The organism is Lutibacter sp. (assembly GCF_016342705.1).
Lineage (GTDB): Bacteria > Bacteroidota > Bacteroidia > Flavobacteriales > Flavobacteriaceae > Lutibacter.
In genome coordinates this window covers 1-57671 of sequence record NZ_JAEINV010000004.1, presented here as the reverse complement: position 1 = coordinate 57671, position 57671 = coordinate 1, and the positions used below count along the sequence as shown (strand labels likewise).

Genomic DNA, 57671 nt, shown 5'->3' with positions numbered 1-57671 from the left:
AGCGTAAATGATTGGAGAGTTACGGAATCTCCACAATATAACGGATTTTGGAATCAAGATATTGAGGTGAGTGAAATCAATGTGCAAAAAGGAAAATATAATGGAGAAGATTATAGATATATAGTACTTAAAAAAGCCGTTTTAATTCCACAAAGAGCCGGAGAATTAATTATTGAACCAATGATAATGGACTTTTCTGTAGGAATTCCTACAGGAAGAGGCGACTTTTTTGGGAATATGATTACCAGAAACATTAACTATTCAACTGCTTCAGCTATAAGAAATGTAAAAGTAAAAGAGTTGCCAGAAGCTGGGAAACCAATTGATTTTACGGGTGCAGTTGGTGAATTTGATTTTAAAGTTGTAGCAGATAAAAATCAGCTAAAAGCAAATGACGCAGCTCAAATAATAGTAGAAGTTACAGGTAGAGGAAATTTAAAATTATTCGAAATCCCTAAAATAACCACACCAACAGAATTGGAAGTGTACACCCCAGAACATAAAGAAGAAGTTTCAACATCTTTAAATGGTTTAAGAGGAAGTATTTCAGATATTTACACGGTGGTACCGCAATATAAAGGAAAGTATAAAATTCCTGAGGTTAGTTTTTCCTATTTTAACACTACTGAAAAGAAGTATAAAACCATTCAGGTAGACGCTATTATTATGGAAGTGCTAGAAGGTAAAGATTTGCCTTCAACAGTAGATTCAACTTCAACTATAAAGCAAAAAGTGGTTGCTAATAACAACAACTTTAGGTATATTGATTTAGATACGGAATTTAAACCAATTAAAGAGCCAGAATTTTTACATTCAACAGCATTTTATTTATTGTTATTGTTACCATTTTTAGCCATACCAATTGCCATTTTTATAGGTAAAAAACGTGCAGAACGTGCTGGAGATATTTTTGGAAATAAAATTAGAGTAGCGGACAGATTGGCTAAAAAATATCTATCACAAGCTAAAAAACAATTGGGTAAAAAAGAAGCGTTTTATATTGCGTTAGAGAAGGCATTACATAATTTCTTAAAGGCAAAATTACAAATAGAAACCTCTGATATTTCAAAAGAAAAAATTTCAGAAATATTAAAAAATAAAGGTATTGAAGAAGTTACCATAAAAGATTTTATGGATGTTTTAAATGATTGTGATTTTGCGCGATATACGCCAACAACAAATGTAATGATGGAACAGGAGTTTGAAAAAGCAAAAGAGGTGATTACTAAAATTGATAAACATTTGTAATATGAAAAAATTAGTGATTTGTTTTGTAGTACTTTTTAGTGTGTTGTCGTATTCACAAACGCCAGAAAAGTTGTTTTCTAAAGCGAATACTTTTTATAAAAACGGTAACTATTCCAAAGCAATTGAAGGGTATTTGTCTATTGAAAAGCAAGGATTTCAATCGGATGAGTTGTTTTATAATTTAGGAAATTCGTATTACAAATTAAATAAAGTGGCGCCATCTATTTATTACTATGAAAAGGCGTTAAAAATAAACCCTGCAAATGAAGATGCTATTTCTAATTTAGCTTTTGCGAAAAGAATGACGATTGATGTTATTGAAGAGTTACCTAAATCTTTTTTACAACGATTTTCCGCCAATGTAATTCAAAAATTCTCTTTTGATACTTGGGCAATTATTGCTGTAACTGCTTCATTTATTGCAGCTTTGTTGTTTTTATTCTATTATTTTTCATCTGAAACAAAAGTTAAATTATTGTTTTTTAATACGTCTATTTTAGTAGGTTTTATGATGGTACTCAGTGCGTTTTTTGCATTTAAAAATTACGACATTGTTAAAAACACTAAAACAGCCATTATTTTTAAGGATAAAGTAGATGTTAAAAATGCGCCTACAAATACTAGTGAAGATGTTTTTGAGTTACACGAAGGTACTAAAGTTCAAATTTTAGATGAACTTGATAATTGGAGAAAAATTAAATTAGCTGACGGAAAAATTGGGTGGACAACAGCCAATAAGTTGAAAGAAATTTAATTAAAAAGTGTTTCTATTTTAGCTTTTAAATGCTTTCCGTGTAGGTTTGTTGCAACTATTTTTCCGGTTTCATCAATTAAAAAATTGGTTGGTAATGCTGCTATGCCGTATTCAATGGAAATAGGTGTTTTAAACCCTTCTACAGTGGAAACATTTGGCCAAATTCGCTGGTCTTTCTCAAGCGCTTTTAGCCAGCTTTCGGTTTTAGAGTCTAATGAAATTCCATAAATTTCAAATCCTTTCTTGTTGTAATTTGCATACAATTCATTTAACAAACTACTTTCAGCTCTGCACGGTGGACACCAACTTGCCCAAAAATCTATTAACGTGTATTTTTTACGAAGGCTATCAAGCTCAATAATTGTTCCAGCAGCATTTGGCATTTTAATGTTTGAAATTACACGTCCAACACTTGTTTTTTCTAACAGTTGAACGCGTTTTTTTAATTTAGTAGTAATTGCTATGGTTGGATATTTTTCTTCAAAACTGGCAGTTAATTCTTTATAAAACAATAAATTTTCTTCACCATTCCAACGAATTGATGTTGGGTAAATAGCAATTGAAGTTCCCATTTTTTCTTTAATAAAAGCGGTTAGTTCATTTATATGCTTTTTATAGTTTTCAACTTCAAGCTCTCTTAATTCAGTAATTTCTTGTTCACTAGCTGTTTTTTGCACTTCTTTAATTTGGGTTCTAACGGAATTCACCAATCGGTTTAACGATTTTTTTCTAAAATCTTCATACGCATTTAGTAAATCGGTATCAACAGAACCTTTTACGGTAATAGCTTCAATATTTTTACCATTTAAAACGATATGCTGTCCTTTATCAATGGCTAATAAAACAGTTTTTTCAGTATCAAAAGTTAAGTTATATAGGGCAGGTTCCAAAAAATAAACCGAATTAAACTCCCCTTTTTTATTAATTTTTAAAGTGTCAATAACAGTGGTAGTATTGTTTTGAAAATCATCTACTATGGAAAGGACCACATAATTTTCTTTTAAATTTAAAACTTTCCCCGAAATACTAAACGATGCTTCATTTTTATCTGCACAACTGCTTAAAATTATAAAAAATAACACAAAAATTAACTGTAAAAATGTACGCATACTTTTAAATTGATTTTAAACTTTGACGCTAGTTTTTGTAAAAACTAACATTAATTAGTAGAAGTATTTATAATTTCATCTTCTTTATCTTCTCCAACTTTTAAAAAGTTAGGGAAAATAGCCGGAGCTAACATTTTAATTGGTTTAAATAAAATAGCATTTTCTTGTTCTTCTTCTGAAACAAAAGGAATGGTGTTATTTAGTTTTGAAAAAACAATGAGTACAATACTTAAAATTAATCCAATTTTTAAACTGCCAAAAAAGCCTCCAAGAATTTTATTTAGTAAACCTAACGAAGCAAAATCAGCTATTTTGGTAAATAGTTTTCCAATTAAAGTAATTGTTAAAACAATAATGGCAAAAGTGATAGAAAACGAAATTATTGTTACAAATTTTTCATCCCAAGAAACGCTGTTTGCTAAATAATTCCCTACAAAATAGGAGAAGTGAATTGCGCCGTAAATACCAGCAATTAATGCTACTAAACTGGCAACTTCAACAAACAAACCTTTAAATAATCCTCTTATAAAACCAAAGAGTAAAAGTGCCGAAATTATGATGTCAAAAGTATTCATTTCGTTGTTTTTGTAAATATACATGAATCGATTTGTATATTTGCCATCAAACTAAAAAATTCAAATGTCTAGAGATCAAAAATTAAAAGAAGAATACGATGCTATTCTCGATATTTTAGCGGCCAAATTTGGCGATGGAGAAAAATTAAATGTAGATGCTATTATTTATTTAATTGGCGTACAAGAGTTAGGGCAAGGCGCAAGGACGTTTCAAAAAGATGACAAAGTGAATTTAATGCATATTGCTATTTGCCGCTTGTTAGAACCTTTCGGATATTACGAATTTGATTTTTTTGATGCCGATGGTTGGCCACATTATAAAGTTTTAGAAGAATTACCTCCATTAAAAACGGGTGAACAAACTGTACTTATAAAAGAAGCAATTGTGCTCTATTTTAAAGCACAGGAACTTATTTAGGTAACAGCCATTTTTCGAATCATTTTTGCTAAAATTTTAGGAAAAAAGCGTTTTAAATAAATGGCAGATTTTTCTCTGAAACCTGCTATGTACACTTCATTTTTTTCTTTGGAAACGGCTATCAATAATTTTTTTGAAAAATACTCTGGAGATAAACCATTATTAGTAGCAATATCCATTTTGTTTTGTGCAGCTCCACTTCCTGTTAAAGCATTTATAGAAATATTGGTTCTCACATAACCAGGACACGCTAACGTTACTTTTATGTTATGTTGGTGGGTTTCGGCGCGTAAGCTATCAAAAAAGCCGTGTAATGCGTGTTTTGAAGCTGAATATGATGAACGTACTGGTGTTGCAACTTTGCCAACAACACTGGTAATAACAACAAATTGCCCTGAATTTTGATTTATAAAATGTGGTAAAAGTGCTTTGGATAAGGCAATGGTTCCAAAATAATTAACATCCATTATTCTTTTATCTACCTCAATAGCAGTATCTATAGCTTTTGAACGTTGACTAATGCCGCCATTGTTAAATAATATATCTATTTTTCCAAAAAGTGAAATGGCCGCTGCAACTTTTAAAGGTAAACTTTGGTATGCTTCTAAATCGAGTGGAATAATTTTTACTTCAGAGGATGAATGACATTCATTTTTAACTTTTTCTAATTCCGTTTCATTTCTGGAAGATAAAATTAGTTTCGTGTTTAATTTTGAGAGCTCAATTGCTAACGCTTTTCCAATTCCAGAAGAAGCACCAGTTATCCAAATTACTTTATTTGTAAAATTCATGCAAAGTTGTTTTATTCAAAAACATAAAAATAGTTACATTTGGATTGATTATTGATAATTTCAACAAAAAAAACACAATGTTCAAAAAAATTCTTTTCAGTTTATTTTTTATATCATACATAGCCCAAAGTCAACATGTTGTTAAAGGAACAATGACAGGAGACAATAATTACGAATGGGTTATTTTGTATCAGTTAAAAGGTTTAAGTCAAAACTATATTGCAAATGTAGACGTTGTTTCGGGTGTATTTAAAATAACAATACCGGAAAATACTCCTAAAGGTATGTATAGAATATCTTATGATTTACAAAACAATGGATATGTAGATTTTATTCATAATAATGAATCTGTAGACATGGAATTTGATCCAAAAAATCAGCTTGAAACCTTGCATTTTATAACTTCAGAGGAAAATAAGTTATTTGCTAATTATGTAAATGAAGTAGAGCTAATCCGTCAAAATTTAGATTCCATTCAATTAACCTTTTTTAAATCTGTTGAAGAAGAACAAAAAGAAGGGTTAAAAGAACTATATAATTTAACTTTTAAAAATTATACAAATTTACAAACCAATTATGAAGCTAATTCAGTGGGTAAATTAGCGCATCATTTTATAAAAGCTAATAAAAAATATTATGCACCGCAAATTATAAATGCTCCACAAGAATATTTAAATAGTGAAAAAGTACATTTTTTTGATTTTATAGATTTTAATGATAATGAACTTAGAAATTCAGTTTTAATAAATCAAAAAGTAATAGACTATGTTTTTTATTTAAGTCAGTCTGATGATGCACAAGTTCAAACAGCTTTGTATAAAAATGCTGTAGTTGAAGTGATGCAAAAAATTGGTGATAATAATTCTTTAGCAAGTGAAGTTTGTGCTACGTTAATGTTTGCTTTTACACAAATTCAGAATGTTACTTTGGTAGATTTCACGTTAGAATCTATTTATAAAAAGTTACCAAAAGAATATGTTGATGCTGCAGTTGTATTGGAAGTTGAGAGTAAAATTAAATTAGCTATTGGTAAAGTAGCACCAGATTTTTCTTGGAATGTAAAAGGAAAGCAACAAAAATTATCTAGTATTTCTAATGCAAATACTTACATGTTGGTTTTTTGGAGTACCACTTGCTCTCATTGCTTACTTGAAGTGCCAGAGTTATATGAGTATACTAAAAACACTAAAAACCTTCAGGTAATTGCTGTTTCTTTAGAAAATGACGAATTAGGTTTTAAAGTTTATTCGGAGAAATTTACAAAATGGACCAATGTTTTAGGACTTGAAAAATGGCAAAATAACATTGCGCAACAATACAATATTACATCTACACCAACGTATTTTATTTTAGATGCTTCAAAAAAGATTATTGCAAAACCAGCACATCTTCAAGATGTAAAAGCTTTTTTGTTGGAGCATAGTTCGCCTAAATAAATAAACAAAGAGGCTGTTTTAAAAATTACTCATTAAACAGCCTCTTTTATTAAGTTAGTTTCTAAATTTTAATGACTGCATTGATGTCCGTGACCATGCTCATGTTCATGGTGTAAACAACTTTCGCCACTATCAATTAATTTATCTTCAATAAAATTAGTAACTATATCATTTATAGTTCCTGAGCAGCCTCTAACAACATCAATATTACATTTATTAAGCACATTAATTGCGCCAGCGCCAATACCACCTGCCAACATAAGAGTAACACCGTGTTCAGCTAAAACACTGGCAATGTTAGACTTGCATCCGCAACCTTGCTCTGCAGTTAAAGATTTTACAGCTACTATTTTTTTTTCGAAAACTGAATAAATTTCATAATGATCACAATGTCCAAAGTGATCTTCTAATTGATTATTAATATCAACTGGTATTGCTATTTTTTTCATTTTAAAATTATTTTTAGCGATTTATTATTTGTTTAAATTTACTAATTCATTTGGGTGACAATCTTCAGAATTCTCACAATCCGATTGGTTTTTATCAGCTTCAATGAGTTTATGGCATTTTCTACATCGGTACCAATCTTGACTTAATTCATAATTTCCGCCTTCAATTACAATTGCTTTGCCTTCAACAAATGCTTTGGCAATAATTTTTAATGCTTTGTTGTAAATTCTAGTAAGTGTAGGTCTAGAAATATTCATTAAAATAGAGGCTTCTTTTTGATCAAGATTTTCATAATTTACTAACCGTATGCTTTCGTATTCTTCAAAAGTTAATTTAACAGCTTCAACCTTACAGCGTGGAATCCCAAACGGTTTAAAACCCTTCATTAAAGGTGGTTGGGAGATGGTTCTGTTTTTTTCTGGTCGTGGCATTTATTGGGTTTTAAATAATTGTTTTTAATTTCAGGTACAAATATAATGAACGTAGGTTCATAAAACAATATTTATTATTTATATTTGCGGAAATATTTTTTAAATGTCAAATACTATTGAAAATTCAGGAACAAGTCAGTTTAAAGTCATTTTTCCAACTACTTTAAATAATCACGAAACGTTGTTTGGTGGAGAAGCTTTAAAATGGATGGATGAGGTTGCATATATTACGGCGGTTCGTTTTACTCGAAATAAAATGGTTACTGTATCTACAGATAAAATTAAATTTTTAAAACCTGTAAAATCTGGGACAATTGTTGAAGTTGTTGGAAAAATAGTAAATGTGGGTACTGTTAAAATAGATGTTTTGGTGGATATTTATATGGAAGAAATGTATGATGATTGTAGACAAAAAGTAATTACTGGGCAGTTTACGTTTGCGGCGCTTAATAATGAAAATAAGCCAATTGCAATTGCTGCTATATTGCAAAAAAATTAAAAATAGAAAAAGGCATCTTTTAAGTGTTTAATATCAAATTTCTCTTGATTTTTTAAAATGGCAATTATATCAAATCGAACTTCAACATCTAAATTTTTAGAGATTACATATTCATTAATGGCTTCCACCAATAGTTTAATTTTCTTTTGGTTTACAAAATCTTGTGGGTCTCCAAAATAATCGGAAGAACGTGTTTTTACTTCCACAACAGCTAGCACACCTTTTTTAAGGGCAATAATATCAACTTCCGCTTTTTTAAAACGCCAATTTTTTTCTACTATTTTGTAGTTGTTTTTTTGAAGAAAATCTACTGCAATTTCTTCTCCTTTATTACCTAGGTCGTTGTGCGTTGCCATTTTTTATTCGCTAAATTTTACCACTGAAAATTCTTTGGTAACATATAAATCAATAGTTCTTCCTAAAATTAAAGCGTTATTCTCAACATCGTGTCCAGCAGGAAAATCAAATAAAATTGGAAAATTATATTCTTTAGTGATGGCTAAAATCAAGTCTTCAATACTTTGTCCCCAAGGAGTGGTATTTTTTCTAATTTTAGTCATTCCACCAACAATTAACCCTTTGCAATTATCAAAATATCCGGCGCGTTTTAACGCATATAGCATTCTATCTATCTGGTAGTGATATTCACCAATTTCTTCCATAAATAAAATTTTATTTTCTGTATTTATAGATGATTTAGAGCCTAATAAACTTTGTAAAATAGATAAATTACCACCCACAAGTTGTCCTTTTACATGGCCCATTTTGTTGTAGTTAGATTCTTTTACAGTATAGTTAAGTGGTTCTCCGAATAAGGCTTTTTTAAACGATTCGATAGAAGGTTTGTTTTTTTCTTCATTAAAATCCATACTTGTTCCTAAAATTGCGTGTATGGTTTCAAACCCTAAATTATGAAGATGGCTATGCAACACTGTAATGTCTGAATAACCGATAATCCATTTCGGATTTTCTTTAAAATTGCTAAAATCAACATCGTCAATAATTCTAACGGTACCATAACCGCCTCTGGCACACCAAATTGCTTTTACGTTTTTATTGTCTAGTGCTTCTTGAAAATCACTCAAACGCTCTTCATCTTTACCTGCAAAATGATTTGCTTGGTTAAACGTATTTTTTCCAATAATTACGTGTAAACCCCAACTTTCAGCCAATGCTTTAGCTTTTAAAATAGGAGATTTATCTTTAATAATTCCCGCAGTTGCTACAATAGCTATGGTATCTCCAATTTTTAAATACGGAGGTTTTATAAGTGTTTTGGTCATTTGTTGAAGCGCTTGTTGTGGGTTTGTTGCATACATAAAAGAATGACAATACATACTTAAAAGCATTACTGTGCAAAGCCATAATTTATTTTTGTTGAACATTCCCATGGTTTTTAGTAAAAATACTATAAATAAGCAAATTGTCAAATATATAAATTACAATGAATTTATTACAAAACAGCGCTTAAACAACTATTAAAATCAACAATAATGCCTATTTTTGTGCTTTCTTAAATAAATTTTGATGAACAATTCAAAAAGATATACAATTACAGCGGCATTGCCTTATACTAATGGCCCAGTGCATATTGGTCATTTAGCAGGAGTTTACGTGCCTGCAGATATTTATGCACGTTATTTACGCAACATTGGAAATGATGTTTTATATATATGCGGATCGGATGAACACGGTGTGCCAATTACCATAAAAGCAAAGAAAGAAGGTGTTTCACCACAAGATGTGGTTGATAAATACCATGCGATTATAAAAAAATCATTTTCCGATTTCGGTATTTCTTTTGATAATTATTCTAGAACTTCAGCTGAAATTCATCATAAAACGGCTTCTGAATTTTTTAAGAAATTATATAATGAAGGTAAATTTATTGAAGAAACTACGGAACAATTGTATGATGAAGAGGCAAATCAATTTTTAGCAGATAGATTTGTTGTTGGAACGTGCCCAAAATGTGGAAATGAAGAAAGTTACGGAGATCAGTGTGAAAAATGTGGAACAAGTCATAATGCAACAGATTTAATCAATCCTAAATCTGCCATTACCGGAAATGTTCCAACCATGAAAGTTACCAAACACTGGTATTTACCGTTAGATAAATACGAAACTTGGTTGCGAGAATGGATTGTTGAAGGTCATAAAAACGATTGGAAAACAAATGTATTGGGACAGGTTAAATCTTGGTTAGATGATGGTTTAAAACCACGTGCAGTAACGCGTGATTTAGATTGGGGAATTCCTGTGCCTGTTGAAGGAGCTGAAGGAAAAGTATTGTATGTTTGGTTTGATGCGCCAATTGGCTATATTTCATCAACCAAAGAATGGGCAGCTAGGGAAGGAAAAGACTGGGAGCCTTATTGGAAAGATAAAGACACCAAGCTAATTCACTTTATTGGTAAAGATAATATTGTGTTTCATTGTATTATTTTTCCAGCAATGTTAAAAGCTGAAGGAAGCTATATTTTACCGGAAAATGTACCGGCAAATGAGTTTTTAAATTTAGAAGGAAATAAAATTTCAACGTCTAAAAACTGGGCAGTTTGGTTACACGAATATTTAATTGATTTTCCTGAAAAGCAAGATGTATTGCGTTATGCTTTAACAGCAAATGCACCAGAAACAAAAGACAACGATTTTACTTGGAAAGATTTTCAAGCTAGAAATAATAATGAGTTGGTGGCAATTTTCGGAAATTTCATTAATAGAGTAGTGGTGTTAACCAACAAATATTACGAAGGAGTTATACCTGAACCTAATGAATTTAGCGCTATTGACGATGAAACGTTAGAGCAATTACAAAAATTTCCAGCCATTATTGCAAGTTCAATTGAGCGTTACCGTTTTAGAGAAGCCTCTCAAGAAATGTTGAATTTAGCGCGTTTAGGAAACAAGTATTTAGCAGACGAGGAGCCTTGGAAAGCAATAAAAACAGCTCCAGAACGTGTTAAAACCGTTATGTATGTTGCATTACAAATTGCTGCAGGTTTGGCGGAGGTTTGCGAACCTTTTTTACCATTTACATCAACAAAATTAAAAGGAATTTTAAATATTTCGGAGAGTGTTGCTTGGAAATCAATTGCTGAAACTACTGAATTAATTAAGGCTGGTCATAAAATTGGACAAGCAGAATTACTATTCGCTAAAATTGAAGATGAAGAAATTCAGGCGCAATTAGATAAGTTAGAAGCTACAAAAGCAGCTAATGAAGCTGAAAATAAAACGGTAGAACCACAAAAAGAAACCATTCAGTTTGATGATTTCACAAAGTTAGACATGCGTGTTGGAACTATTTTAGAAGCTGTAAAAGTTCCAAAAACTAAAAAATTACTACAATTAAAAGTAGACGTTGGGTTAGATGTTAGAACCATAGTTTCTGGTATTGCAGAATCTTTTTCACCAGAAGAAATTATTGGTCAAAAAGTTACTGTTTTGGTAAACTTAGCGCCACGTGTTTTAAAAGGAATTGAGAGTCAGGGAATGATTTTAATGACGGATACTCCTGACGGAAAATTGGCTTTTATTGAACCAGAAAATGATTCCGTTGCTAATGGTGAGCAAGTGAGTTAAACAATTAATCTATAAATATTTTAAAAAGCCATATTGAGAAATATGGCTTTTTCATTATTAAAATCAGGTTAAATTCATTTAATTTGAAAAACTTTTATTTATGCAGCTTAAAACCACTCCTTTATCAAATTATATATCATTAGTGTTCATGTCAATATTTACGGCATTAGCGGTAATTAATAATCAAATAAGTGTTTTTTATTTAATTTATTTATTTTGGTTTGATGAGTTTTTAAGAACTGTTTCTAGTTTTATATGTTATTTTTTTAAAAGAAAAAAACTTAAGCTACCACAAGCGTATTTTGCGGCGGCAAAAAGTAAAATGTTCTTATTATTTTTGTACGTTGTTTTTATCTTCATTTTTTTTGGACTCATATTAGATTGGAAAAACACAAACCTAATTTTTATAAATTTTGAAGTTTTGATGTTTAAAAATTCATTATTTAATTTTACAATAATTACCTTTTTAGTTAGAGAAATGATACTGTATTTTAAAAATGAATTTCATACTATTAATAAAAATAGTATGTTATCTAGAGAAATTATTATTTTACATATTTCTATAATTATTGGAATGTTTATTTGGGGATTTCTTCCCAAAGATTTTTATGAAAATTCCAATTCTAATTTATTATCAGGTCTTATTGTTGCTCCTTTTTTATTGTTAAAATTGTTTTTTGAAATTCTCTTGGTAAAATCAAACAACACCAATGAAATGGATAGCAAAATATAACATTTCGCTTAAATTTAGGCTGAAACCCTGAATAATTTTGTTAAGACTATGCACGATATGTAATAGTGCGTTTAGTAATATTTACAAGGTTCCATGAATTATTTTTTTTCTCTAATGTTTTGCGCTCTATCCAATTGTTGTTATCATCCAAGGTGTATTCAAAACGCTGCACTTCTACACCGTTTTCTGTTATAGCTTCTAATAAATTATGCTCATTGTATTTAAAACGTGTTTTTTTTGTGGTTTCATTATTTTTATAGTCGTTTCCAAAGTTTGTTATCCACTCTTTGTCGTATATTTCTTCTAAGGAATGATCAAAAGCTAAATTAGCACCTAAGAAAATATTTTTCACGGATCTGTTTTCATCATTTCCGTTTATGGAGGAAAATTTAGTCTGTTTTTCAATAGTTCCGGTTGGCGTGAAAATAGTTTCGGTTGTTCTACTCCAATCATCGTCATATACATATTTAATATCAAATTGACTTATAAGCGCGTTATTAGAATAACGTTCTACTTTTATGTTTTCAATGGTATATCCGTCTGGACTATAGTGGTAGATGTAACTTTCTATAGGTGTATTATTTTCTAGATTAGTAACTTCTATAAAATTTAATAAGTTGCTGTCAGGTTCCATGTAGTTTATTGTAACGGTATAATTTACTTTGCTTAAAGTAAAATCGTGAAAGGAAATGGAATTGAGTTGTTGTGTATAATTCCAATCCATATAGGTTTCTAAAACGGGTGTTTCTATTCCATTTTTAATGGTGTAATTTGTAGTTGTAATGCTTTTTAATTGGTCATAATTTTCAACATCAATAGTATACTTCCAATCGTCAGGATGGTATTTAAATGATTGTGCAAAAAGAGTTCCACTAAATAATAGAATAATTGTTAAATATTTAATTTTCATAGTTTATAAGTTATTTTGTTTTAAATGCTATTCAGTTTAAAAAAACCATACTAAAAAGTTAGGGCTTAATTTTAAGGACTTCAAGTTTTATTTTTTAGCTTAATAAGATGTTTTGAGCTCGCCATTTTCCCAATAACCTTTATTTAGTAGGTCACCACTTTTGTTAAAGTAAGCTCCATTACCTTGTCGTTGTCCGTTAACAAATGTTCCGTGGTAGGTAGTTTCGATACTTCCGTAAAATTCTTCGCCTTCCCCGTTTCTAATTCCATTGTAATATTCCCCTGTATAACCATTTCCATTTGCCCAAAGATAACCACCAACATAGTTTTTTTCACCATTTTTAAAAAATCCAGTATACATGTCATTATTCGAATATTTTAAACTGCCAAAACCATTATTACAATCTCCAAGGCAATTGTCTTTTAATATTTTGTTAATATAATTTGGCGTTAACATATTTTGTATTTGCTTTCCTTTTTCGTAATACCCTGCCTGAGTTACAATACCATTATTACTATAGTATCCATAACCATGCTGCAATCCTTCTTTCCATAATCCTATATAATTTAGACCTGTTTTCACCCATTTATAATATCCATAGCCATCTCTTAAACCATTTTTAAATGTTCCTTCATAATATGCACTTGCATCATTGTATACTTCTATTCCGTAGCCATTAGGTTGTGAATTTTTAAAAAACCCTGTAATTGTAGATGTGTCTTTAGTTTTTAAAATTCCATACCCATCAATGCAATTACCAGATATACAGGTTTCTGTGGGGAATGAATTTGTTATAGGGATATTTGTATTGTTAGAAGTTGTGTTTGAATAGATGCTATAATCTTTTACTAATTTATCATCAATAAATTCACCATACGTTTCTTTATTTGTTTGTGTATTTATTTTCAAAGCTTTGCCTGTGAGTTTACCCTGTAGTATTTCTCCAAAATAGGTCGAATTTCCTTGTACATATTTAGCGGTACCATTGGTTTGCCCATTGGCATCAAATTGACCGGTTTATTCAGCAAAAACCTTGTCAAACTTTATCCACATATGTTTTCCTACTTTGGCGGATTTTCCATTGATAAAGAATCCTGTATACGAATCTCCTCCAGAATATTTTATACTCCCAAAACCATTATTACAGTCGCCTAAACAGTTGCTGGTTGAATATTTTTTGTTTTTATAATCTATTAAAAGATCTGTGGTTAGCTTTCCATTTGTATAGATTCCTGCTTGAGTAATCTCATTTTTGTTAACTAAATAGCCATATCCATGTATTTTATCATTTTTCCATTCTCCGTAATATTGTGTGTTTATAGATTTCCAAATATAGATGCCATAGCCTTCTCTTTTTCCATCAATATAGTTTCCTGTATAGGTATCTCCTGTAGTATATGTTTGGCTACCAAACCCATTAACTTTTTCATTTGTAAAAAATCCTTCAATAATATCACCGTTTATTGCCTTATATTTGCCATATCCATTTGTACAATTACCAGAAATACAATTTTTGTTTGTTGCAATGGAATTGGTAATTTCTTGGTTTTCATTTTCAACTACTTTATCAAGCGTTGCATCGTAAAATCTTCCTGCATAAATTTTATCTATTTCTAGTTTGCAGTAATCTGGCAAAACGTAGGTAGGTTTGCCTTCTTGGTTGATAACTATACCGCAGTCTCCTATTTTTTTAGTATTATTTAAGGAAACGTTTTTAACTAGTTGGCCTTTAAAAACGAGTACTACACCATCTGTGGTTTTATCATGATAATAATATAAAGGTGCTTTATTTTCGGGAAGTAAAATTCCAGAAGTAAAAGTTTTCCCTTTAGCATCTTTAAAGAAAAATGTTTGTTCTTGTTTTGTTTTGGTATTTTTTGTGTAAACGAATAAGTGATTTATGTTGAAGGAGGCTGCCTTTTCTTCTGAATTTTTTAAAACATTTTCACAGTTATTAAATATAATAATTTCTTCCTTTGAATTAATATAAGAAAGTACTTCATTGTTTTTTGATATAAGTTCAAATTTAATGGTTGTTCCTTCTGGTAATGTTTTATCGTAGGCGTTTTTTGCTATGTAATAATTTTTGGTTAAATCGTCATAAAACAACATATCCAATGTAGATTCAAGTTGAGAATTTGACTTTGTATAGAAATACCCGCCATTTTTTTGAATTTGAGGAATTATAGAGCCATTATATGCTTTTTTTATAAATACTGTATAGTTTTTTGGATTGTTGGCTTCAGAATAATAAATTATAGTATAATTGAACGTATCTGTTAATGTTCCACCATTTATATGTTTATCTTCAATACTATTCCCATAGGAATCTAGTTTTGATGCTATTTTTAATGGAATAGCATCATATTGATCATTGGATAGTATGAGTCTTCCATTTATATAATGTTTTTCTGTATGATATGGTTTTTCATCAGTTTTAGTAACCTCTGCAAATACCTGAACGGTATTTCCAATTTTTTTATAGGTGTATGTTGTTGTTTCTTTTAAAATTTGAGAACTGTATATTTCCTCTTTAATAACTCTATTTTGTGCATCGTAAACATATTTTTTATTATCAATTTTAAGAGGTGAATTATAGGCTTCAGGTTTTGTTTCAATAACGGAAATTAGTAAGCCTTTATCATTGTAGGAATAGTCAATAGTAGAATAATTAGTGCTTCTCAGAGTTATCAATCCGTTATCGCTTACTTTTAATTCATTTGAATACGCATCGCCAATTAATTTACCATTTTTGTAGGTATACGTATTTTCTCCAGTGTAGTCTGATTTTCTTATAAGAAAACCCTCTTTGTTAAAATACAATCTGGAATCGTAATTATATACGTCGCCTTTTAAATTAAAATGGGCTAACTTGTAGGGTAAGGCAACTGGATTTTCTGGCGCATTTTCCATATCTACGTTTTGAGCAAATAGCTGTATGGAAATTACAAGGGCTAAAATTGCAAAAATATTTTTCATAAGTAATTTTTGTTAGTATCAAATATAAGTACCAACTTTTTATACCACTATAGGGCATTTGCCGTATTTTTTGTGAATTGTATGTTTTAAGATGTAGTAAGTAATTATATTTGTTTTCTAATTTTAGTATTCTATGACGCCTTTAATTCAATATATTTTATCACAAACTCAATTACCGCAAGCAGCCATAAAAAACACCATTCAACTTTTAAATGAAGATTGTACCATTCCTTTTATATCACGTTATAGAAAAGAACGTACAGGAAATTTAGATGAAGTTCAAATAGGTGATATTGTAAAATTTAAAGCGCAATTTGAAGAGTTAGAAAAACGGAAAACAACTATTTTAAAAGCATTAGAAGAGCAAGAGGTTTTAACCGAAGAATTAAAGCATAAGATAGAAGCTACAACTAGCTTAATAGTGTTAGAAGATATTTACTTACCATTTAAGAAAAAGCGCAACACAAAGGCTGAAATAGCGCGTAAAAATGGATTAGAACCGTTGGCGAAGATTATAATGAGTCAGCGTGCTACAGATATTGAATCTATTGCAGTAAAATATGTAAATAATGAAGTTGAAACAGAAGAAGCTGCGCTGGAAGGTGCACGTTTTATAATTGCGGAATGGGTAAATGAACGTACCGATGTTAGAAACAACATTCGTTATCAATTAGAAAAATTCGCAAATATTACCACCAAAGTTGTAAAAGGAAAAGAAGACGAAGAAAAGGCGCAAAAATTTAGAGATTATTTTGATTGGTCAGAACGTTTAAGTCGTTGTCCTTCGCATCGATTATTAGCTATTTTAAGAGCAGAAAAAGAGGGTTTTGTTCGTGTCAAAATTGAAATTGATGATGAAAAGGCTATTGATAAAATTGAAGATCGAATATTAAATTCTAACAATGCTTGTACGCAACAACTAAAATTAGCAATTCAAGATTCCTATAAGCGCTTATTATTTCCGGCTTTATCTAATGAAACTTTAAATAGTTCAAAAGGAAAAGCCGATGAAAGTGCCATTCAGGTTTTTGCTAAAAATTTACAGCAATTGCTATTAGGCGCACCTTTGGGTGAAAAAAATATTTTAGCCATTGATCCTGGGTTTAGAACTGGTTGTAAAATTGTTTGTTTAAATGCACAAGGTGGTTTAGAGTATAACGAAACTATTTATCCGCACGCTCCAAAAAACGATTCAATAGGAGCAATGAAAAAAATTAATAGTTTGGTGGATGCTTACAAAATTGAAGCGATTGCCATTGGAAATGGAACTGCATCTAGAGAAACGGAACAATTAATTCGTAAAATGCGTTTTAATAAAGATGTGCAGGTTTTTGTGGTGAGTGAAGCAGGAGCCAGTATTTATTCAGCCTCTAAAATTGCGAGAGATGAATTTCCAAATTATGATGTTACAGTTCGTGGTTCTGTTTCTATTGGACGGAGGTTAGCTGATCCCTTAGCTGAATTGGTGAAAATTGATGCAAAATCTATTGGCGTTGGTCAATATCAGCACGATGTGGATCAACATAAATTAAAAAACTCTTTAGATGCGGTGGTAGAGAGTTGTGTAAACACCGTTGGTGTAAATGTGAATACAGCTAGTATATCTTTGCTTAGTTACGTTTCTGGAATCGGTCCAAAATTGGCTGAAAACATGGTAGCTTATAGAGATAAAAATGGTTCTTTTACTTCTAGAAATGATATTAAAAAAGTGCCGAGATTAGGAGATAAAGCTTTTGAACAAGGCGCTGGATTTTTACGAATTAAAAACGGAAAAAATCCGTTGGATAATTCTGCTGTGCACCCAGAAAGTTATGCTGTTGTCACTAAAATAGCAAAGGACCTAAAATTGAATGTTTCTGATTTAATTGGGAATAAATTGCAACTTCAAAAAATTGATCTTCAAAAATACGTTACAGAAACTGTAGGTGTGTTAACATTAAAAGATATTGTTAAAGAATTAGAAAAACCCGGTTTAGATCCGCGTCAAACTGCGAAAGTTTTTACGTTTAACCAAAATATTAGAACTATAAATGATTTACACGAAGGACAATTATTACCTGGAATTGTAAATAATATCACCAATTTTGGTTGTTTTGTAGATATTGGCATTAAAGAAAGTGGTTTGGTACACGTGTCAAATTTATCTGATACATTTGTAAGTGATGTTAATTCCATAGTAAGTTTACATCAACAAGTTATTGTAAAAGTTTTAGAAATAGACATTGCTAGAAAACGTATACAACTTTCTATGAATTATAAATAGCGTGTTTTGGTATGCTGATGGACTGTAAATAAGGGATATTCAGGTTGGTGGGTTTGTGAACCTTTAATGTGTTCAAGCTTACAAGAGTGGTATTTTGGTGGAAAACAATAACAATGGCGCAATTACGAAGCAATGTTATGAATTAGCTAAGTAGTTATGAAATATTGCTAAGGAGTTTGGTAAAATAGCTAAGCAGTTTTAGAATATTGCTAAGCAGTTTTATAAATTAGCTAAGGAGTTTTTAACGATACTATTTAAGTACCAATAATTTATAGAACATTTAAATTTTATTGGAATAGGATCGCTATCTTTTTAAATAGTTTCTAGTGGAGCAGAAGATTTGAATGAACTTCAAAAAATGTAGACCTTTAATAAAGTACGAGTAATTTAACTAATTTTAAGGCATAAAAAAAGAGGCTATTTAAAATAGCCTCTCTTTAATAGTTTCTTATAATAATCTACAAGTTAGAATTTAAACCCAAGTTTGAAAGAAAATTGAGCAAAGAAAGAAACAGTATTATTTTCAGATTCAAGGTTCATTAACCCTGGACCTGGTGTTTTTACACTAACAGCATAAGTGTATGATACTGGTTTAATATCAAAGCCAAGAAATACATCTTTAGCAATATAATAATCAACACCAGCAACAGCTTGTACACCAAATGCGGTAATATCTGCGTGACGAGCACCTAAGTCAGTAATAGTAACATTTCCTAAGTTATCAACAGTTATTGTTGGATCATACAAAGATTGTCTTGCATAATCAAATGGTAAAGCAAATCCTAAGTAAGGAAATAATCTATCATTTTTTGTTTTAAATAACCATTGTCCACCAATAGTAGCTGTAACGTCAATTTCTTCAGAAGAATCAACGGCAGCATATGCTGGTACACTTGAGTTTGGTACTCCAGGAATTGCTAATACAGCAGGAGTATTACGCATAATTGCACCACCACTAAGGGTAAGAGCGAATCTGTTTCCAACGTAATATCTACCTTCTGCTCCTATCATATTTGTAATACTATTGCTGTTAGCACTTACGGTATTATCGTAAGGTGACGTTCCATCAACAGTACTTGGATAAGAATTAGGTACAACTAAACCACCATTTAGATATGCTCCTCGTCCAAAAACCATAGCGGCTGTAAAATCTCCTTTTTGTGGTGCGAAAGTACTCACAGCGCAACAAGCATCCTTACAAACGTGGTCTGAATCTTTATCTTGAGCATTAACGCTTGTTAGCGATAAGGCAAAAATAAAGCATAAAATTAAATATTTTTTCATATGTTTTAGTTCTTTAAGAGTTCTTATTTTGTTTAATAAAGGGCTGCTGTTGTGCAGCCCTTTTTTTAGTTTCCTAAAGAATTTATTAGCTTGCTAAAGCAGCATCCATTAATGCTTTGTATTTAGCAGCAATTGCCATAGCATTTGCGTGTCTTGCAGTTAAAGTAGCAATTTTAGCTTCTAAGTAAGCAATGTAAGCAACATCAGCATTAGCATCAGCTTGTGCAGTAGCTAAAGCTTGTTCAGCAACTTCGATGTCGTAAATAGCATCAGTTAAATCATCTTGTAAGTCAGACAACATAGTAGCTAAATCATCTACTGATCCGTAAGCGCTAATTAAGTCATCATTTAAGTCTAATTGGTTGTTTAAAGCAGTTTCTTGTTGCTCCATAGCCCAATAAGCTTGCCATTCAGCAATAATTTCAGCGTGTAAGTCAGCATATAATGAACTTAAGAATCCAGTGTTAGCAACATACTCATCGTATTCAGCTTGTAAACCATCAACTACAGCTTGTTTAGCATCAATAATAGGTTGGATAGCAGCAATTTCTGTTGTCCAATCAGCGATATCATCGTTAGCTTCATCAATCCATCCTTGGATATCTTCTTCAGTTGTAGCTTCAAAAGCAGCTAAGTCATCTTCAGCATCTACTAAATCAGCTTCAGCATCAGTTAATGCATTGTCTGCATCAGCTACAGCTTCAATAGCATCGTCATTAACAATTACAGCAGCATCTACAGCGTCTTGTGCAGCGTCAACTACACCCTCAGCAGCGGCAACTAGTGCTAATTGATTTTCATATAAATCTTTTTGGTGATCATAAACTAACTGAGCAGCATCTAAATCATCTCCAAAGTTATCAACGTCATCTTGAGCATCAGCAACAGCAGTTTCTAATGGTGCAATAGCATCAATTGCAAGAGTTAACACATCTGCAGCAAGTTCTAAACGGTCAGCTTTAGTTCCAGCAGGAACGTCATCACCACCTACATTGTAGAAAGAATCATACCCTAAAGTTGGAGCATCAGCAGCATAAGCAGCATAAGTTGTATAGTTTCCTGTTTCATCAGTACCACCATTATTAGTTAAGGATAATGCAGACATTGTAGATGCAGTATCATCATAATTTCTGTAAGAATCAGTTGCAGTTACAGCATCAGCGTGTAAACCAACAGCTCCATTTGTACCACCTGTCCATACAAATCCAGTTGGGTCAGCTTCAAAAGCAGCTTTTTTAGCATCGTAATCAGCTTGAGCAGCAGCTAAATCAGCTTCTGCAGCAGTTAAATCACCCTCAGCACTTGCTAAAGCAGCAGTAACACCTGGTAAACCAGCTGCGTAAAGAGCAGTTTCGTCAGCTAAATCTTGAATAGCATCTTGGTATGAGGTATTTAAACCAGTTAATTCAAGGTTTAAAGCATCTAAAGCATCTTGCGCTTCAGTTAAAGCAGTGTTAGCATCAGCTAATACATCATCAGAAGCCCATTTTGCTTCGTTTGCAGCTTCTAAAGCGTCTTCAGCAGCAGTTACAGCAGCCTCAGCGTCAGCAACAGCAGTTTCAAAGCCAGCTAAAGCAGCAGGATAATCAGCTAATTGAGTTTCCCATAAAGCGATATTGTCATTAGCAGACTCAATCCAATCTTCACGATCAGTTTTGTCAGCTTGAGCATCTTCTAAATCGTTTAAAGCTTCCATATATCTGTCAACAACTTCATTTCTAACGCCGTTTTCATCATAGATAGCCATGATTTTGTTGTATTGCTCTTGCATAGAAATAGCTAAAGCATCTAATTGTGCTTGTAAATCAGCACTAGTAGCTTCTAAAGCAGCAACCATAGCTTCTGGAGTAGAAGGGTTAGCAATGTAAGCTTCCATATCAGCTATTGCAGCTTCAATACTTGCTTTGTTTGCTTCAGCATTAGTAACAGCGCCTTCCATTTGAGCTAAATAATAAGCTTGAGAAACATAGTTACTACCATCCCAAGTTTGGAACAAGTTAGCAGCAGCTAATTGAGTTTCAACAGATAATTTATCAGATAAAATGCTATTAGCAGTATTCATTGCACTTGCATAAGCATATGCATACTGAGTAGCTAATTGAGCACCAGCTGATTCTAATTGAGCCATTAAATTTGCCATTTGAATGTCAAAATTAGCTTGAGCAATTGCAGCAGCATTTTCAGTTGCAGCAACGTTAGCAGTTGTTTGAGCAACTAAAGACAATAATTGTTGTTCGTGAACTAAAGCATTGTATGCTGTTTGTTCTAATTGGTTAGCAGTACCTGCATCAATAGATGCTGCGTTTGCTAATGCTACTTGAGCTTGCGCTTCTAAGTAAGCAGCTTGCGCTTGTTCTGCTTGTGCTTGAGCAGCTAATAAAGATGCTTCAGCATTTTGTACTGCAGTTTGCGCAGCAATTAAATCGGCTTGAGCTTCGTAAATAGCTTCTACAATTGGAGAGACTTCATTGTCTATACAAGACGTAAAGCTCACACTGAATAGGGTAGTCATCATCAGAACTACCGACAATTTTTTTAAATGTTTCATTTTGTAACTTTTTAATTAATATTCTTTAAAATTTAAATAGGTTAATAAACTTGTGTTATTACAATTAGGGAACAAAACTACACATATAATTTTTATTATGCAATATTTGAATTAGTAAAACTCCTTAATTTTTACTGCTAAAATAGTAATATTTTCTATTATTATAATATAAAACATTAAAAAATAATTAGTTAGGATTAAAATTCTTTGCTTTAATGTTCCGGTTAATATTGTTATTTAAGTGAAATTTGGGTAGTATTTTATTGTTTGTTTACGAAATATTTATGTTTAATTGCATTATTATTATGTTATTCTCACTGTTTTCCTTTTTATTATTGTCAGATTTTCAATTTTTTTTCAAATTTATGTTAAAAAAATAATTTTTTTTTCAAGAGGCTTATAGTTTTTTTTTTTACCTAAAAAAGAGGAATTTACTTAATTTTAAGCTACATATGTTATATAAGAAAAGAGCACCGTTATGTGCTCTTTTCATTTTTTCACAGCAATTTTTAGTTTATTTGTTTCCTAAAAGTAATAATTCATTCGCTATAATTTCTGTAATGTATTTTTTTACACCGTTTACATCATCATAACTTCGGGTTGTTAATTTACCTTCTATGGCAATCTCTCTTCCTTTTTCTAAATGTTGTATTGCTATTTCTGCAGTTTTGTTCCAGGCAACCACATTGTGCCATTGCGTTTCTGTTACTTTTTCGCCTTGTGCGTTTTTATAGGTTTCATTTGTAGCGATTGAAAATTTTGCTAATTTTTTTCCAGATTCTAAAGTAATTAGTTCTGGTTTGTTTCCTAAGTTTCCAATTAATTGTACTTTGTTTCTTAACGTATTCATAAGATAAGGTTTTTAATAGGCTGAATATCATCCGTTCAATTCAACAATGCAAATATGGGGTGAATAAATACTGATATTCGGTTGTTATATGTTTACTTTCGTATGTAAATGTTTGTAGTCGTTTGTAAACGGATAATTTTTTGTATATTTGAGTAACTACATACTAAATGAGATACTTATGATTGTTAATTTTAGACAGGAAACCTGGACTCCTTATTTTAATGAAAAATGGAGAGAGGAAGATGAGTTAATGATTTCTGATTACGGAAGAGTTCAGCGAAGAAAAGTAGGTGAGGAAACTTGGAGTTTATCTAAAACATCATTAATTGGCGGGTATGATTCCTTTTGGATTCGAAAAAAGGGAAGTAAAAATACGTCCTCCAGTTATATTCATAGAGTGGTTGCAGAAATTTATTGCAAAAAACGTTCAGATCAAAATTTTGTGATTCATTTAGATTTTGATAAGTTGAATAATAGGGCCAAAAATTTACAATGGGTAAACAGAATCGAATTAAATGAACATAATAAAAAGAATCCGGTTCATGAAAAAAAGCTAGGAAAACGCACCTATTCTAAATTAACCGAAGGTAGAGTTAGAATGATAAAAAAGAAAATATTAGATCCCAACCGAAAAACTAGAATGCGTTTAATAGCCAAGCAATTTGGAATTTCGGAAATGCAATTGTACAGAATAAAATCTGGCGAAAATTGGGGAAATGTAAACATTGATGATTAAAAAAAAAGAACTAAAAAAAGCTATGAAAAAAAAGTGCTTAGAATGTGGTGAACCTTTAAATGGAAGGGTTGACAAAAAATTTTGTTCAGATTATTGTAGAAATTCTTATAATAACAAAGTAAACAAAGAGAGTAAAAATTTAATTAGAAATGTAAATAACCGCCTTCGGAAAAATCATAAATTACTGAGTGAGTTAAATATTTCAGGAAAAACTAAAGTCACCAGAACTAAATTATTAGATGGTAATTTTGATTTTAGTTATTTTACAGCTATTTACACCACAAAAACAGGAAACACCTATTATTATATTTACGATCAAGGGTATTTACCGTTGGAAAACGATTATTATTTATTGATAAAAAGCGAATAATTAGCACTTAATTTTATAAAGAATGCTTTCAAAAAAATACATTCAGTTGTTTTCTATCGTAATTATAGTGGCAACCGTTTATTATAGTTTTTATGCTCAAACGCCTTCCAAAAATTATACATCAACTGTTGAAACGGAGTTTTCAACAGAAAATGCATTGGTTCTTTTAAAAGAAATTTCTAAAAAACCGCATTATACAGGTTCAACAGAACACGTTGTGGTTAGAAATTATATAGTTTCAGCATTAGAAAAATTAGGCTTACAGGTTCAAATTCAAGAACAAGTAGCCGTTAACAAAAAATGGAGAGCCGCCACAAATACTCGAAATATTTTAGCACGGATTAATGGAAGTGAAAAAGGGAAAGCATTGTTGTTATTATCACATTATGATTCTAATCCACATTCATCTTTAGGCGCCAGTGATGCAGGAAGTGGCGTAGTGGTTATTTTAGAAGGAATTCGCGCTTTTTTAGCTAAAAATGAAGTTCCTAAAAACGATATTATTATTTGTATTACCGATGCGGAAGAATTAGGTTTGTTAGGTGCCAATGCTTTTGTAAATCATCATCCGTGGGCAAAAGATGTAGGTGTTGTTTTAAATTTTGAAGCCAGAGGAAGTGGTGGGCCAAGTTATTTATTGTTGGAAACGAATGGCGGAAATAAAAAGTTGGTGGAAGCTTTTAAAAACGCCAATACTGCTTTTCCAGTCGGGAATTCATTTATGTACAGCATTTATAAAATGTTGCCAAATGATACCGATTTAACTGTTTTTAGAGAAGATGGAAATATTGAAGGATTTAATTTTGCCTTTATCGGCGATCATTTTGACTATCATACAGCCCAAGATTCTTTTGAACGAATGGATTTACAATCTTTAAATCACCAAGCTTCATATTTAATTGCAGGGTTAAATTATTTTGCGAATATCGATTTAACACAATTAAAAGCACATGAAGATGATGTGTATTTTAATTTTCCATATTTTGGATTGGTTTTTTATCCATTTTCTTGGGTAATGCCCATATTTATCGGCTGCTTAATCGTGTTTTTTGCATTGCTATTTGTTGGTTTTCAAAAGAAAAAACTGACATTATCTGGTGTAATTAAAGGATTTATTCCTTTTAAACTGTCATTATTTACAAGTGGACTCCTTGCTTTTTTTGGATGGAAATTATTACTAAAAATATATCCGAAATATCAAGATATTTTACAAGGATTCACCTACAACGGATCTTATTACATTGTCTTTTTTGTGGCGCTCAGCATCGCTATTTTCTTTTGGTTTTATAAACGTTTTTTTAAAAAAGAAAAAACTCAAGATTTATTAATAGCTCCACTAACTTTTTGGATTTTAATAAACGGAGGTATTGTTTTTTATTTACAAGGAGCAGGATTTTTTAGTATTCCAGTAATTTTAACTTTAATTGTTTTAGCTGTTTATATTTTTTCGGCAAACACTAAAAATAACACCTTGTTTTTTACTTTTTTAACCATTCCAATATTGTTTATTTTTTCACCTTTTATAGTTATGTTTCCAGTTGGTTTGGGATTGAAAATGTTGGTGATAAGTTCGGCATTTACAATATTAATTTTAGGATTGTTACTTCCAATTTTTCAATCGTATAGAAATAATAAAAATATAGGTAATTTATTTTTGTTAATTGCTGGAATGGCATTTATTTCAGCATCCATAAATTCATCATATAGTACTGAAAGGAAATTGCCCAATAGTATGTTGTACGTGTTAGACGCTGCTAAAAATGAAGCTTTTTGGGCAAGCTATAATTCAAAAACTGATGAATTTACTGAACAATTTTTAGGGAAAAACCCAACAATTGGAAGTTATGATGCGAACACCTCGGCTAGTAAGTATAAAACCAATATTCAATTACATTCAAAAGCGCCAATTATAAATTTACAAAAACCTTCCATTAACATTGTTACTGATACTTTAATTGGAAACAATAGAAAAATAGTTTTGCAAATTTCAAGCAATAGAAATGCAAACAAAGTGGAATTACTTACAAAAACTCCAATTCAGTTTAAAGCATTTAAAGTAAATAATGAAGCTTTAAAAATAGATGCGACTTCTAAATTGGCTTTTGAAGTTAAAAATGGAACTATTATGAGCTACTTTTTAACTCAAGAACATGAACTAATTGAACTGGAGTTTTTGGTAGCGAAACAACAAAAGTTTGATATGGATGTATTAGAAATTAAATTTGATTTATTGTCAAATCCGTTTATTAAAATGAAACAACGAAGTGAAGTGATGATGCCAATGCCTTTTGTTTTAAATGATGCCACTGTGATAAAAACCAACATAACATTTTAACTATGAAAAGATTATTTTTAATTGTACTTCTTGTTATTACAACAATTTCTTGTCGAAAAATTCAAAAACCTATACTAGAAGAAGTTTCTGCAGTTATTATAAAGGATACTATTTATGAAAAACCGCAATTCACTGAAAAAAGCGCCGCTTATTTGTATCATTTTGCCTATGAATGTATAGATCAAGAATATCCAAATAAATTGGGTCAAGTTTTAGGCGATAGCACCTATTTAAAAGAACCAGCTGAATTACATCCAGCATTTTATGGTTGTTTTGACTGGCATTCTTCCGTACACGGACATTGGGCATTGCTAAATATTATAAAGGAATTACCAAATTTTAAGGGACGAGATTCCATTTTAAAAAAACTTCAAAAAAATATAACGAAAGAAAATGTTTTAAAGGAAGTGATGTATTTTGATGATGTTCATAATAACACGTTTGAACGAACGTACGGATGGGCTTGGTTATTAAAAATATCTGAAACTTTACAAGATTGGGATACTCCAGAAGCCAAAAATCTTCATAAAAATTTACAGCCATTGGTTACTTTAATTGAAAACAAGTACATAGAATTTTTACCTAAATTAAAATATCCAATTCGTGTTGGAGAGCATCCAAACACCGCATTTGGAATGTCTTTTGCCTTAGATTATGCCAAAAAATATTCACCTAAATTAGAAGCTTTAATTATTGAAAAGGCAAAAGAATATTATTTAAATGATAAAGGCTGTCCAATAACTTGGGAGCCTGGCGGATTTGATTTTTTGTCGCCTTGTTTGCAAGAAGCTTCACTTATGTTGAAAGTATTACCGAAGGAAGAATTTATTACTTGGTTAGATGCTTTTTTGCCCGATTTTAGAAACAATCCAGCATCTTATTTAGAAGTTGCGGAAGTCACCGACAGGTCAGATGGTAAATTAGCCCATTTAGATGGTTTAAACTTTAGCCGAGCTTGGTGTTTATATGAAATGGGTAGCGCTTTAAATAATGATAAAATGTTAAATTTAGCAAATAAGCATTTTAATTATAGTTACAAAAAAATGGACTCTGGCGAATATGCCGGAGCCCATTGGTTAGCTTCGTTTGCTTTATATGCTATACTAAAAAGTAATTAACCTTTTCCGTATTCAGTAATACGCATTGTGTTTGCCATACCTCTTGCTTTAACAGGCATTGAGGTAATGTTAATGGCGTAATCACCTTCTTTTAAATAACCGCGTTCGTGCGCTAAATTATTAATATCTTCAATGGTTTGGTCTGTACTTACAAATTTATTGTAATAAATACCTTTTACACCCCATAATAAATTTAACATGGCTAATATTCTTCTGTTTGAAGAGAATACTAATATATTTGATGTCGGTCTCCAAGATGAAATATGAAATGCCGTAAAACCAGAATCTGTTAACGTTGTAATTACTTCAGCACCAATATTTTTTGCCATTAAAGCGGCTTGGTGACAAATGGTTTTTGAAATAAAACGATCATTAATACATTGCACATATTCTTGTGGAGGCGTAATAAGTGGAGAATTTTCTACGCTTTCAATAATTCTTCTCATTTGTTTAATAACTTCAACAGGATATTTTCCCATAGCAGTTTCCCCTGAAAGCATTACCGCATCAGCACCGTCCATAATTGAGTTTGCCACATCATTTACCTCTGCTCTAGTAGGAACTTGATTATCAATCATAGTTTCCATCATTTGTGTAGCAATAATGATTGGAATATGCGCTTTTTTAGCCTTCAGTACTAATTTCTTTTGCAATAAAGGCACAGTTTCCATTGGTACTTCTACACCTAAATCACCACGTGCACACATTAAAGCATCACAATATGGTGTTAATTTATCAATATTTTTTATAGCCTCTGGTTTTTCAATTTTAGCTACAATTGGAATTCTGTATGAAGAGTTTTTAGCAATTAAATCTCTTAATAACATTAAATCTTCTGGAGTTCTAACAAAAGATAGTGCAATCCAGTCTACTTCTATTTTAATTGCAAACAATGCATCTTTTACATCTTTTTCTGTTAAAGCTGGAACTGAAATATTGGTATTTGGTAAGTTAACTCCCTTCTTAGATTTTAACGGACCACCACGTAAAACCTTGGTAGTTACTTCCGTATTTCTGTCGGTAGCAGTAACTTCAAAAAGTAATTTACCATCATCTACTAAAATGTGTTCACCAACTTGAACGTCATTTGGGAAATTTTGATAAGTCATGTAGGCTTTTTCTGAAGTACCTTCGCATTTTTCTGTTGTAAATGTAAAGGTATCACCAGGATGAAGCATTACGTTTTCTGCCATAACACCTACTCGAAGTTTAGGGCCTTGTAAATCTGCTAAAACAGCTACATTGTAATTCTTTTCTTTGTTAACAGTTCTAATTATATTTACGCGTTTTTCAACTTCTGCATAATCTGCATGTGAAAAGTTAATTCTAAAAACATTTACGCCACAATCCATCATTGTTTCAATAATTTCTCTTGTATCAGTTGCTGGTCCAAGGGTTGCAACAATCTTTGTGCGTTTTCTATTTAGTGCCATAGTTAAAATATTAGGTGATCTTTTGATTTTAATGTTGTTAGCTCTACTGAGTAGGAGGTTATTATTTGACTGATTGATTTTAAATTTCCAATAATTTCTTGAATGTAATTTTCATGGTCTCCCCCTTCAATTTTCAAAAAGAAGTCTATCTTCTTTTTTTCAGGAATTAAATATGAAGTTGAAGTATAATTACCTCCAAATAAGCCTCCGGTTTCAGTATTATTTACATATTGAATATGTTTGTTGTTTATTAAATAGTAATTCATAAAATTAGCTTCATCTTTATATTCAAATAATGGAAATTCAGCATCAGAATCTTTAAAGTCAAGGGGGTGTTTAAACCTGTTAAATTTAGTTTTTAAGTGCTTGTTAATTAAATAAGCCAACCGGTAATCTTCTTCGGTTGAATGAATTCCAATTAGTGAATAATCATCTTCAAAATCACATGATAATAGTTGCATATAAAGAATGAATATAAATTGCTACAAAAGTACTATTGTTTAATTGTAGTAACTAATTAATTTACGAAATCGTATTCGATTTGTAGAAATTAATTATTAGATAACTTTTTTTGAAATGCAAAATAGGCTCTTTTAGAAGCTGTTTCTTCTGCCTTTTTCTTTGAAGTAGCCCTACCTTTAGCAATTAAATTGCCATCTAAAAAAAGTTTTACGCTAAAATGTTTTATGGTGTCGTTACCTGTGTCATCGTATACATCAAACAGGAATTCTTTTTTTTGTTTTTGACACCATTCAATAAATAAACTCTTATAACTGGTTATTTTCCCTTCTAATTTTGGAACGTCTACATAAGGTGCGATCACTCTTTTATCAATAAATTTATTGCAAAATTTATATCCTCTATCTAAATAAATAGCTCCTACAAGTGCTTCAAAAATATTTCCGTGAATGTTTTCTCCAAATTTAGATCTTGCAATATTGCTTTTCACAAACCGTAGTAAATCTAAGTCTCTCCCCAGCTCATTTAAATGTTCTCTACTAACAATTTTTGAGCGCATTTGGGTTAAATACCCTTCATCACCCGAAGGAACTTCATTAAATAAATAAGCAGCTATTACGGCGCTTAACATGGCGTCTCCTAAAAACTCTAGACGCTCATAATTTAAAGGATTTCCAGTTTCCTCATCAAATTCTTTTATAGATCTATGGGTAAATGCTTTTTTATAATAGGAAATATTTTTAGGAGTGAAGCCTATTATTTTTTTAATATCAGTATAAAACACCTCATCTTCTTTAGAGCGAGTTTTAATAATTTTTCGAATGAAATTCATTCAGTTGTGTTAATCTAGTTTTTTAAACAGTACACAAGCATTGTGTCCACCAAAGCCAAAAGTATTACTCATGGCAACATTTACAGTACGTTTTTGTGCTTTGTTAAACGTAAAGTTTAATTTACTGTCAATTTGGTCATCATCAGTAAAATGATTTATAGTAGGAGGTACAATACCGGTTTTAATAGCTAAAATTGAAGCTATTGCTTCAACAGCTCCAGCTGCACCTAATAAGTGACCTGTCATTGACTTGGTTGAATTTATGTTTAGCTTATAAGCATGTTCACCAAAAACTTCTAAAATTGCTTTACTTTCAGCAATATCTCCTAAAGGAGTTGAAGTTCCGTGCATATTTATAGCGTCAACATCTTCTGGTTTTAAACCAGCATCTTTTAAGCAGTTTAACATTACATTTCTAGCACCTAATCCTTCAGGATGTGGAGCTGTAATGTGATATGCATCTGCGGATAATCCGCCCCCAGCAATTTCAGCATAAATTTTAGCGCCTCTTGCTTTGGCGTGCTCATACTCTTCTAAAATTAGCGCTCCTGCTCCTTCGCCTGATACAAAACCATCTCTGTCTTTATCGAATGGTCTAGATGCGGTTTCAGGATCTTCATTTCTTGTAGAAAGTGCCTGTAAAGCATTAAAACCTCCAATTCCAGCAATGGTAATAGTTGCTTCAGAACCACCAGACACCATGACATCTGCATATCCTAATCGGATATAATTCATAGCGTCAATAATAGCGTTTGATGAGGATGCACATGCAGATACCGTTGCAAAATTAGGTCCTCTAAATCCATATTTAATAGAAATTTGACCTGGTGCAATATCTGCAATCATTTTTGGAATAAAGAAAGGGTTAAATCTAGGAGTGCCGTCACCGGAAGCAAAGTTTAAAACTTCATTTTGAAAAGTTTCTAAACCGCCAATACCTGCGCCCCAAATTACACCAACTCTATCTTTATCAATATTTTCAATATCTAAGTTTGAGTCTAAAATGGCTTCATCAGATGCAACCATTGCATACTGAGTGAATCTATCCATTTTTCGAGCTTCTTTTCTATCAATAAATTGTGTGACATCAAAATTTTTGAGTTCACATGCAAAACGAGTTTTGAACTTGGATGCATCGAAATAAGTTATTGGAGCGGCCCCGCTAACTCCGTTAATGAGTCCATTCCAATATTGTTCAACGTTATTTCCAATTGGTGTTAATGCCCCAAGTCCAGTTACTACAACTCGTCTAATTTCCATATAAAATTTACTTTTTTGCGTCTTCTATATAGCTAATTGCTTGACCTACAGTTCCAATATTCTCTGCTTGATCGTCTGGAATTTGAATATCAAATTCTTTTTCGAATTCCATGATTAATTCAACAGTATCAAGTGAATCTGCTCCTAAATCATTAGTAAAGCTAGCTTCTGTTGTTACTTCATTCTCGTCAACGCCTAATTTATCAACGATAATGGCTTTTACTCTTGATGCAATGTCTGACATAATTCTTTAATTTTTAAATTTAATTACTCGGCAAAAATATAAAACTTTATTTAAATCAAAATCTTTTAATTGCAAAAGATGATATATTTAGAATAAAAATAGATAAAGTTTTTGTATTTTAAGGGAATAAGTTACTAATTATTTGTTTTATTTGTGCTACAACATTCTATTAAATTTATGACTCGTATAGTTATTCTCGCCTCCGGTTCTGGTTCTAATGCTGAAAATATAATTAAGTATTTTAAAAATAGCAATTTAATTTCTGTTGATTATATTTTGTGTAACAAGAAGGATGCCAAAGTTTTTGAACGCGCTAAAAGATTGAAAGTTAATAGTTTATACTTTGATAGGGAGATGTTAAATAATTCCGATTTTGTTTTGAATTTTCTAAAGATGAATGCAGATTATATTATTTTAGCAGGATTTTTATGGAAAGTTCCTTCAAAAATTATTGAAGCTTTTCCAAATAAAATTATAAATATTCATCCAGCTTTGTTGCCAAAATATGGTGGAAAAGGAATGTACGGAATGCATGTGCATAATGCAGTGGTTTCTAATAAAGAAATGGAAACTGGTATCACAATTCACTATGTAAATGACAATTATGATGAAGGAGCCATCATTTTTCAAGAAAGTTTTAACGTAGTATCGTCGTATTCTGCGGAAGACGTTGCGGAAAGAATTCATACTTTAGAGTATAAACATTTTCCAAAAATTATAGAAAAAGTTATTTTAGAGCACTAAATATTTTATGGCTAAAAAAAAGTTTTATGTAGTTTGGGAAGGACACAAAAAAGGTGTTTTTACTTCTTGGAATGTTTGTAAAAAACAAATAGAGAATTTTAAAGGTGCGCAATACAAAGCATTTGTTTCTAAAGATGAAGCTGAAAAGGCTTTTAAAGGTAGGTATGAAGATTATAAAGGAAAGGAGACTAAAAAAGTGATGCTTTCCTCTGAAGAATTAAAAAAATATGGAAAGCCTGTTTTTCCATCACTTTCTGTAGATGCCGCATGCGCTGGAAATCCTGGTAGAATGGAGTATCGTGGAGTTGTTTCTGAAACTAAAAGACAATTATTTATTCAAGGACCTTTTGAAAAGGGAACCAATAATATTGGAGAATTTTTAGCGTTGGTACACGGTTTAGGTTATTTAAAACAAAAAGAGTTAAGTTATCCTATTTATTCCGATTCTAAAATTGCGATAAAATGGGTGCAAACTGGGCAGTGTAGAACAAATTTACCGATATCTTCTGAAAATCAGCAATTATTTGATTTGGTGAAACGCGCTGAAAAATGGTTGAAAGAAAATAAATATACTACCCAAATTTTAAAATGGGAAACCAAAGCTTGGGGTGAAATTCCTGCAGATTTTGGTAGAAAATAAAGTTATTCTACGAATTCTTCTAATTTATTAAATAATTCTCTTATTGGGATTGGAAGATTGTTATGGTCTATTTTAATCAGTTGTTCTTTATCATTAATATATGTTGTAAAAACACCTTCAATTGCCTTGTCAACCGCTAAATCAGCTATTGAAATATTGCTTTTAATCTCATCAAAATTTAAATTGGACACTAATTTTTCAATTTCTGATAGTTGTTGATTGTTAAGAACACTATTTTTAATAATACCGTTATTGTTAATTTCTAAAGTATCTTTATGTATGTTTATTTTATATAGAAAACCTCTTGTTTGCGCCTTGTACGATAGCGAGAATTGCTTAATAGTTTCTTGATTTTGACAAGAAGAAGATATGGTGATAAAAACTAGCATTATATGCAGTAACGATTTCATTTAGTTAAAATTTGAAACTTAAAAATACAAAAAAGGAGCTTTTAAAGCTCCTTTTTAATAGTATTATTCAATATTTTTTATTGTACAAAACTCTCTCTTGCGCCTCCAGTCGCAAATATTGCTCTCATTCTATCATTTTGACCTAAACTGAACATATACATGCAATCATCATATACGTAATCCATGTAATTCATAGTCATATCAGCAGATTGGCAGTTTACAGTAGGATATGAAGGACAACCATAGTTTGGTCCGTCAGAACTTGGGGTATCAGCAACAAAATCATCTTGTTTGCATCTACCATCTCCCCAAATATGACGTAAGTTTAGCCAGTGGCCAATTTCATGAGTTGCAGTTCTTCCGTGGCCATATACATCACCAGCAGCATTTTCCCCAAAATAATCTGAACCAATTACAACACCGTCAGTTGCAATTGTTCCTCCAGGGAATTGTGCATAGCCTAATATTCCACCACCAATTTCACACACCCAAAGGTTTAAGTAATTTGTTGGGTCCGTTGCGTCAATACCGCCTTGACTTGCATATTTCATAGCGTCATTTGTTCCCCAAGTAGTTTTTGTTGAAGTTTTTCTATTTACTCCAGCAAGTGTAAAAGTTATGTTAGCATTAGCTACAAGACTTGCAAATTCTGCTGGAACACTGCTTGTGTTTGAATTGTTGTTGTTGAAATCTGCATTTAAAATAGCAATTTGAGAATTTATATGGGCTGTTGTAACAGGATGAGCAGAATCTTCTAAAATATTAACAATAACTGGGATAGTAATTGTTCCTGTATATGGAGTTGGAGTAGTTCCTCCACCACCACCAGGGTTAGTAGGTTTGCCTTTAAAGGAGATTACGGTTCTTGAATGTTTTTCAATATTGTACATTCTTTTTTCCAATCCTGGATTGTTTTTTAACTGCTCATTTAAAACTTTCATAGAATAGCACTTGTCTCCAGCTGAATTTTCTGTTCCTCTAGATGATAAATCATCATCTGTGTACACATAAAAGTCGCTCATGTCAACTTTTGCAAGTTCTTGTGTTGGAACATTTTCTTCAGAATTGTCTTGACAAGCAACAATTGCCAATGCTAGGATGGCAAAGGATAGAATAATTTTTCTCATTTTTTTGGTTTGATTTTAGTTAATATTAGGACGAAATCTTTAATTTAAAGATTGTCGAATATATTAAAAAAATGTTAACAACCAAATAAGTGTGTAATAAAATATTAAATAAGTTATATAAAACGCAATAAAATAAAGCTAATTAGAGATAAATCAAAAAACGTGAAATAATTAACTCAGCATCATTTTTGCCTTAGTTAAGGCTGAAATTAGGGAATCAATTTCTTCAAAAGTATTGTAAAAAGAAAACGAAGCTCTAATAGTACCTGGAATTTTATAAAAATCCATGATGGGTTGTGCGCAATGGTGACCAGTTCTAACCGCAATTCCTAATTTATCAATAATAGAACCAATATCAAAAGGATGAATGTTACCAATATTAAATGAAATTACTGCAGTTTTGTTTTTGGAAGTGCCATAAATTTTTAAATCTTCTATTTCTAATAAACGTTTTGTTGCGTATTCCAACAATTTGTGTTCATAAGCTGCAATGTTGTCAAATCCGATGGAATTCATATAATCTAATGCAGTTCCAAAGGCAATTCCTCCACAAATATTTGGCGTTCCAGCCTCAAATTTATGAGGTAAATCTGCATACGTAGTTTTTTCAAAAGTAACTTTTTTAATCATTTCTCCACCGCCTTGATAAGGAGGGAGTTTATTCAACCACTCTTCTTTTCCGTATAAAACACCAACACCTGTGGGCCCACATAATTTATGTGCAGATGCCACATAAAAATCAACATTTAACGCTTGAACGTTTGGCTTAATATGTGGACAACTTTGTGCGCCATCAATTAAAACAGCGGCACCAATATTATGAGCTTTTTCAATAATTTCTTCAATAGGATTAATGGTTCCCAAAGCATTGGAAACGTGATTTACAAAAACTAATTTGGTTTTGTTTGATAATAAGTTGTCGTATTCACTCATCACCAATTCGCCTTCTAAATTCATGGGAATTACTTTTAAAATAGCGCCAGTTCGCTCGCATAACATTTGCCAAGGAACTATATTTGAGTGATGTTCAAGTGCGGAAACAATAATTTCATCACCTTTATTTAAAAGCGAAGTAAAACCAGTAGCAACAATATTAATACTATGTGTTGTACCGGCTGTTAAAATAATTTCGTAGCTATTTTTTGCATTAAAATGTTGTTGAACTTTTAACCGAGCTGCTTCATAAGCATCGGTAGCTTTTTGACTTAAAGTATGAACACCTCTATGAATATTTGAGTTTATTGTGCTATAATAGTTTACAATGCTATCAATTACCACTTGTGGTTTTTGACTTGTTGCTGCATTATCAAAATAAACTAATGGTTTTCCGTTTACTTTTTCTTTTAAAATCGGAAAATCGGCTCTTACTTTATCAATATCTATCATTTTTCTTTTTTAGAATGATTCTAAATACAAAATTACAAAATTGAAATAAACTACGTTGACTTTTTATAACTAATTACCGCCAAACCATTCATAATAATTGCATACGCCAATGTTTTTGTAAATTGAGGAATAATATCAGTAAAGGTTGATCCTTTTAACATTACCATACGCATGACTTCAACAAAATATTTAATTGGGTTGAATTCTGTTATATATTGTGCCCAAACTGGCATACTTTCAATAGGTGTAAAAAGACCGCTCATTAAAATAAAAATTACCGTAAAAAACCAAGAAATAAACATAGCTTGTTGTTGTGTATCGGTAAAGTTGGAGATGAAAAAACCAATTCCTAAAATTACTAATAAGTATATGGAAGTAAATGAATATAGCAGAAAAATACTACCAACTATTGGCACATTAAACAGCAGTTTTGCAATGATAAGTCCAATTGTTAAAAGTCCAAATCCAATTATCCAAAAGGGGAATAATTTTCCAATGATAAACTGATGTTTTTTTATAGGCGTTACATTTATTTGCTCTAAAGTTCCAATTTCTTTTTCGCGAACAATGTTCATTCCAGATAAGAAAAGCGTAATCATAGTAACTAACAGAACCAAAATCCCAGGCACCATAAAAGTTTTATAATTCAAGGTTTCATTATACCAAAAAGAAGGAATACTTGTAATGTTAACAGGTTTATTTATTTGGTTGGAAGGTTGCACTAATGTTGTTTGTGCATTTTTGTTAAAATCTTTGATGATTTGATTGATATACACATTTTCTACTCCAGCTGCAGCGCCATCAATAGCATTGATTATTACAGATAAATCTGTGGTTTGTTCTTTAACTAAATTTCGTTCAAAGTTTTCAGGAATTTCTAAAATTACATCAACTTCGCCATTTAACATGGCGGCGGTTGCTAATTTATTGGAAGGAAAATCAGTTAAAACATTAAAATACGTGGACGCATCAAATTTTTGAATTAATTCTCTTGAAAAGGAAGTTTTATCATTATCAATATAGGAGAATTTAATATTTTTTATTTCAAAAGTAGCCGCGTTAGAAAGTATGACTAATTGTATGATTGGTAATACAAAAATAATAGGCAACATTCCTTTATTTCTAAAGATTTGTTTGAACTCTTTTTGTATGATAAATAGAATTGTATTCATTATTCTAATCGTATTTTATATTTTTTAACACTTAAACCTATAAAAAGCAAGGTCATACCCACTAAAATTAATGTCGATTTCCAAATAAATTGAATTCCAACACCCTTTAACATAATTCCTTTTAAAATGATGATAAACCATTTTGCAGGTACAATATTGCTAATTATTTGAAGCGGAAGCGGCATACTTGAAACCGGAAAAATAAAGCCCGATAATAATATTGTTGGCAACATTAAAGCCATTAATGAAATCATCATAGCAGTTTGTTGAGATGCTGAAACCGTTGAAATTAAGATTCCTAAGGATAATGAAGTTATGATAAATAAAACACTTTCTGCGGCTAGTAAAAAGTAACTTCCCTGAACAGGCATATTAAAAACAAAAATACCCAGTAATACAATTACAATGGCATTTATAATTGATAAGAAAATATACGGAACAACTTTACCAATAATTACTTGAAATGGTTTTAAAGGCGAAACCAACAAAATTTCCATAGTGCCTAATTCTTTTTCTCGAGTGATAGATATGGAAGTCATCATTGCAGAAACCAACATTAAAATAATGGTCATAACTCCTGGTACAAACATAAAAACACTTTTAAGTTCAGGGTTAAAAACCATTCGGGTTTTTGGTATTATTTGATACGGAGTTTTTACAGCTACATTAATTTGTTGTTGATAATTTTGTAAAATGGCACTAACATAATTACTAATTGTATTTGCTGTATTTGGATCTGTTGCATCTGCAATTACTTGAACTGTAGCGTTGTTTTCCTTGCCTAAATTTTTACTAAAATCTTTTTCGAAAATAAGTACCGCTTTTACATGTCCTTTTTTAAAGGCGGTTTCAATTTCTGTTTCGTTTAAAATAGATGCTGCAATTGTAAAATACTTTGAAGATGCTATTTTATGAATGATTTCCTTTGTTGTTTCATCTTTTGAATGATCTAAAATGGCAATATTTACGTTGTTAATTTCATTAGTAATTGCAAATCCAAACAACATAATTTGAGCAATTGGCATACCGAAAAGGATAAACAATGAGCGTTTATCTCTAAAAATATGGTAAAACTCTTTTTTAATAAATCCTATAAATCGTTTCATAAGCTTTTTCTAATATGCCATCCATTGAGTTTTTAAATTCGTCATTCTGAATTTATTTCAGAATCTCATCATGCTGATTATCAATCAATATGTGAACCTGAAACAAGTTCAGGTTGATGTAATATTTACTTTTGGATATGTTATTTTTTTATTTTCATTATTAGTTATTTTAACCTCTGGCTAGTTTTAAAAAGACCTCGTTCATATTTTCTACTTTAAACTGTTCTTTTAATTTTTTTGGAGTGTTTAACGCTTCAATTTTACCGTTTACCATGATGGAAACCCGATCGCAATATTCCGCTTCGTCCATATAATGTGTAGTTACAAAAATGGTGGTTCCTTCGTGTGCGGTTTTATAAATCATTTCCCAAAATTGACGGCGTGTTATTGGATCTACACCACCTGTTGGTTCATCTAAAAAAACAATTTTTGGGTTGTGTAACAATGCAACTGAGAAGGATATTTTTTGTTTCCACCCTAATGGTAGTGAGCCAACCAATTCATTTACAATTTCTTGCAGCCCTAATTCTTCAACTAATTGACATCTTTTTTCTTCAATTTTTTTACGCGTTAAACCATAAATTCCACCAAAAAAAGTGATGTTTTCTTTTACAGTTAAATCATCATACAAGGCAAATTTTTGACTCATATAGCCAATATTTTTTTTGATATCGTTTGGGTTTTTATACACGTCAAAACCTGCTACTTGTGCATTTCCGGAAGTTGGATTTGAAATTCCGATTAGCATTTTCATAGCGGTAGTTTTTCCCGCGCCGTTTGCACCTAAAAATCCAAAAATCTCTCCTTTTTTAACTTCAAAAGAAATATTATTTACAGCCGTAAAGTCACCAAACATTTTGGTTAAATTATCAACTATTATTACGGTATCTTCTTTCATTTTTAATGCTTTTAGTCAGTTCGAGTTGAGGCTTTAGCCGAAGTATCGAGAACTTTTCAATATAATTTTTTGCAAAAATCACTCGAAGTGACGTATTATTTATTTAGCCAATTCCATAAAAGTATCTTCAATGGTTGCTGCCGTTTTACTTATTTGTATGTTTTGTAACTGCTGTTTTTCTAAGTAAAGTTTTAAATCTGTTGGATTAAAATCATTTCTTTTATCAGAATAATGGACAAATTCACCAAACGGATATACGCTATAGTTGTGTTCGTAATTTTTTAAACTATTAATCAATTGGTACATATTGTTGGCGCTTACATTATAAATGTTTTTTGGATAATGTTTTACAATGTGTTGTGGTGTATCAATTTCTAAAATTTTACCATCCTGAATTAGCGCAATTCTGTCGCACAAGGCTGCTTCATCCATATACGGCGTAGAAACTAACATGGTAATTCCTTTGGTTTGTAAACGTTTTAACATTTCCCAAAATTCTTTTCGCGAAACTGGGTCAACACCTGTAGTAGGTTCATCTAAAAACAACACTTTTGGTTTGTGAATTAAAGCACAACATAAGGCTAATTTTTGTTTCATTCCGCCAGATAATTTTCCTGCTCTACGGTTTTTAAAAGGCTCAATTTGAACATAAATATCTTTTATTAAATCGTAGTTTTCTTCTATGGTTGTCCCGAAAATAGTTGCGAAAAACTCCAAATTTTCTTCCACGGTTAAATCTTGATACAACGAGAATTTCCCTGGCATATAACCAACATTATTTCTAATTTTTTTATAATCATCAATGGCATCAAAATTGGCGACAGTTGCAGTTCCGCTATCCGCAAAAAGAAGCGTGGTTAAAATTCTAAAAAGTGTTGTTTTTCCTGCGCCATCTGGACCAATTAAACCAAATAGTTCCCCTTCTTTTACTTCAAAAGAAATATTTTTTAAAGCGGTTTTATCTTTAAAAGTTTTGCTGATATTTTGTACAGAAATACTCATTTTTTAACGGTGTTATAATTTAAAGCAATAAGAGCAATTATACTCCAGACACTTACTCTAAAAACCATGGCATTAATGCTTTCTGAAGCTACATTTTCATTTAAAAAATTGAGATAAATAAGTAGCAGCACATGAGATGTTAGAACAAAAGCAATAACTTTTTTAGTAAATATATGTTTTGTCCAAATTAAATATGCTGCAACAATTGATATAAACCCAAAAATTACATTATAAATAACTAACCAATTAAGCACTGTATAGTTTTTTGTATCAATGCCTAACAATACTTTTGAGCCTGCAATTACGGACATAATTCCAATGGAAAAGGCAAGTAGGGATGCTATTTTATGTAAATGTTTCATGGAAATATTTATTAATTTTTTTATGGAAAAATTTCGTCATTCTAAACTTAATTCAGAATCTCACAATTTCTTTCCTAATCTTGATGAGAACCTGAATCAAGTTCAGGTAGACGTAGTTTAGAAAATTATTCTGAAATCCACATTTCAGCAGGCATGCCAATTTTTAAACTTCCGTCGTTTTGCACATCTATTTTTACTGCGTACACAAGGTTTACTCGCTCTTCTTTTGTTTGAATTATTTTAGGAGTAAATTCTGCTTCTGAGGAAATCCAAGAAATAGTTCCTTCATAATTTTTTAAATCCTTATTACTGTCAATCTTTACAGTTACTTTTTGTCCAATTTTAATGGAAGCTAATTGTTTTTCACTGATATAAACCTTTAATTGCATGGTGTTTAAATCCGCAATTTTATATAGCGGTTTTCCAAAAGAAGTAATTTCATTTGCCTCGGCATATTTTACCAAAACCGTTCCATCAATTGGATTGGTAATTAAACTTTTTTGCAGTTGATCTTCTAATTGACTTATTTGAACATCAATACTTTTTAGTTCATTTACAACTGGCGCATTTTGAATTTCAACACTTCTAATTTGTTGATTTATTACATCAATTTGCCCGTTAATAGCATCTAATTGTTGTTGTGTTCCGGCATTTTCTTTTATCAGATTTTGAATTCTGGTTTGAGAAATCTTAGCAGTTTTTAATTGCGCGTTTAACACACTAATTTGAGATAAAACGCCACTTGATTTTGATGAAATAATATTTTTTGAAACCATTAATTGTGCTTTCTTAAGTGCTAATGGAATGGTGTCAATAACACCAACAATTTTGCCTTTTGCAATAGTTTGTCCTTCTTCCACAGAAAATTGATTTAGTTTCCCGTTATTTTCTGCAGAAACTGTAATTTCAACAGCTTCAAAATTACCGTAACCATCTGCTTTATTGTTGTTGTTACAAGAAATTAATGCAATTGTAAGAAAGGCTGTTCCTGCTATTTTATTTATAATTTTCATAATTAATTTCCTTTAGTTGTATTGTAATTTGTTTGCGCTAGTAATAATTGAATTTTATGTGTACTTAAGTTATTTTCTGCTTCATATAAATTGGTTAATTCAGTTATATAAGCAGATGCAGTGATGACACCATTTTTTAATTGCGATTCGGCAGTTTTTAAAATGTTTTTTTGTAAAGCTATTATGGAATTGTCATTAGGTATAAACGCTGAAATTTTTTCGATTTCGCTTTTGTTTTGGTCTAATTCAATGTTTGTGTTTAGTTTAAAAACAGCTTCCTCTGTATCAATAATTTCTTTATTTATTTTTAAAGATTCGCGTTGTTTTTTGTTGGCGTTCCAATCAAAAACGTTCCAGTTTAATTTAACACCAACCATATAAAATGTTTGAAATGAGTTATCCAATGCGTTTAATCCTGGGTTTCCGTAACCCCCAGTTGCAAAACTCAGTATTTTTGGAGCATTTTGTTTAGAAAGTACGGTTTCGTTAGTGTCAATTTGTTCTTTTTTTAGTTGAAACAAAGCTAGTTCTGGTCTGTTAATTTCGTTATTTTCCGCAGTAATTGTTTCTGGATTTTCTAACGTTTTATTTGATGAAATTTCTATTCCTACTAATTTAGAAAGTGTTTCAAATAAACTTTTTTTATTGGCTTCAATTTCAATAAATTGTTGATTAATTTTTAACAATTCGGATTCCAAAACACTGTCTGATGAAGGTAGTATTGCACCGTATTTTATACCAGCTTTTACTTCTTTTAATTTAGCTTCTAACAATTCTTTTTTAGAGGTTATTAATTGCTTTTTTTCTTGTTGAAATAAAATGGAAAAATACAGTTGATTTACCTGTTTTTTTAGCTGATATAAATTTACTTCTACCTGTTTCAAATTAGTTTTTAAAGCAGCTGTTTTTGCTTCGCTAGATGCTTTTACTAATCCGCCAGCATAAATTAATTGATTTACAGAAATTGTTGCTTTGTACTGATCTTTATTTGGCGGTTCAATGGTAGAATTTGGAATTATTATTGGAATTTGTGTTACATCCGATTGATAGGTTGCTTGTGCTGCGAATTCTAATTTCGGTAAATTTTCGGTATTAATAACTTCTAAATCTAGTTGGTTTTGTTTTTCCAGCAATTCTGTTTGTTGTGTTAACGGATAATTTTTATTTAGTAACTTGTATAAATCTGTTAACTGTAATTTATCTTGAGCAATTGCGGAAAGCGAAAAGAGAAGAATTATAAATGTGATTGTTTTTTTCATTTTTTTATGAGTTTTATTTTGTCATTCCTGTGAAAACAGGAATCTATACTATATAACTGGAATAGGGTCATACCAATCCTTTGAAAGATCTAACCATTTTTTATTTTCTTTTTCAATTAATTCAATTTTCCAATCTCGTTTCCATTTTTTAATATTTTTTTCTCTGGTAATTGCGTCTTTTACAAATTGAAAAGTTTCAAAATAAACCAATTTATGAACGCCATATTTTTCCGTAAAACCTTTTTTTATTCGTGTTTTATGTTCATTAATTCTGCGTTGTAAATCGTTCGTCATTCCAACATACAATGTCCCTCTAATTTTACTTGATAAGATATAGACATAATATTGGTGTTTTGTTTTCATTTTTTTGTTCGTTTTGGATTCCTGCCTGCGCAGGAATGACAAATCCTGTAAAGGCTGGAATCTATGTTAAACTTTTATAGCGTTAATTATAAATTCAGCGACTTCAGTTTTTCTGTGTTCTAACATTAAATTATACTCATCATTATTTAAATTTAAAAATCCTTTAAACAATGGTGCGGCAATAAAAGGGAAAATATTTAATGATAAAATATTAATGAATAATTGATCAGCTTTTATTGGTTTTATAGTTCCTTTTAAAACTTCTTCTGAAATTTGATTTTTAAACTTTTCAATATTCGGAAACTTATTTTCAGCTAAAATATGGATGGCGAATTCTGGGTTTTTATTTAATTCTTGAATTATAAAATTTGGCAAATACGGATGTTTTATAATAAAGGAAATGTAGTTGTTTGAAAAATTTTTAATTTTATCAAAAATGCTAGAATCATCATTTAATATTTTATTCATTTGTGGTGCTAATAGTGAGAAAGCGCTTTTAAAAACGGCTTCAAAAAGCAATTGTTTACTTCTGTAGTAATAGTGTAACAACGCTTTATTTATACCAGCTTCATCAGCAATTTCTTGCATACGTGCACCATCCATTCCTTTTTGTTGAAAAATAGTTTTAGCTGCATTTAATATAGATGTTTCAGTGGTAGTGTCTTTTGTTTTTTTCATTATATTAACTAAATAGTTTAACCAAATGGTTAACAAAAGTAAATTCTTTTTTTGAACTGACAAAATAAATGTTACTTTTAACAAATTATAAATAAATATTCTAATGAAAAAAATTGTTAAATTTGGAGTAATTCCAATACTTATTATCCTAATTGCAGTGGTAGTTTTTAATTATCCTCGTTTAAATATTATTACTGGTTTTGCGGCAAAAAGTGTGTGTTCTTGCACTTTTGAAGCTAATAGAGATTTGGAATCTATTGAAGCTGGAGATAATGATATAAGCCCTGTGAATTTGGCTAAAAACGAAATTAATTTTGAAGAAAAATCGGTTATTTCAACGGTATTTGGGCTTAAAAAAAGAAAAGCCATATATAAAAGCGGTATAGGTTGTGTATTGGTTCCGGAAGATTACAAACAAACTAACTCATTCCAACCAAAAAGAATTAGCATTGAATCCAATTTACCATATCCATATGGAAATCTTCCTCAAAAAGATACTTTATTTAACAACATTAATTATAAATTATTAGATTTTGCTGTTGAAAAAGCGTTTGATTGTAAGGGTGAAGTTGAAAAAAGAACAAGAGCTGTTTTGGTAATTTATAAAGATCAAATTATTGCTGAAAAATATGCAGATGGATTTACCAAAGAAACAAAATTATTGGGTTGGTCTATGACCAAAAGTATTACAAGTGCCGTTTTGGGTGTTCTAGAAAAACAAGGTAAAATTCATGTAAATCAAACAAATTTATTTCCAGAATGGGAACAAGATGAACGCTCTAAAATTTCCTTAAATAATTTATTACAAATGAATAGCGGCTTGGAATGGTTGGAAGATTACAACAAAATATCCGACGTAACAAAAATGTTGTTTTTAGATAAGGATATGACCAAAACACAGCTAAATAAACAGCTTGTTGGCAAACCAAATAATAGTTGGAATTATTCATCTGGAACCACCAATTTACTCTCAGGTTTTATTAGAAATCAATTTAAAACACATCAAGAATATTTAGATTTTTGGTATGCAGCATTCATTGACAAAATTGGAATGAATAGTATGGTAATAGAAACCGATGTTTCAGGAAATTATATAGGTTCTAGTTATGGTTGGGCAACAGCAAGAGATTGGGCAAAGTTTGGCTTATTGTACATACACAATGGTAATTGGAACGGCGAACAAATTCTAAACAAATCTTGGGTAAACTATACAAAAACAACAACCAATACTTCAAAAGGTGAATATGGAGCGCAATTTTGGTTAAATGCGGGCGGTGTATACCCAAATGTTCCAAAAGATTTATACTCGTGTAATGGCTTCCAAGGGCAATATGTGTTTATTATTCCTTCAAAAGATATAATAATTGTGCGCTTTGGATTATCAGATGATAATCACAAGTTTAATATTGACGAATTTTTAAGTGATTTATTAGGAGCAATTAAAAATGAATAATGTTTTTAAATAATTTAAAAAGCAAATTAGTACTGTTACCCTGAGTTTAAAAGGGCGATTTTTTTAAAAAGTTTGATTTATATAATAGTATTTTTTACTAAGTCATTGAAAAACAATACAGTATTTTAAAAGGTCTATATATTTAAATTTTGTTAATGTTTTAATTGAAATTAAACAAAAACAGTATTGTAGTGTTGTTATATTATTGTTGTAATTTTCAATAAAAACTCCCTTTTATAGTATTATTCAAATCAAATATTTAATAATTCCTGCAGTTTTTTAAAGACTTTATTAATTTTTCTGACAAATATCACGCCTTTATTTAAAAAGGATTTTTACTTTTGATTGAAGTCTCACCTTGCCTAATTCTATTTATGAGCTTATTAGGGCGTGTACTTGACAATAAAAATCTTTTTTATGAAAAAAAATTACCTTCTATCGTTCCTTCTAATTGTAATAATTAATTTAAGTTCTTCAACTTTATTTGGCCAAACAGCATCATTTACAGCTACTCTTGATGGAAACTGTTCTCCTATTAACGTAAGTTTTACAGATACTTCAACAGGAGGTGCAACTGTAACTTCATGGTTATGGGATTTTGGGAATTCAAATACTTCTACAGTTCAAAATCCATCAGCAAATTACCCAAAGCCAGGTATATATACAGTTACACTTACTATTAATGGAGGAGGAAGTGCCGAGTTGATATCAACACAAACAATAGAGGTGTATCCTTCACCAGCTCCAATAATACCATCAATAGTTGGTTGTGGAAATTATACGGGTGATTTAACTATTAGTGCAACGCCTATTGTAGTTGCGCCTTTTATAATTGGCTCGTCAACTGTTGGGGGGATAACAGGAGGTAGCGTAACTTCATATACATTTAATTTTTTAGGGGCCTTGCCTACAGTAGGTCCCCAAGCCTCTCCAACAATTAGCTTAACAAATGTGCCAGTTGGTAGTTACGATTTATTATTAACCGTTGCTGATGTTAATGGATGTTCAACCACCATATTTAAGCAAGCGGCTATAATTGTAAACCCAATACCAACTGCTAACTTTACTTTTGTGAAAGAGAGTGTTTGCGGTCCAGGAAACGTTACATTTTCTGGAGCTTCTGCAATTAGTTCTGGAAGTGTTATAGATTATTTATGGGAAATAGATGGAACTCCAGTTTCTACAGACCAGAATTTCACCTATAATTTTACGGCATTTGGCGATTATGATGTTACATTTAAAGCTATATCAGATAATTTATGTGAATCAATTCCGGTTACTAAAACTGTTTCTTTTAATGCTGGAAGCACTCCTGATTTTGGGTTTTCGGGTAACTGTTTGGATATACCTGTTGCTTTTACAGATGCTTCAAGTGCTGACGCAGTAAGTTGGGTGTGGGATTTTGGAAATGGAAATACTTCTACCTCTCAAAATCCTTCTAATGCCTATACTTCACCAGGTGATTATAACGTGACATTAACAACAACGTTTTCTGATGGTTGTGTATTATCTACAACAAAACCCATAACAATTATTGGAGCAACTCCTTCTTTTACATATACGGCAACCAACGCATGTGCACCAGATTATACAATTAATTTTACAAATACTTCAACAGTATCTGGCACAACAATAACGGGTTATGCTTGGGATTTTAATAATGATAGTATAACCGATTCAACTATTGAAACCCCTTCTTATAACTTTGGTGCCGCTGGATTTTTCCCTGTTAGTTTAGAAGTAACTACTGCTGATGGATGTACCAATACGTTAAATTCAAGTGTAAGTATAACACCGACAGTGGTGGATTTTTCAGCAGTGAATACAACAGGCTGCGCAACACTTGCTACTTCTTTTTCAACTATTTATAACAATGCTTCAGATCCTATAACCTCTTATAGTTGGGATTTTGGAGATGGAAATTCTTCTAACTTACCTGCACCAACGCATAACTATACTGTTGCAGGAGATTATACAGTAACTTTAAATGTAACTACTACTAATGGATGTACTTTAACAAGTACTAAACCAGCATATGTTTTGGTGGGAGACAAACAACCTATTACCTTTGTTTCTGACCTGCCGAACTATTGTTTTGAAAATAATTCTGTAGAGCTTACTGCTACCATAACAAATTTAACAACTGAGGTGTTATGGGATTATGGTGATGGAGATACGTCAACAGAATATGTTACTAATGCCACTGTAAATAGTGTGAGCCATAGTTATAGCGATCCGGGTGTTTATAACATTTCTGCAACTACTATTTATAATGGATGTGAGTCTGATGCGTATCAGATAACTGTAACAATTCTAGAACCAAGGGCAATTTTTGTAGCAGATTCTTATTCTGAATGTTCTGTACCAACCAATACAATTACATTCACTAATAATAGTATTATTGATAATATTACTCCTGTATATGCGTGGGATTTTGGTGATGGAACTACTTCAGCCTTAAAAAATCCAACCCATATTTATGCTGCTACAGGAGATTATACAGTTACACTTACAGTTACGGATAGCGGGTCAGCGGCTTGTTCAGACACTACTACAAGCACTATTTATGTAACAACTTTTGACCCTGTTTTTACGGTTTCTGATACAAATCCTATTTGTGCAGGTAGTACTTTTACTTTTACAAATCAATTGGCTACAAATTCATCTGCCAATTTTAGTGCAGCAAGTTATGCATGGGATTTTGGAGATGGAGGAACATCAACAGCTGCAAACCCAACATATACGTACCCAACACCAGGTATTTATACGGCAAGCTTAACAGTGACAGAAGAGCACGGCTGCGTGAAAACATATACATACCCAGCTGATATTGTGGTAAATGGACCAATAATTTTGGATTTTACTACTAATGTATCAGAAATTTGTCCAGGTGGTGACGTTACATTTACTCCAACTGTTACAAAAAGAGGAGGTCTTCCATCTGATCCGTCTACCTCATACACCTATGAATGGGATTTTGAAAATGATGGTACGATAGATTCAACTATCGAAACCCCTACAAATATTTTTGCTGCTGTTGGTGATTATACGGTTACACTTACCGTTACAGATAATTTGGGGTGTTCTGCTACCGAAAGCAAAACAGCGAGTGTGCGTGTTCCTGCTTTAACTGCAGGTATAGCAACCACCAGAAATATTTATTGTTTAGGTAATGTTACTTTCACAAGTTCTTCAACACTTAGTTTTGGAACTATTGATCTTTATGAATGGGACCTAGATAATGATGGTTCTTATGAAATATCTGGGCCTTCTTCAAGTCAAACAATAGATTTTAGTTCGCAAGGAACAGGAATTAAAACCGTGGGGTTGAGAGTTACAAATAATTTAGGTTGTTCAGATACAACTACTAAAAGTATCACAATTGTTGATGATGCAGTTGATATTATTATAGCAAATGTAAATTTGGGTTGTGCACCAAGTCAAGGAGCATTTTCAACTACAGACCCAACAGGAGCGGTTTCTTCGTATCTCTGGAATTTTGGAGATGGAACTACTTCAAATCAACAAAACCCGTTTCATTATTATTTAAAACCAGGAACTTATACCGTAACATTAACTGAAACCTTAACTGGGGGCTGTACCAAAAGTGATACAATACTCGTTTATGTTGATGGTCCAATAGGGGTATTCACCTATGATGATACTCCTGGTTGCGCACCGCATGAAGTAACATTTCTTGTTGAAAACCTTGAGGGAGCGGATGCTTTAATTTGGGATTTTGGTGATGGTACTACCGAATCTTCTCCTATTGCTAATGGAGTTACTTCAGCAACAACAACACATACCTATACAAGTTATGGTAGTAGATTGCCTATTTTAATTTTACATAGTACAACATGTGGTAATTACTCATATCTTTATGGAATTAACCGAAGGATAAATACAACTGAAAAACCTATTCCAGAATTTTCTTTTACTACAAAAAGTGCTAATGAGAATTGTCAAGGTTCGAATATTCAATTTACCGACCTTTCCACTAGAGTAGACCCTCGTTATCCAATTTCTTCCTGGCAATGGGATTTTGAAACTGATGGCACCATAGACTCAACGGAAAAAAACCCCACACATGCTTATTTAACTGAAGGTATTTATACAGCTACTTTATATGTTGGAAATGGAATTGTTCCAGGAGGTTGTGATGCTACTATTTCAAAAATAATTACCGTGAATCCATTACCTGATGCAGCTATTACACCTTCATCACAAACAATTTGTAATGGCACTAGTACTAATGATATGATTCTTACAATCAATAATAGTATTGTAAGTACCTTTGTGTGGAGTAGAGATGAACCAGCAGGTATTACATCTGGGACGGCAATTTCTGGAGTGGGAACTACAATTACAGGAGGCGTGTTTAACAACTCAACGCCAAATCCAATAACAGTTACGTATACAATTACTCCTACCGGTCCTGCACCTACATTTTGTGAAGGAGATCCCGTTACTGCAACAATAGTTGTAAATCCAACATCATTGGTAAGCAGTGCACCTACCCAAACAATTTGTAATAATACAAATTTAAATTATGATATTGAATCATTAACAGCAGGCACAACTTTTACTTGGGTTGCAGCATTAACGAGCGGCTCAGTTACAGGGTTTAATTCAGATGCTACAGGAACAAATACATATATAAATGATGTATTAGTAAATTCAGGAATTACACCAGGAGTTGTTACTTATACTATAACACCAACCGGACCAGCACCAACCAATTGCCCAGGGACACCTTTTGATTTGGTAGTTACTGTAAATCCAACACCAGATGCTATTGCATCATCATCCACTGAGGTTATTTGTAGTGGAGCAACACCATCAATTTCTTTTAGTACAAATATAACAGGCACTACTGTTAACTATTCATGGACAGCAGCATTACAAAGTGGTACAGTTACAGGTTTTTCAACTGGAAGTGGAAGTACTCTTAATCAACCGCTAGTTAACAATGGACCTATCCAAGGCGTTGTTAGGTACACCATTACACCATCAATAGGTGGTTGTGACGGAGCAGCAATTACCGTAGATATTACAGTAAATCCAGCTGAACAGGTAGATAGTATTTCAAATCAAGTAGTATGTAATTTAGATAATTCTACCTTTATAGCTTTTTCAACTACAAATACAGATGGAACAACTACCTATAATTGGGCGAATACCAATACAAGTATAGGATTACCAGCATCAGGGAGTGGAGCTATTAATTTTGTGAGTGATAATGCAACAAATGCTGGAAATGCTCCAATTTCAGGAACCATTACAGTTACACCTACTTATACCAATGGCGGTGTAAGTTGTACAGGGAATCCAAAAACTTTTACAATTACAGTAAACCCAACAGGTAAGGTAAATGCACCAGGAAATAAAATTTTCTGTAATAGCACACTTTCAACCGTGAACTTTACGACCCCAAATACGGGTGGTACAGTTACGTATGCTTGGACGAATACCAATACAGCTATTGGATTAGGCGGATCGGGTACAGGTAATTTATCTTTTACAACTACAAACACAACAACAGCTCCAATTTCAGGAGATGTCACAGTAACACCAACCTTTACCAATGGTGGTGTAAGTTGCCAAGGGAATTCAGAAACTTTTACAATCACTGTAAACCCAACAGGTCAAGTAAATGATCCTGCAGACCAAGTAGTATGTAATTCAGCTACTACTACATTAATAACTTTTGCAACAACGAATACAGGAGGAACTACTACATATAGTTGGGTAAATAACAGAACATCCATAGGTTTAGCAGGTTCTGGAAGTGGTGGAACAATTCCATCTTTTACAGCAGTAAATACAGGAACAGCTCCGGTGACTGCAACAATTACGGTAACACCTACTTATACCAATTCCAGTGGTGGAGGAAGTTGTACAGGAACACCAGAAACTTTTACAATCAGGGTGAATCCAACACCAAAGGTAAATAGTGCAGCAGCCAAAACTATTTGTGACAATACAAGTGTGGGATATAACATTACTTCAGCAACTGCGAGTACTACATTTACATGGACAGTTTCACAAACCACAGCACCAACAGGTGGCTCCATTACAGGTTTTAGTAATGCATCAGGCGCAAGTATAAATCAAGTATTACAAAATACAGGAACTACGCCAGGAGCTGTTACCTATACCATTACACCAACAGGACCTGCAACAACTAATTGTCCTGGGACACCTTTTAATTTGGTAGTTACCGTAAATCCAGATCCAGTTCCGGCTGCCACAGTAGCAGAAACTACATTTTGTAGTGGAGGAACTACTGATATAGTGTTAAGTTCAACCGCTCCAAGTGTTACTTATTATTATGCTGCACCTACACTTTCAGGAGGGGCCGGAAGTATTACGGGGTTCTCATCAAGGACTTCACCAGGGAATACTGCTAAAATAACAGATAAGTTAATCAATACAACTGCCACTATTCAAACAGCAACGTATACCGTATATGCAATTTATAATGGATGTGTATCAAGTACACCAGCGGTAGTTGTAATCACTGTAGATCCAATTCCAGTGCTTACTGATAATTTAACACAAGAATTATGTATAGATAATTCAAATACAGCAGTTGCAAATCTTACATTAACCACAACTCCATCAATGACGGGTGCTTTATTTACGTATTCGGCACCGACTCTTACGGGCGGAATGACTGGTGGTTCAGCAAGAACAGTAGCCACATCAGATCCAATTACAGACACATTTGTAAACACAACAAATACAGCTCAAACAGCTACCTATATAGTTACGCCAATCGCGCCTGCAGGTTTAGGAGGTTGTGATACAGGTATTGCTAAAAATGTTATAATTAAAGTATACCCACGTTCAAGAATTACTAGTGCCCTTACAGCTGTTGTTTGTAGTAATAGTTTATATACGTATACAGCTACTAGTAATGTAGCTAATTCAACTTTTACATGGTCAAGGGCGTTAGTTGCAGGAATAAGTAATGTTGTAGGATCAGGAACTTCAGCGTCTATTAGTGAAACATTGATAAATACAACAACAGCTCCTATAGATGTAACGTATGTATTAACACCTACAGGACCAGCGCCAACGAGTTGTATTGGAACACCTTCGTCATTAGTAGTAACAGTAAACCCAAGGGGTCAAGTAAATGATCCGGGAGATCAAGAATTATGTTATTCAGATGCTACTTCATTAATAACTTTTGGAACAAATAATACAGGAGGAACTACTACATATAGTTGGGTAAATAACACAACATCCATAGGTTTAGCAGCTTCTGGAAGTGGTGGAACAATTCCGTCTTTTACAGCAGTAAATACAGGAACAGCTCCGGTGACTGCAACAATTACGGTAACACCTACGTATTCAAACGGAGGAGAAAGTTGTACAGGAACACCAGTAGATTTTACAATTACGGTGAATCCAACACCTACGGTAAATAGCGCAACAACCAAAACAATTTGTGATAATACAAGTGTAGGATATAACATCACTTCAGCCACTACAGGCACTACATTTACATGGACAGTTTCAGAAACCACAGCACCAGCGGGTGGCTCAATTACAGGGTTTAATCCAAATGCTACAGGAACAAATACGGCAATCGATATAAATGACATATTAGTAAATTCAGGAACTTCACCAGGAGAAGTTACTTATACCATTACACCAACAGGACCGACAACAACTGATTGTCCAGGGACACCTTTTAATTTGGTAGTTATTGTAAATCCAGATCCAATTCCTTTAGCTACACCAGATGTGGAATCATTTTGTAGTGGAGGAACTACTTCTATTGCGTTAAGTTCATCGATTACAGTTCCAGGTGTTACGTATTATTATGATGCACCTGTAATTTCAGGAGTAGCAGGAAGTATTACAGGATTCTCATTGAGGACTTCACCAGGAAATATTGACCCAATTACAGATACGTTACTAAATACAACTGCCGAAATTCAAACAGCAACGTATACCATATATGCAGTTTATGGTGGTTGTGTATCAAGTACACCAGAAGTAGTTGTAATCACTGTAGATCCAGTTCCAGTACTTACTACTGGTTTAACAGAAGAATTATGTGTAGATGATTCAAATACTACAGCGGAATCGAATCTGTTATTAACTACAGATCCAGATATGGCGGGTGCTTTATTTTCGTATCCAGCACCAACACTTTCAGATCCAGGATTAACAATAGTAGGAGGAGCAACAGAAAGAGCAATACCTAGTGTAGATCCAATTCAAAATACGTTTGTAAACACTACAAATACTGTTCAAACTGCTACCTATTCGGTGACACCAATTGCTCCTGGAATTTTAGGAGCTTGTGAGCCTGGTACACCTACAGATGTGGTAATTACAGTATACCCACGTTCAAGAATTAACAGTCCACTTACGGATGCGGCTTGTAGTAACTACCTATTTTCATATACTATTACTAGTAATGTAGCAAGTTCAACTTTTACATGGTCTAGGGCGGCAGTTATAGGAATAAGCAATAGTTCAGGATCAGGAAATTCAAATTTAATTGAAGAAACATTGGTAAATACCACAGCATCTGCCATTAATGTTGCATATATTTTAACACCTACAGGACCAACGGGTTGTGCGGGCACACCTTCAACTTTAGTGGTAAGTGTAAATCCAACTCCAGCAGTAACAGCAGGTTTAACACAGGCTATTTGTAGTGGTACTGCGGCAAATCTTTCTATAACAAGCACTCCGGCAGTTTCGGCTACAACATATACATGGCCTGCACCAACTACGGAAGGATCTGCAGGAACTATTTCTGGAGGTACTGCAAGAACTGTTGGAAGTTTATCACCAATTACAGATGTATTGGTAAATAACACAAATGCTCCTTTAACACTTGTATATCTTGTAACACCAACAAGTCCGTCTGGTTGTGTAGGTGCGACTACTGAAGTAAAAATTACAGTGAATCCTATCCCAATTGTAACGAGTGTAAGTACTAAGGATGTATGTGCTAATTCTAGCGTAGCTTACAGTCCAACTTCAAATGTTTCTGGAGCTACTTATACTTGGACAGCGTCTTTAACTAGTGGAACTGTAACTGGCATTAATGCTAGTGGATCAGGAGCTACCATAAATGATGTTTTAGTGAATGCTACAAACACTACAGGAGTTGTAAGGTATGTAATTACACCAAAAGGACCATACTCAACAAATTGTGTTGGAACTCCATTTAACTTAGATGTTACCGTGAATCCAACTCCAGATGCAATTGCAACACCAATAGCTGAAACAATATGTAGTGGAGGAACTACATCAATAGATTTATCAACCAATACAACAGGAGCAACTGTAAGTTATTCATGGACGGCAGCAGTTACAAGTGGAAGTGCTTCTGGATTTTCAGTTGGGTCTGGAACTACAATTTCAGAAACACTTTTTAATTCTACAACTTCACCTGCTACTGTAAGATATAAGATAACGCCTTCAATTGGAACTTGTACAGGTTCACCAATTAATGTTGATATTACTGTAAATTCTGGGCCAAACTTTACCTACATAACCAATCAAGGTTTATGTTCTTCTATTTTAGGAAGTGTAGATTTTAATAATTTACCATCTGGAAATTGGACAATTAACCAAAGTGGTACTTCCACAGATTCTTACGCCGGTTCTGGCGCTTCATATATTGTTCCTTCTTTAGCTTCTGGAACTTACAATTTTTCAGTAACTAATAGTGCTGGATGTACATCTGCTTTAACACCTAATATTGTTATAAATAATGTTATTTGTGCAAATGATGACGATTATAGTGCAAGCCCAGTGAATGAAACTACAGGAGGAATTGTGTCTGGTTCAAATGTGTTTAATAATGATTTATTAAATAATTTAGTTTTAACTCCTGCGGATGTTACCTTATCAAGTGTCCCAACAGGACCTTTAACAGTGAATAGTGATGGATCAGTAACGGTTGATCCAAATACGACACCAGGTACCTATTTTATTAATTATACTATTTGTGAGGATGCAAATCCAACAAACTGTGATACGGGTACGGTAACTGTTGTAGTTATTGAAACTGCGGAATTAAAATTAACGAAAACAGTAAGTGCAGGACCTTATAATGTGGGAGAGAATGTAACCTTTACTATTACGGTTACTAATAATGGTCCAAGTGATGCTACAAATATTGATGTCACAGATCAATTACCTAGTGGGTATAGCTTTGTAAGCGCTTCAACAGCTAATGGTACTTATGATGAAACAACAGGTGCATGGACCGTTGGCTCATTAACAAATTCATCGGTTGCAACGCTTACCGTTGTTGCAACTATTAATGCGACAGGAAATTATACGAATATAGCAGAAGTAACAGATGCAGATCAACGAGATCCAAATGGTGTAGTTCATGGAAATTACACATCTGGAGAGATTGATCAGGATAATGCCACTATTTTGGAGGTGCCTATTTCAAATTTAGTGACTACAAAAACGGTGGATAGAAGTAATCCAAACTTAGGAGATATGATTACTTATGTTATTACTGTTGTAAATAATGGTCCTAGTAATGCTACAGGAGTTAGTTTAACAGATATTTTACCTATTGGTATTAATTATAGTACACATGTTGCTTATGGTGGTACTTTAAATACCTATGACGCTGTTACTGGAATTTGGAATATTGGTACTCTTAATAATAATACTTCAGCTACATTGATAGTAGATTCTACGGTTGCGGTAGCAGGGACTGTAGCTCAAACAGCAATTGTAAATTCTACAACAGCTGCAATTGGTAATGAAACAGATCCAACCAATGCTGGAAATGATTTAGATGCATCAATTACCGTAACAAGTACAGATTTAGTAACGACTAAAACGGTTGATAATGCTACGCCTAATGAAGGTGATACCATTGTTTATACGGTAACAGTTACAAATAATGGACCAAGTGATGCCACAGGTATTAGTTTAACAGATTTATTACCGGCGGGTGTAACCTATGTGAGTGATGACGCAGCTGGAGCATATAATCATGGTTCAGGATTATGGTCTGTTGGTATTGAGACAGAATTAGTTAATGGAAGTTTTGAGAGTGGAGATTTTACAGGTTGGACAGCAATTGATAATCCAAATCCATTTCTTGCTTACGGGGTGTATGCATCAAATAATGGATTAGGTAATTTCTCTGAGGCATTACCATCTGAGGGTGGATTCCTTGCAGGTAACGGTTTTGATGGAGATACTGGAGAAGCTATTTTATATCAAGACATTGCGGTTTCAGGAACAACAACTTTAAGTTGGGATGAAAATATTGATTATGATTTAACATTCGGAGCTTCTATTGATAGAATATATGAGGTTCAAGTGCGAGATTTAAGTAATAATGTATTGGAAGTTTTAAGGCAAGTAACTGCAGTTAGCGGAAATACAGAGAATGATAATGTTTGGAATAGTTTTACAGCTAATCTTTCAGCATATAGTGGGCAAACCATTAGAATTGCTTTTTGGCAAAATATTCCTGAAAATAGTACAGGTCCAGCAAAATTTGCTTTAGATAATGTTGTTCTTAGTACCACATCAAACACCTTGGCTAGTGGAGACTCTGTAACCTTAAACATTACAGCCACAGTTGATGCAGGAACGTCAGGACAAACAATCACCAATTCAACAACAGCAGCTAGAGGAAATCAATCAGATCCAACAATCGTGAATGATGATTTGACAGAAGCTATTATTGTTAATGGACCACCAGTAGCGCTAAATGATAGCAGTACGGGCAATACAACAAACACGGCAGTAACGGTAGCTGTATTGAATAATGATAATGATTCAGATGGAACGTTAGAACCATCAACTGTGCAGATAGTAGGCACTGCAGGTGCAGGCGTTTCATTAGTAGTTTCAGGTGAAGGAACGTGGAGTATAAATAGCAGTACAGGCGCGATTACTTTCACTCCTATTACAGGCTTTACCTCAAATCCAACACCGATATTCTATACGGTAAGTGATAATGATGGCAATGTATCGAATCAGGCGACAGTAACCATTACATATACAGCGATAGCACCAGTAGCGTTAGCTGATTTAAGTTCAGCTAATACGCCAGATACAGCAGTAACGGTAAATGTAGTTTCGAATGATAGTGATTCAGATGGATCGATAGATGCAACTACTGTAAGTTTGGTGATACCAATAGGGGCGACCAGTGTAGTAATAGATAGCCATGGTGATGTTACAAGTTTTGTAGTACCAGGAGAAGGGACTTGGAGTGTAAATTTAACCACAGGCGCAATTACATTTACACCGCTACCAACGTTTGATGATGATCCAACACCGGTATTATATAACATAGAGGATAATGATGGCAATGTATCGAATAATGTAGCAGTTACAATCGATTATGTACCAGTAGCCACTAATGATGTAAGTTTAGGCAATGTA

The 57671-nt window shown here is 32.3% G+C and carries 46 protein-coding genes (1 of these 46 running past the window's edge); 16 read left to right on the top strand and 30 right to left on the bottom strand.

What is annotated here, in order from left to right; all coding sequences use genetic code 11:
- Together JEY78_RS05125 and JEY78_RS05120 are read left to right on the top strand one after the other, a co-directional pair.
- Nucleotides 1–1248 carry the 3' portion of a BatD family protein gene (locus JEY78_RS05125; protein WP_367158767.1) on the top strand. Its footprint begins 507 nt before the window's first position, so the window shows 1248 of its 1755 coding nt (coding positions 508–1755); its start codon lies beyond the left edge, outside the window; it ends in the stop codon at nucleotides 1246–1248.
- A gap of 1 nt (nucleotide 1249) precedes the next feature.
- Nucleotides 1250–2002, top strand: coding sequence for a tetratricopeptide repeat protein (locus JEY78_RS05120; RefSeq protein WP_291847521.1), 753 nt, complete (start codon nucleotides 1250–1252; stop codon nucleotides 2000–2002).
- Here JEY78_RS05120 and JEY78_RS05115 read toward each other — a convergent pair.
- Nucleotides 1999–3111 carry a TlpA disulfide reductase family protein gene (locus tag JEY78_RS05115; protein ID WP_291847518.1) on the bottom strand — a complete coding sequence of 371 codons (1113 nt, stop codon included), beginning with the start codon at nucleotides 3109–3111 and terminating at the stop codon, nucleotides 1999–2001. The two genes, JEY78_RS05120 and JEY78_RS05115, sit on opposite strands and share 4 nt — an antisense overlap.
- A gap of 50 nt (nucleotides 3112–3161) precedes the next feature.
- Nucleotides 3162–3686: a CvpA family protein gene (locus JEY78_RS05110; protein WP_291847516.1), complete on the bottom strand. Its 525-nt coding sequence runs from the start codon at nucleotides 3684–3686 to the stop codon at nucleotides 3162–3164.
- A gap of 64 nt (nucleotides 3687–3750) precedes the next feature.
- Between JEY78_RS05110 and JEY78_RS05105 the strand changes: the two genes are divergently transcribed.
- Nucleotides 3751–4104: a hypothetical protein gene (locus tag JEY78_RS05105; protein ID WP_291847514.1), complete on the top strand. Its 354-nt coding sequence runs from the start codon at nucleotides 3751–3753 to the stop codon at nucleotides 4102–4104.
- On the opposite strand, the gene JEY78_RS05100 is transcribed toward JEY78_RS05105, so the two are convergent.
- Nucleotides 4101–4895, bottom strand: coding sequence for an SDR family oxidoreductase (locus JEY78_RS05100; protein WP_291847512.1), 795 nt, complete (start codon nucleotides 4893–4895; stop codon nucleotides 4101–4103). The genes JEY78_RS05105 and JEY78_RS05100 overlap by 4 nt on opposite strands.
- Nucleotides 4896–4972: 77 nt before the next feature.
- On the opposite strand from JEY78_RS05100, the gene JEY78_RS05095 reads away from it, so the two are divergent.
- The gene (locus JEY78_RS05095; RefSeq protein ID WP_291847510.1) at nucleotides 4973–6331 is read left to right on the top strand and encodes a TlpA disulfide reductase family protein; all 1359 of its coding nucleotides are present in this window, start codon (nucleotides 4973–4975) and stop codon (nucleotides 6329–6331) included.
- 68 nt (nucleotides 6332–6399) lie between these two features.
- Here the strand turns inward: JEY78_RS05095 and JEY78_RS05090 are convergent, their stop codons facing one another.
- Together JEY78_RS05090 and JEY78_RS05085 are read right to left on the bottom strand one after the other, a co-directional pair.
- Nucleotides 6400–6780 carry a NifB/NifX family molybdenum-iron cluster-binding protein gene (locus JEY78_RS05090; RefSeq protein WP_291847508.1) on the bottom strand — a complete coding sequence of 127 codons (381 nt, stop codon included), beginning with the start codon at nucleotides 6778–6780 and terminating at the stop codon, nucleotides 6400–6402.
- A 24-nt stretch (nucleotides 6781–6804) separates the two neighbouring features.
- Nucleotides 6805–7212, bottom strand: coding sequence for a DUF134 domain-containing protein (locus JEY78_RS05085; RefSeq protein ID WP_291847506.1), 408 nt, complete (start codon nucleotides 7210–7212; stop codon nucleotides 6805–6807).
- Nucleotides 7213–7315: 103 nt separating this feature from the next.
- Here JEY78_RS05085 and JEY78_RS05080 point away from each other — a divergent pair, with 103 nt between their 5' ends.
- Nucleotides 7316–7711, top strand: coding sequence for a hotdog domain-containing protein (locus JEY78_RS05080; RefSeq protein ID WP_291847504.1), 396 nt, complete (start codon nucleotides 7316–7318; stop codon nucleotides 7709–7711).
- On the opposite strand, the gene JEY78_RS05075 is transcribed toward JEY78_RS05080, so the two are convergent.
- Nucleotides 7708–8067, bottom strand: a complete 360-nt coding sequence (locus JEY78_RS05075; RefSeq protein ID WP_291847502.1) for a YraN family protein — start codon at nucleotides 8065–8067, stop codon at nucleotides 7708–7710. The genes JEY78_RS05080 and JEY78_RS05075 overlap by 4 nt on opposite strands.
- A gap of 3 nt (nucleotides 8068–8070) precedes the next feature.
- Entirely contained in the window at nucleotides 8071–9096 is a 1026-nt protein-coding gene (locus tag JEY78_RS05070; protein WP_291847500.1) for an LD-carboxypeptidase, read from the bottom strand.
- Between the two features lie 142 nt (nucleotides 9097–9238).
- Between JEY78_RS05070 and metG the strand changes: the two genes are divergently transcribed.
- Nucleotides 9239–11296 (top strand): methionine--tRNA ligase, encoded by a 2058-nt coding sequence (gene metG, locus JEY78_RS05065; RefSeq protein WP_291847498.1) that lies wholly within the window; start codon nucleotides 9239–9241, stop codon nucleotides 11294–11296.
- Between the two features lie 100 nt (nucleotides 11297–11396).
- Nucleotides 11397–12029, top strand: coding sequence for a DUF6498-containing protein (locus JEY78_RS05060; RefSeq protein WP_291847492.1), 633 nt, complete (start codon nucleotides 11397–11399; stop codon nucleotides 12027–12029).
- Nucleotides 12030–12075: 46 nt separating this feature from the next.
- Here JEY78_RS05060 and JEY78_RS05055 read toward each other — a convergent pair whose 3' ends face one another.
- The 3 genes from JEY78_RS05055 to JEY78_RS05045 all read right to left on the bottom strand — a co-directional run bounded on the left by JEY78_RS05055 (nucleotide 12076) and on the right by JEY78_RS05045 (nucleotide 15918).
- A complete protein-coding gene (locus JEY78_RS05055) occupies nucleotides 12076–12939 on the bottom strand; it encodes a hypothetical protein (protein ID WP_291847489.1) in 864 nt (287 codons plus the stop codon).
- A gap of 99 nt (nucleotides 12940–13038) precedes the next feature.
- Nucleotides 13039–13848 carry a hypothetical protein gene (locus JEY78_RS05050; protein ID WP_291847487.1) on the bottom strand — a complete coding sequence of 270 codons (810 nt, stop codon included), beginning with the start codon at nucleotides 13846–13848 and terminating at the stop codon, nucleotides 13039–13041.
- Between the two features lie 108 nt (nucleotides 13849–13956).
- The gene (locus JEY78_RS05045) at nucleotides 13957–15918 is read right to left on the bottom strand and encodes a hypothetical protein (protein ID WP_291847485.1); all 1962 of its coding nucleotides are present in this window, start codon (nucleotides 15916–15918) and stop codon (nucleotides 13957–13959) included.
- A 133-nt stretch (nucleotides 15919–16051) separates the two neighbouring features.
- Between JEY78_RS05045 and JEY78_RS05040 the strand changes: the two genes are divergently transcribed.
- Nucleotides 16052–18181, top strand: a complete 2130-nt coding sequence (locus JEY78_RS05040) for a Tex family protein (protein ID WP_291847483.1) — start codon at nucleotides 16052–16054, stop codon at nucleotides 18179–18181.
- 465 nt (nucleotides 18182–18646) lie between these two features.
- On the opposite strand, the gene JEY78_RS05035 is transcribed toward JEY78_RS05040, so the two are convergent.
- The 3 genes from JEY78_RS05035 to JEY78_RS05025 all read right to left on the bottom strand — a co-directional run bounded on the left by JEY78_RS05035 (nucleotide 18647) and on the right by JEY78_RS05025 (nucleotide 22863).
- The gene (locus JEY78_RS05035) at nucleotides 18647–19465 is read right to left on the bottom strand and encodes a BT1926 family outer membrane beta-barrel protein (RefSeq protein ID WP_291847481.1); all 819 of its coding nucleotides are present in this window, start codon (nucleotides 19463–19465) and stop codon (nucleotides 18647–18649) included.
- Nucleotides 19466–19550: 85 nt separating this feature from the next.
- On the bottom strand, nucleotides 19551–22013 hold the full coding sequence (locus JEY78_RS05030) for a hypothetical protein (RefSeq protein WP_291847479.1): 2463 nt from the start codon (nucleotides 22011–22013) through the stop codon (nucleotides 19551–19553).
- A 514-nt stretch (nucleotides 22014–22527) separates the two neighbouring features.
- The gene (locus JEY78_RS05025; RefSeq protein WP_291847477.1) at nucleotides 22528–22863 is read right to left on the bottom strand and encodes a single-stranded DNA-binding protein; all 336 of its coding nucleotides are present in this window, start codon (nucleotides 22861–22863) and stop codon (nucleotides 22528–22530) included.
- Nucleotides 22864–23041: 178 nt separating this feature from the next.
- Here JEY78_RS05025 and JEY78_RS05020 point away from each other — a divergent pair, with 178 nt between their 5' ends.
- Genes JEY78_RS05020 through JEY78_RS05005 form a run of 4 tightly spaced genes read left to right on the top strand, consistent with a single transcriptional unit; the run spans nucleotide 23042 to nucleotide 27422 of the window.
- The gene (locus tag JEY78_RS05020; protein ID WP_291847475.1) at nucleotides 23042–23599 is read left to right on the top strand and encodes an HNH endonuclease; all 558 of its coding nucleotides are present in this window, start codon (nucleotides 23042–23044) and stop codon (nucleotides 23597–23599) included.
- Nucleotides 23600–23621: 22 nt separating this feature from the next.
- Nucleotides 23622–23969: a hypothetical protein gene (locus JEY78_RS05015; protein ID WP_291847472.1), complete on the top strand. Its 348-nt coding sequence runs from the start codon at nucleotides 23622–23624 to the stop codon at nucleotides 23967–23969.
- A 22-nt stretch (nucleotides 23970–23991) separates the two neighbouring features.
- Nucleotides 23992–26304 (top strand): M28 family peptidase, encoded by a 2313-nt coding sequence (locus JEY78_RS05010; protein ID WP_291847470.1) that lies wholly within the window; start codon nucleotides 23992–23994, stop codon nucleotides 26302–26304.
- Nucleotides 26305–26306: 2 nt separating this feature from the next.
- Nucleotides 26307–27422 (top strand): DUF2891 domain-containing protein, encoded by a 1116-nt coding sequence (locus JEY78_RS05005; RefSeq protein WP_291847468.1) that lies wholly within the window; start codon nucleotides 26307–26309, stop codon nucleotides 27420–27422.
- Here JEY78_RS05005 and pyk read toward each other — a convergent pair.
- From pyk to JEY78_RS04980, 5 genes are all read right to left on the bottom strand, one after another.
- A complete protein-coding gene (pyk, locus tag JEY78_RS05000) occupies nucleotides 27419–28855 on the bottom strand; it encodes a pyruvate kinase (protein WP_291847466.1) in 1437 nt (478 codons plus the stop codon). The genes JEY78_RS05005 and pyk overlap by 4 nt on opposite strands.
- Nucleotides 28856–28857: 2 nt before the next feature.
- Entirely contained in the window at nucleotides 28858–29316 is a 459-nt protein-coding gene (locus tag JEY78_RS04995) for an IPExxxVDY family protein (protein ID WP_291847464.1), read from the bottom strand.
- Nucleotides 29317–29405: 89 nt separating this feature from the next.
- Nucleotides 29406–30146 (bottom strand): ribonuclease III, encoded by a 741-nt coding sequence (gene rnc, locus JEY78_RS04990; protein ID WP_291847462.1) that lies wholly within the window; start codon nucleotides 30144–30146, stop codon nucleotides 29406–29408.
- A 9-nt stretch (nucleotides 30147–30155) separates the two neighbouring features.
- Nucleotides 30156–31406 (bottom strand): beta-ketoacyl-ACP synthase II, encoded by a 1251-nt coding sequence (gene fabF, locus JEY78_RS04985; RefSeq protein ID WP_291847460.1) that lies wholly within the window; start codon nucleotides 31404–31406, stop codon nucleotides 30156–30158.
- 7 nt (nucleotides 31407–31413) lie between these two features.
- On the bottom strand, nucleotides 31414–31650 hold the full coding sequence (locus tag JEY78_RS04980) for an acyl carrier protein (protein ID WP_089380648.1): 237 nt from the start codon (nucleotides 31648–31650) through the stop codon (nucleotides 31414–31416).
- 177 nt (nucleotides 31651–31827) lie between these two features.
- Here JEY78_RS04980 and JEY78_RS04975 point away from each other — a divergent pair, with 177 nt between their 5' ends.
- Entirely contained in the window at nucleotides 31828–32394 is a 567-nt protein-coding gene (locus JEY78_RS04975; protein WP_291847447.1) for a phosphoribosylglycinamide formyltransferase, read from the top strand.
- A 7-nt stretch (nucleotides 32395–32401) separates the two neighbouring features.
- A complete protein-coding gene (locus JEY78_RS04970) occupies nucleotides 32402–33034 on the top strand; it encodes a ribonuclease H family protein (RefSeq protein ID WP_291847444.1) in 633 nt (210 codons plus the stop codon).
- A gap of 2 nt (nucleotides 33035–33036) precedes the next feature.
- On the opposite strand, the gene JEY78_RS04965 is transcribed toward JEY78_RS04970, so the two are convergent.
- The 12 genes from JEY78_RS04965 to JEY78_RS04910 form a co-directional block, all read right to left on the bottom strand.
- Complete coding sequence (locus tag JEY78_RS04965) at nucleotides 33037–33444, bottom strand: hypothetical protein (protein WP_291847440.1); 408 nt, start codon at nucleotides 33442–33444, stop codon at nucleotides 33037–33039.
- A gap of 77 nt (nucleotides 33445–33521) precedes the next feature.
- A complete protein-coding gene (locus JEY78_RS04960) occupies nucleotides 33522–34571 on the bottom strand; it encodes a zinc metalloprotease (RefSeq protein ID WP_291847437.1) in 1050 nt (349 codons plus the stop codon).
- 171 nt (nucleotides 34572–34742) lie between these two features.
- Nucleotides 34743–35957: an aminotransferase class V-fold PLP-dependent enzyme gene (locus tag JEY78_RS04955; RefSeq protein ID WP_291847434.1), complete on the bottom strand. Its 1215-nt coding sequence runs from the start codon at nucleotides 35955–35957 to the stop codon at nucleotides 34743–34745.
- A 50-nt stretch (nucleotides 35958–36007) separates the two neighbouring features.
- Nucleotides 36008–37129: an ABC transporter permease gene (locus JEY78_RS04950; RefSeq protein ID WP_291847431.1), complete on the bottom strand. Its 1122-nt coding sequence runs from the start codon at nucleotides 37127–37129 to the stop codon at nucleotides 36008–36010.
- On the bottom strand, nucleotides 37129–38235 hold the full coding sequence (locus JEY78_RS04945) for an ABC transporter permease (protein ID WP_291847428.1): 1107 nt from the start codon (nucleotides 38233–38235) through the stop codon (nucleotides 37129–37131). The genes JEY78_RS04950 and JEY78_RS04945 overlap by 1 nt, the downstream gene beginning before the upstream one ends.
- A 169-nt stretch (nucleotides 38236–38404) precedes the next feature.
- Nucleotides 38405–39133 carry an ABC transporter ATP-binding protein gene (locus JEY78_RS04940; RefSeq protein ID WP_291847425.1) on the bottom strand — a complete coding sequence of 243 codons (729 nt, stop codon included), beginning with the start codon at nucleotides 39131–39133 and terminating at the stop codon, nucleotides 38405–38407.
- A 99-nt stretch (nucleotides 39134–39232) separates the two neighbouring features.
- The gene (locus tag JEY78_RS04935) at nucleotides 39233–40135 is read right to left on the bottom strand and encodes an ABC transporter ATP-binding protein (RefSeq protein WP_291847422.1); all 903 of its coding nucleotides are present in this window, start codon (nucleotides 40133–40135) and stop codon (nucleotides 39233–39235) included.
- Nucleotides 40132–40497 carry a hypothetical protein gene (locus tag JEY78_RS04930; RefSeq protein WP_291847419.1) on the bottom strand — a complete coding sequence of 122 codons (366 nt, stop codon included), beginning with the start codon at nucleotides 40495–40497 and terminating at the stop codon, nucleotides 40132–40134. The genes JEY78_RS04935 and JEY78_RS04930 overlap by 4 nt, the downstream gene beginning before the upstream one ends.
- 125 nt (nucleotides 40498–40622) lie before the next feature.
- Nucleotides 40623–41510 (bottom strand): HlyD family efflux transporter periplasmic adaptor subunit, encoded by an 888-nt coding sequence (locus JEY78_RS04925; protein WP_291847418.1) that lies wholly within the window; start codon nucleotides 41508–41510, stop codon nucleotides 40623–40625.
- 2 nt (nucleotides 41511–41512) lie between these two features.
- On the bottom strand, nucleotides 41513–42769 hold the full coding sequence (locus tag JEY78_RS04920) for a TolC family protein (RefSeq protein WP_291847415.1): 1257 nt from the start codon (nucleotides 42767–42769) through the stop codon (nucleotides 41513–41515).
- 48 nt (nucleotides 42770–42817) lie between these two features.
- Nucleotides 42818–43132: a GIY-YIG nuclease family protein gene (locus tag JEY78_RS04915; protein ID WP_291847412.1), complete on the bottom strand. Its 315-nt coding sequence runs from the start codon at nucleotides 43130–43132 to the stop codon at nucleotides 42818–42820.
- Between the two features lie 66 nt (nucleotides 43133–43198).
- Nucleotides 43199–43810, bottom strand: a complete 612-nt coding sequence (locus JEY78_RS04910) for a TetR/AcrR family transcriptional regulator (RefSeq protein WP_291847409.1) — start codon at nucleotides 43808–43810, stop codon at nucleotides 43199–43201.
- Nucleotides 43811–43913: 103 nt separating this feature from the next.
- On the opposite strand from JEY78_RS04910, the gene JEY78_RS04905 reads away from it, so the two are divergent.
- Nucleotides 43914–45263, top strand: coding sequence for a serine hydrolase (locus JEY78_RS04905; RefSeq protein WP_291847406.1), 1350 nt, complete (start codon nucleotides 43914–43916; stop codon nucleotides 45261–45263).
- Nucleotides 45264–45680: 417 nt separating this feature from the next.
- The coding region (locus JEY78_RS04900; protein ID WP_291847401.1) for a PKD-like domain-containing protein at nucleotides 45681–57671 on the top strand (11991 nt) is incomplete at its 3' end.

Bases quoted from the DNA above. Each gene is read 5' to 3' on its own strand.
- JEY78_RS05120 (WP_291847521.1), top strand. From the start codon at position 1,250: ATGAAAAAATTAGTGATTTGTTTTGTAGTACTTTTTAGTGTGTTGTCG.
- JEY78_RS05115 (WP_291847518.1), bottom strand. From the start codon at position 3,111: ATGCGTACATTTTTACAGTTAATTTTTGTGTTATTTTTTATAATTTTA.
- JEY78_RS05110 (WP_291847516.1), bottom strand. From the start codon at position 3,686: ATGAATACTTTTGACATCATAATTTCGGCACTTTTACTCTTTGGTTTT.
- JEY78_RS05105 (WP_291847514.1), top strand. From the start codon at position 3,751: ATGTCTAGAGATCAAAAATTAAAAGAAGAATACGATGCTATTCTCGAT.
- JEY78_RS05100 (WP_291847512.1), bottom strand. From the start codon at position 4,895: ATGAATTTTACAAATAAAGTAATTTGGATAACTGGTGCTTCTTCTGGA.
- JEY78_RS05095 (WP_291847510.1), top strand. From the start codon at position 4,973: ATGTTCAAAAAAATTCTTTTCAGTTTATTTTTTATATCATACATAGCC.
- JEY78_RS05090 (WP_291847508.1), bottom strand. From the start codon at position 6,780: ATGAAAAAAATAGCAATACCAGTTGATATTAATAATCAATTAGAAGAT.
- JEY78_RS05085 (WP_291847506.1), bottom strand. From the start codon at position 7,212: ATGCCACGACCAGAAAAAAACAGAACCATCTCCCAACCACCTTTAATG.
- JEY78_RS05080 (WP_291847504.1), top strand. From the start codon at position 7,316: ATGTCAAATACTATTGAAAATTCAGGAACAAGTCAGTTTAAAGTCATT.
- JEY78_RS05075 (WP_291847502.1), bottom strand. From the start codon at position 8,067: ATGGCAACGCACAACGACCTAGGTAATAAAGGAGAAGAAATTGCAGTA.
- JEY78_RS05070 (WP_291847500.1), bottom strand. From the start codon at position 9,096: ATGTTCAACAAAAATAAATTATGGCTTTGCACAGTAATGCTTTTAAGT.
- metG (WP_291847498.1), top strand. From the start codon at position 9,239: ATGAACAATTCAAAAAGATATACAATTACAGCGGCATTGCCTTATACT.
- JEY78_RS05060 (WP_291847492.1), top strand. From the start codon at position 11,397: ATGCAGCTTAAAACCACTCCTTTATCAAATTATATATCATTAGTGTTC.
- JEY78_RS05055 (WP_291847489.1), bottom strand. From the start codon at position 12,939: ATGAAAATTAAATATTTAACAATTATTCTATTATTTAGTGGAACTCTT.
- JEY78_RS05045 (WP_291847485.1), bottom strand. From the start codon at position 15,918: ATGAAAAATATTTTTGCAATTTTAGCCCTTGTAATTTCCATACAGCTA.
- JEY78_RS05040 (WP_291847483.1), top strand. From the start codon at position 16,052: ATGACGCCTTTAATTCAATATATTTTATCACAAACTCAATTACCGCAA.
- JEY78_RS05035 (WP_291847481.1), bottom strand. From the start codon at position 19,465: ATGAAAAAATATTTAATTTTATGCTTTATTTTTGCCTTATCGCTAACA.
- JEY78_RS05030 (WP_291847479.1), bottom strand. From the start codon at position 22,013: ATGAAACATTTAAAAAAATTGTCGGTAGTTCTGATGATGACTACCCTA.
- JEY78_RS05025 (WP_291847477.1), bottom strand. From the start codon at position 22,863: ATGAATACGTTAAGAAACAAAGTACAATTAATTGGAAACTTAGGAAAC.
- JEY78_RS05020 (WP_291847475.1), top strand. From the start codon at position 23,042: ATGATTGTTAATTTTAGACAGGAAACCTGGACTCCTTATTTTAATGAA.
- JEY78_RS05015 (WP_291847472.1), top strand. From the start codon at position 23,622: ATGAAAAAAAAGTGCTTAGAATGTGGTGAACCTTTAAATGGAAGGGTT.
- JEY78_RS05010 (WP_291847470.1), top strand. From the start codon at position 23,992: ATGCTTTCAAAAAAATACATTCAGTTGTTTTCTATCGTAATTATAGTG.
- JEY78_RS05005 (WP_291847468.1), top strand. From the start codon at position 26,307: ATGAAAAGATTATTTTTAATTGTACTTCTTGTTATTACAACAATTTCT.
- pyk (WP_291847466.1), bottom strand. From the start codon at position 28,855: ATGGCACTAAATAGAAAACGCACAAAGATTGTTGCAACCCTTGGACCA.
- JEY78_RS04995 (WP_291847464.1), bottom strand. From the start codon at position 29,316: ATGCAACTATTATCATGTGATTTTGAAGATGATTATTCACTAATTGGA.
- rnc (WP_291847462.1), bottom strand. From the start codon at position 30,146: ATGAATTTCATTCGAAAAATTATTAAAACTCGCTCTAAAGAAGATGAG.
- fabF (WP_291847460.1), bottom strand. From the start codon at position 31,406: ATGGAAATTAGACGAGTTGTAGTAACTGGACTTGGGGCATTAACACCA.
- JEY78_RS04980 (WP_089380648.1), bottom strand. From the start codon at position 31,650: ATGTCAGACATTGCATCAAGAGTAAAAGCCATTATCGTTGATAAATTA.
- JEY78_RS04975 (WP_291847447.1), top strand. From the start codon at position 31,828: ATGACTCGTATAGTTATTCTCGCCTCCGGTTCTGGTTCTAATGCTGAA.
- JEY78_RS04970 (WP_291847444.1), top strand. From the start codon at position 32,402: ATGGCTAAAAAAAAGTTTTATGTAGTTTGGGAAGGACACAAAAAAGGT.
- JEY78_RS04965 (WP_291847440.1), bottom strand. From the start codon at position 33,444: ATGAAATCGTTACTGCATATAATGCTAGTTTTTATCACCATATCTTCT.
- JEY78_RS04960 (WP_291847437.1), bottom strand. From the start codon at position 34,571: ATGAGAAAAATTATTCTATCCTTTGCCATCCTAGCATTGGCAATTGTT.
- JEY78_RS04955 (WP_291847434.1), bottom strand. From the start codon at position 35,957: ATGATAGATATTGATAAAGTAAGAGCCGATTTTCCGATTTTAAAAGAA.
- JEY78_RS04950 (WP_291847431.1), bottom strand. From the start codon at position 37,129: ATGAATACAATTCTATTTATCATACAAAAAGAGTTCAAACAAATCTTT.
- JEY78_RS04945 (WP_291847428.1), bottom strand. From the start codon at position 38,235: ATGAAACGATTTATAGGATTTATTAAAAAAGAGTTTTACCATATTTTT.
- JEY78_RS04940 (WP_291847425.1), bottom strand. From the start codon at position 39,133: ATGAAAGAAGATACCGTAATAATAGTTGATAATTTAACCAAAATGTTT.
- JEY78_RS04935 (WP_291847422.1), bottom strand. From the start codon at position 40,135: ATGAGTATTTCTGTACAAAATATCAGCAAAACTTTTAAAGATAAAACC.
- JEY78_RS04930 (WP_291847419.1), bottom strand. From the start codon at position 40,497: ATGAAACATTTACATAAAATAGCATCCCTACTTGCCTTTTCCATTGGA.
- JEY78_RS04925 (WP_291847418.1), bottom strand. From the start codon at position 41,510: ATGAAAATTATAAATAAAATAGCAGGAACAGCCTTTCTTACAATTGCA.
- JEY78_RS04920 (WP_291847415.1), bottom strand. From the start codon at position 42,769: ATGAAAAAAACAATCACATTTATAATTCTTCTCTTTTCGCTTTCCGCA.
- JEY78_RS04915 (WP_291847412.1), bottom strand. From the start codon at position 43,132: ATGAAAACAAAACACCAATATTATGTCTATATCTTATCAAGTAAAATT.
- JEY78_RS04910 (WP_291847409.1), bottom strand. From the start codon at position 43,810: ATGAAAAAAACAAAAGACACTACCACTGAAACATCTATATTAAATGCA.
- JEY78_RS04905 (WP_291847406.1), top strand. From the start codon at position 43,914: ATGAAAAAAATTGTTAAATTTGGAGTAATTCCAATACTTATTATCCTA.